Source organism: Microbacterium sp. (assembly GCF_047607225.1).
In the GTDB taxonomy this organism is placed as follows: Bacteria; Actinomycetota; Actinomycetes; order Actinomycetales; family Microbacteriaceae; genus Microbacterium.
Window position 1 is genome coordinate 1 of sequence record NZ_JASGDO010000046.1, and the last position, 55,808, is coordinate 55,808.

At 69.0% G+C, this 55,808-nt stretch carries 56 protein-coding genes (1 of these 56 running past the window's edge); 19 read left to right on the forward strand and 37 right to left on the reverse strand.

The annotated features are described in order from the left end of the window. Positions 1-62 precede the first annotated feature (62 nt). From QM591_RS09455 to QM591_RS09470, 4 genes are read right to left on the reverse strand one after another with little or no spacing between them, the layout of a single operon-like run. Complete coding sequence (locus QM591_RS09455) at positions 63-1,232, reverse strand: glycoside hydrolase family 1 protein (RefSeq protein ID WP_415131908.1); 1,170 nt, start codon at positions 1,230-1,232, stop codon at positions 63-65. Positions 1,233-1,251: 19 nt separating this feature from the next. Beyond that, the gene (locus tag QM591_RS09460) at positions 1,252-2,145 is read right to left on the reverse strand and encodes a carbohydrate ABC transporter permease (protein ID WP_415131910.1); all 894 of its coding nucleotides are present in this window, start codon (positions 2,143-2,145) and stop codon (positions 1,252-1,254) included. A gap of 1 nt (position 2,146) precedes the next feature. Continuing rightward, entirely contained in the window at positions 2,147-3,115 is a 969-nt protein-coding gene (locus tag QM591_RS09465) for a carbohydrate ABC transporter permease (protein ID WP_415131912.1), read from the reverse strand. 2 nt (positions 3,116-3,117) lie between these two features. Continuing rightward, a complete protein-coding gene (locus QM591_RS09470) occupies positions 3,118-4,407 on the reverse strand; it encodes a sugar ABC transporter substrate-binding protein (RefSeq protein WP_415131914.1) in 1,290 nt (429 codons plus the stop codon). A 130-nt stretch (positions 4,408-4,537) separates the two neighbouring features. On the opposite strand from QM591_RS09470, the gene QM591_RS09475 reads away from it, so the two are divergent. The 5 genes from QM591_RS09475 to QM591_RS09495 all read left to right on the forward strand — a co-directional run bounded on the left by QM591_RS09475 (position 4,538) and on the right by QM591_RS09495 (position 8,460). Continuing rightward, complete coding sequence (locus QM591_RS09475) at positions 4,538-5,248, forward strand: TetR/AcrR family transcriptional regulator (protein ID WP_415131916.1); 711 nt, start codon at positions 4,538-4,540, stop codon at positions 5,246-5,248. Between the two features lie 34 nt (positions 5,249-5,282). Then, complete coding sequence (locus QM591_RS09480) at positions 5,283-5,732, forward strand: MarR family winged helix-turn-helix transcriptional regulator (RefSeq protein ID WP_415131918.1); 450 nt, start codon at positions 5,283-5,285, stop codon at positions 5,730-5,732. Positions 5,733-5,737: 5 nt separating this feature from the next. Further along, positions 5,738-7,129: an MFS transporter gene (locus QM591_RS09485; protein WP_415132018.1), complete on the forward strand. Its 1,392-nt coding sequence runs from the start codon at positions 5,738-5,740 to the stop codon at positions 7,127-7,129. Further along, positions 7,113-8,189, forward strand: coding sequence for an NAD(P)H-dependent flavin oxidoreductase (locus tag QM591_RS09490; protein WP_415131920.1), 1,077 nt, complete (start codon positions 7,113-7,115; stop codon positions 8,187-8,189). Before QM591_RS09485 ends, QM591_RS09490 begins: the two co-directional genes overlap by 17 nt. 67 nt (positions 8,190-8,256) lie before the next feature. Then, positions 8,257-8,460, forward strand: coding sequence for a hypothetical protein (locus QM591_RS09495; protein ID WP_415131922.1), 204 nt, complete (start codon positions 8,257-8,259; stop codon positions 8,458-8,460). Between the two features lie 30 nt (positions 8,461-8,490). On the opposite strand, the gene QM591_RS09500 is transcribed toward QM591_RS09495, so the two are convergent. From QM591_RS09500 to ddaH, 5 genes are all read right to left on the reverse strand, one after another. Next, complete coding sequence (locus QM591_RS09500; RefSeq protein ID WP_415131924.1) at positions 8,491-9,336, reverse strand: transglutaminase family protein; 846 nt, start codon at positions 9,334-9,336, stop codon at positions 8,491-8,493. Continuing rightward, positions 9,333-10,265 (reverse strand): alpha-E domain-containing protein, encoded by a 933-nt coding sequence (locus tag QM591_RS09505; RefSeq protein ID WP_067166420.1) that lies wholly within the window; start codon positions 10,263-10,265, stop codon positions 9,333-9,335. Before QM591_RS09505 ends, QM591_RS09500 begins: the two co-directional genes overlap by 4 nt. Next, entirely contained in the window at positions 10,259-11,962 is a 1,704-nt protein-coding gene (locus QM591_RS09510; protein WP_415131926.1) for a circularly permuted type 2 ATP-grasp protein, read from the reverse strand. The genes QM591_RS09505 and QM591_RS09510 overlap by 7 nt, the downstream gene beginning before the upstream one ends. 177 nt (positions 11,963-12,139) lie before the next feature. After that, positions 12,140-13,360, reverse strand: a complete 1,221-nt coding sequence (rocD, locus tag QM591_RS09515) for an ornithine--oxo-acid transaminase (RefSeq protein ID WP_415131928.1) — start codon at positions 13,358-13,360, stop codon at positions 12,140-12,142. After that, on the reverse strand, positions 13,357-14,220 hold the full coding sequence (gene ddaH, locus QM591_RS09520; protein ID WP_415131930.1) for a dimethylargininase: 864 nt from the start codon (positions 14,218-14,220) through the stop codon (positions 13,357-13,359). The genes rocD and ddaH overlap by 4 nt, the downstream gene beginning before the upstream one ends. Before the next feature lie 186 nt (positions 14,221-14,406). Between ddaH and QM591_RS09525 the strand changes: the two genes are divergently transcribed. Then, entirely contained in the window at positions 14,407-15,135 is a 729-nt protein-coding gene (locus tag QM591_RS09525) for a hypothetical protein (RefSeq protein ID WP_415131932.1), read from the forward strand. A gap of 266 nt (positions 15,136-15,401) precedes the next feature. Beyond that, the gene (locus QM591_RS09530) at positions 15,402-16,199 is read left to right on the forward strand and encodes a hypothetical protein (protein WP_415131934.1); all 798 of its coding nucleotides are present in this window, start codon (positions 15,402-15,404) and stop codon (positions 16,197-16,199) included. Here the strand turns inward: QM591_RS09530 and QM591_RS09535 are convergent. Beyond that, positions 16,196-16,723, reverse strand: coding sequence for a phospholipase A2 (locus QM591_RS09535; RefSeq protein ID WP_415131936.1), 528 nt, complete (start codon positions 16,721-16,723; stop codon positions 16,196-16,198). The two genes, QM591_RS09530 and QM591_RS09535, sit on opposite strands and share 4 nt — an antisense overlap. 157 nt (positions 16,724-16,880) lie before the next feature. Then, positions 16,881-18,140, reverse strand: coding sequence for an FAD-binding protein (locus tag QM591_RS09540; protein WP_415131938.1), 1,260 nt, complete (start codon positions 18,138-18,140; stop codon positions 16,881-16,883). A 256-nt stretch (positions 18,141-18,396) separates the two neighbouring features. On the opposite strand from QM591_RS09540, the gene QM591_RS09545 reads away from it, so the two are divergent. Next, positions 18,397-19,029: a hypothetical protein gene (locus tag QM591_RS09545; RefSeq protein ID WP_415131940.1), complete on the forward strand. Its 633-nt coding sequence runs from the start codon at positions 18,397-18,399 to the stop codon at positions 19,027-19,029. Between the two features lie 26 nt (positions 19,030-19,055). Continuing rightward, on the forward strand, positions 19,056-19,709 hold the full coding sequence (locus QM591_RS09550; RefSeq protein WP_415131942.1) for a hypothetical protein: 654 nt from the start codon (positions 19,056-19,058) through the stop codon (positions 19,707-19,709). 56 nt (positions 19,710-19,765) lie between these two features. Here the strand turns inward: QM591_RS09550 and QM591_RS09555 are convergent, their stop codons facing one another. Next, positions 19,766-23,428, reverse strand: a complete 3,663-nt coding sequence (locus tag QM591_RS09555) for a proline dehydrogenase family protein (RefSeq protein WP_415131944.1) — start codon at positions 23,426-23,428, stop codon at positions 19,766-19,768. 90 nt (positions 23,429-23,518) lie between these two features. On the opposite strand from QM591_RS09555, the gene QM591_RS09560 reads away from it, so the two are divergent. Next, complete coding sequence (locus tag QM591_RS09560; protein ID WP_415131946.1) at positions 23,519-24,391, forward strand: LysR family transcriptional regulator; 873 nt, start codon at positions 23,519-23,521, stop codon at positions 24,389-24,391. Between the two features lie 57 nt (positions 24,392-24,448). Here QM591_RS09560 and QM591_RS09565 read toward each other — a convergent pair whose 3' ends face one another. Further along, entirely contained in the window at positions 24,449-24,640 is a 192-nt protein-coding gene (locus QM591_RS09565) for a hypothetical protein (RefSeq protein WP_415131948.1), read from the reverse strand. Positions 24,641-25,097: 457 nt separating this feature from the next. Between QM591_RS09565 and QM591_RS09570 the strand changes: the two genes are divergently transcribed. After that, positions 25,098-25,265 (forward strand): hypothetical protein, encoded by a 168-nt coding sequence (locus QM591_RS09570; RefSeq protein WP_415131950.1) that lies wholly within the window; start codon positions 25,098-25,100, stop codon positions 25,263-25,265. Positions 25,266-25,584: 319 nt separating this feature from the next. Here QM591_RS09570 and QM591_RS09575 read toward each other — a convergent pair whose 3' ends face one another. The 3 genes from QM591_RS09575 to QM591_RS09585 all read right to left on the reverse strand — a co-directional run bounded on the left by QM591_RS09575 (position 25,585) and on the right by QM591_RS09585 (position 28,175). Further along, complete coding sequence (locus tag QM591_RS09575; protein WP_415131952.1) at positions 25,585-26,382, reverse strand: hypothetical protein; 798 nt, start codon at positions 26,380-26,382, stop codon at positions 25,585-25,587. Between the two features lie 152 nt (positions 26,383-26,534). Then, positions 26,535-27,056 (reverse strand): hypothetical protein, encoded by a 522-nt coding sequence (locus QM591_RS09580; RefSeq protein WP_415131954.1) that lies wholly within the window; start codon positions 27,054-27,056, stop codon positions 26,535-26,537. Positions 27,057-27,614: 558 nt separating this feature from the next. After that, positions 27,615-28,175, reverse strand: a complete 561-nt coding sequence (locus tag QM591_RS09585; RefSeq protein ID WP_415131956.1) for a thioesterase family protein — start codon at positions 28,173-28,175, stop codon at positions 27,615-27,617. 131 nt (positions 28,176-28,306) lie between these two features. Here QM591_RS09585 and QM591_RS09590 point away from each other — a divergent pair, with 131 nt between their 5' ends. Then, a complete protein-coding gene (locus tag QM591_RS09590; RefSeq protein ID WP_067166380.1) occupies positions 28,307-28,810 on the forward strand; it encodes a GNAT family N-acetyltransferase in 504 nt (167 codons plus the stop codon). A 123-nt stretch (positions 28,811-28,933) separates the two neighbouring features. Here QM591_RS09590 and QM591_RS09595 read toward each other — a convergent pair whose 3' ends face one another. From QM591_RS09595 to QM591_RS09605, 3 genes are all read right to left on the reverse strand, one after another. Next, on the reverse strand, positions 28,934-30,271 hold the full coding sequence (locus tag QM591_RS09595; protein ID WP_415131958.1) for a cytochrome b/b6 domain-containing protein: 1,338 nt from the start codon (positions 30,269-30,271) through the stop codon (positions 28,934-28,936). Positions 30,272-30,681: 410 nt separating this feature from the next. After that, positions 30,682-31,650, reverse strand: coding sequence for an electron transfer flavoprotein subunit alpha/FixB family protein (locus QM591_RS09600; protein ID WP_415131960.1), 969 nt, complete (start codon positions 31,648-31,650; stop codon positions 30,682-30,684). 11 nt (positions 31,651-31,661) lie between these two features. Next, on the reverse strand, positions 31,662-32,438 hold the full coding sequence (locus QM591_RS09605) for an electron transfer flavoprotein subunit beta/FixA family protein (protein WP_415131962.1): 777 nt from the start codon (positions 32,436-32,438) through the stop codon (positions 31,662-31,664). Between the two features lie 98 nt (positions 32,439-32,536). Between QM591_RS09605 and QM591_RS09610 the strand changes: the two genes are divergently transcribed. Beyond that, entirely contained in the window at positions 32,537-33,049 is a 513-nt protein-coding gene (locus QM591_RS09610; protein ID WP_415131964.1) for a MarR family winged helix-turn-helix transcriptional regulator, read from the forward strand. A 41-nt stretch (positions 33,050-33,090) separates the two neighbouring features. Here QM591_RS09610 and QM591_RS09615 read toward each other — a convergent pair whose 3' ends face one another. Together QM591_RS09615 and QM591_RS09620 are read right to left on the reverse strand one after the other, a co-directional pair. Continuing rightward, the gene (locus QM591_RS09615) at positions 33,091-33,867 is read right to left on the reverse strand and encodes an enoyl-CoA hydratase-related protein (RefSeq protein ID WP_415131966.1); all 777 of its coding nucleotides are present in this window, start codon (positions 33,865-33,867) and stop codon (positions 33,091-33,093) included. A 4-nt stretch (positions 33,868-33,871) separates the two neighbouring features. Next, complete coding sequence (locus tag QM591_RS09620) at positions 33,872-34,852, reverse strand: acyl-CoA dehydrogenase family protein (RefSeq protein WP_415131968.1); 981 nt, start codon at positions 34,850-34,852, stop codon at positions 33,872-33,874. Between the two features lie 509 nt (positions 34,853-35,361). Between QM591_RS09620 and QM591_RS09625 the strand changes: the two genes are divergently transcribed. The 4 genes from QM591_RS09625 to QM591_RS09640 all read left to right on the forward strand — a co-directional run bounded on the left by QM591_RS09625 (position 35,362) and on the right by QM591_RS09640 (position 38,570). Next, positions 35,362-35,823 carry a hypothetical protein gene (locus QM591_RS09625; RefSeq protein WP_415131970.1) on the forward strand — a complete coding sequence of 154 codons (462 nt, stop codon included), beginning with the start codon at positions 35,362-35,364 and terminating at the stop codon, positions 35,821-35,823. A 441-nt stretch (positions 35,824-36,264) separates the two neighbouring features. Then, positions 36,265-36,822 carry a recombinase family protein gene (locus QM591_RS09630; protein ID WP_415131972.1) on the forward strand — a complete coding sequence of 186 codons (558 nt, stop codon included), beginning with the start codon at positions 36,265-36,267 and terminating at the stop codon, positions 36,820-36,822. 47 nt (positions 36,823-36,869) lie between these two features. Continuing rightward, on the forward strand, positions 36,870-37,628 hold the full coding sequence (locus QM591_RS09635) for a hypothetical protein (RefSeq protein WP_415131974.1): 759 nt from the start codon (positions 36,870-36,872) through the stop codon (positions 37,626-37,628). Between the two features lie 30 nt (positions 37,629-37,658). Then, complete coding sequence (locus QM591_RS09640) at positions 37,659-38,570, forward strand: zeta toxin family protein (protein ID WP_415131976.1); 912 nt, start codon at positions 37,659-37,661, stop codon at positions 38,568-38,570. Positions 38,571-38,903: 333 nt separating this feature from the next. On the opposite strand, the gene QM591_RS09645 is transcribed toward QM591_RS09640, so the two are convergent. The 8 genes from QM591_RS09645 to QM591_RS09680 form a co-directional block, all read right to left on the reverse strand. Then, positions 38,904-39,515: a hypothetical protein gene (locus QM591_RS09645; protein ID WP_415131978.1), complete on the reverse strand. Its 612-nt coding sequence runs from the start codon at positions 39,513-39,515 to the stop codon at positions 38,904-38,906. A 280-nt stretch (positions 39,516-39,795) separates the two neighbouring features. Continuing rightward, the gene (locus QM591_RS09650; protein ID WP_415131980.1) at positions 39,796-40,029 is read right to left on the reverse strand and encodes a hypothetical protein; all 234 of its coding nucleotides are present in this window, start codon (positions 40,027-40,029) and stop codon (positions 39,796-39,798) included. 366 nt (positions 40,030-40,395) lie between these two features. Next, a complete protein-coding gene (locus tag QM591_RS09655; RefSeq protein WP_415131982.1) occupies positions 40,396-40,767 on the reverse strand; it encodes an acyl-CoA dehydrogenase family protein in 372 nt (123 codons plus the stop codon). A 129-nt stretch (positions 40,768-40,896) separates the two neighbouring features. Next, positions 40,897-42,081, reverse strand: coding sequence for a thiolase family protein (locus QM591_RS09660; RefSeq protein WP_415131984.1), 1,185 nt, complete (start codon positions 42,079-42,081; stop codon positions 40,897-40,899). Between the two features lie 15 nt (positions 42,082-42,096). Beyond that, on the reverse strand, positions 42,097-43,281 hold the full coding sequence (locus QM591_RS09665; RefSeq protein ID WP_415131986.1) for a bifunctional 2-methylcitrate synthase/citrate synthase: 1,185 nt from the start codon (positions 43,279-43,281) through the stop codon (positions 42,097-42,099). After that, entirely contained in the window at positions 43,278-44,192 is a 915-nt protein-coding gene (gene prpB / locus QM591_RS09670; protein ID WP_415131988.1) for a methylisocitrate lyase, read from the reverse strand. The genes QM591_RS09665 and prpB overlap by 4 nt, the downstream gene beginning before the upstream one ends. Next, the gene (locus QM591_RS09675; protein WP_415131990.1) at positions 44,192-45,718 is read right to left on the reverse strand and encodes an MmgE/PrpD family protein; all 1,527 of its coding nucleotides are present in this window, start codon (positions 45,716-45,718) and stop codon (positions 44,192-44,194) included. The genes prpB and QM591_RS09675 overlap by 1 nt, the downstream gene beginning before the upstream one ends. Continuing rightward, positions 45,715-46,350: a GntR family transcriptional regulator gene (locus tag QM591_RS09680; RefSeq protein WP_415131992.1), complete on the reverse strand. Its 636-nt coding sequence runs from the start codon at positions 46,348-46,350 to the stop codon at positions 45,715-45,717. Before QM591_RS09680 ends, QM591_RS09675 begins: the two co-directional genes overlap by 4 nt. Before the next feature lie 198 nt (positions 46,351-46,548). Here QM591_RS09680 and QM591_RS09685 point away from each other — a divergent pair, with 198 nt between their 5' ends. Then, on the forward strand, positions 46,549-47,082 hold the full coding sequence (locus tag QM591_RS09685; RefSeq protein ID WP_415131994.1) for a ribonuclease H family protein: 534 nt from the start codon (positions 46,549-46,551) through the stop codon (positions 47,080-47,082). Positions 47,083-47,093: 11 nt separating this feature from the next. On the opposite strand, the gene QM591_RS09690 is transcribed toward QM591_RS09685, so the two are convergent. The 3 genes from QM591_RS09690 to QM591_RS09700 form a co-directional block, all read right to left on the reverse strand. Next, positions 47,094-47,456, reverse strand: coding sequence for a VOC family protein (locus QM591_RS09690; RefSeq protein WP_415131996.1), 363 nt, complete (start codon positions 47,454-47,456; stop codon positions 47,094-47,096). A gap of 96 nt (positions 47,457-47,552) precedes the next feature. Then, positions 47,553-48,029: an NUDIX domain-containing protein gene (locus tag QM591_RS09695; protein ID WP_415131998.1), complete on the reverse strand. Its 477-nt coding sequence runs from the start codon at positions 48,027-48,029 to the stop codon at positions 47,553-47,555. Positions 48,030-48,042: 13 nt separating this feature from the next. Next, positions 48,043-49,056, reverse strand: coding sequence for an aldo/keto reductase family protein (locus QM591_RS09700; RefSeq protein WP_415132000.1), 1,014 nt, complete (start codon positions 49,054-49,056; stop codon positions 48,043-48,045). A 241-nt stretch (positions 49,057-49,297) separates the two neighbouring features. Between QM591_RS09700 and QM591_RS09705 the strand changes: the two genes are divergently transcribed. Further along, positions 49,298-50,542 carry an ATP-binding protein gene (locus tag QM591_RS09705; protein WP_415132002.1) on the forward strand — a complete coding sequence of 415 codons (1,245 nt, stop codon included), beginning with the start codon at positions 49,298-49,300 and terminating at the stop codon, positions 50,540-50,542. 16 nt (positions 50,543-50,558) lie between these two features. On the opposite strand, the gene rlmN is transcribed toward QM591_RS09705, so the two are convergent. The 5 genes in view from rlmN to QM591_RS09730 are tightly spaced (at most 31 nt apart) and all read right to left on the reverse strand, a layout consistent with a single transcriptional unit that may run on beyond the window. After that, on the reverse strand, positions 50,559-51,782 hold the full coding sequence (rlmN, locus tag QM591_RS09710) for a 23S rRNA (adenine(2503)-C(2))-methyltransferase RlmN (RefSeq protein WP_415132004.1): 1,224 nt from the start codon (positions 51,780-51,782) through the stop codon (positions 50,559-50,561). Positions 51,783-51,813: 31 nt separating this feature from the next. Then, entirely contained in the window at positions 51,814-53,439 is a 1,626-nt protein-coding gene (locus tag QM591_RS09715) for an ABC transporter ATP-binding protein (protein WP_415132006.1), read from the reverse strand. Continuing rightward, complete coding sequence (locus QM591_RS09720) at positions 53,436-53,957, reverse strand: GbsR/MarR family transcriptional regulator (RefSeq protein ID WP_415132008.1); 522 nt, start codon at positions 53,955-53,957, stop codon at positions 53,436-53,438. The genes QM591_RS09715 and QM591_RS09720 overlap by 4 nt, the downstream gene beginning before the upstream one ends. Further along, a complete protein-coding gene (locus tag QM591_RS09725) occupies positions 53,954-55,381 on the reverse strand; it encodes a serine hydrolase domain-containing protein (RefSeq protein WP_415132010.1) in 1,428 nt (475 codons plus the stop codon). The genes QM591_RS09720 and QM591_RS09725 overlap by 4 nt, the downstream gene beginning before the upstream one ends. Continuing rightward, positions 55,378-55,808: the final stretch of an ABC transporter permease gene (locus QM591_RS09730; protein WP_415132012.1), read on the reverse strand. The gene runs 460 nt beyond the window's last position; only the last 431 of its 891 coding nucleotides appear in the window; its start codon lies beyond the right edge, outside the window — the gene reads right to left on this strand; its stop codon occupies positions 55,378-55,380. The genes QM591_RS09725 and QM591_RS09730 overlap by 4 nt, the downstream gene beginning before the upstream one ends.

Sequence of the window (55,808 nt, forward strand, 5' to 3'; positions counted from 1 at the left end):
GCCGACCGCGCCGACAGCGACGGCGGGTGGCGCGAGCACCCCCGCGCCTAGCGAGCCGCCCGTCAGTCCACGGTGAGGGCGTTGCCCCGCGCCACGCCGCCCAGCCACGCGAGGCTCGGCTTCGGACGGCGGACGAAGGTCTCCCGGTCCCATCCGATGAGCCCGAACGTCGGCGCGTAGGAGCCCCACTCGTAGTTGTCGAGCAGTGACCAGTGCAGGTAGCCGATGAGGGGGAGACCCGCGGTCATCTCCGCGTGGAGCGCACGGAGGGCGTCACGGGTGTAGTCGATGCGCCGGGCGTCATCGGCGGTGGCGATGCCGTTCTCCGACACGTAGACCGGGAGTCCGGTCACGTCGTGGGCGAGACGAGCGGCCTCGGCGATCGCCGGCGGGTAGTACTCCCAGCCCGTGAGCGTCTGCTCGACATCGTCGGGAGCGGGCAACGGCCCGTCCTTCGTGATGCGCGTGCGCGTGTAGGCCTGGACGCCGACGAAGTCGTCGCCGCGCGAGGCCTCCAGGAACACCGTCTCGCGGGGGTAGGCGTAGGCGCGCAGCACCTCTTCGGCGCCCGGGTCGGCGAAGAACTGCTGCGGTGCGACGGGCCATCCCACCGGACGTCCGGTCGTGCGGACCAGCTCGACTGCGCGCCGGTGCGCCGCGATCACATGCTCGGTGACGATCGGATCGGGCTCGGGGAGGGCGCCTGCCTGAATCTGCTGGTTGCCCTTCCCGGCGAAGATCATCGCGAGGATGTTCGGCTCGTTGATCGTGAACACGTGCGACGCGGAGTACAGGAGGGGCAGCACGATCTCGACGAAACGGGCGAAGCGGTCGACCGAGGCGGGATTGCGCCATCCGCCGTCGGCGGCGAACCACTGCGGCGTCGTGAAGTGGTAGATCGTGATCGCGGGGTCGACGCCGAGCTCGAGACAGCAGTCGATGACGCGGCGATAGTGGTCGAGGGCGGCATGGGAGACCATGCCCTCGGCGGGCTCGATCCGCGACCACTCCAGCGAGAAGCGGTAGGTGTCCAGGCCCGACGCCGCCAGCAGCGAGATGTCCTCGCGGTACCGGTGATAGCTGTCGGCGGCGTCTCCCGAGGGCTCGGCCAGCGGCGAGTCGGGGGCCACTTCGCGCGGCCACCAGTCGCTGTTGACGTTGCCGCCTTCGATCTGGTGTCCGGCGGTGGCTGCTCCCCAGGCGAAGCCGTCGGGGAAGGCGAGAGTCGTCATCGATCGTCCTTGTCTGGGCTCACTTGAGCCCGGTCATGGTGATCCCTTGCACGAAGTAGCGCTGCAGGAAGAGGAACAGGATGAGGATGGGGGTGACCACCAGCACCGACCCGGCCATGAGGAGGCCGTAGTAGGTGCCGTTCGACCCCACCGAGTAGAGCGAGAGGGCCACCGGCAGGGTGTACATCGACTCGGTCTGGGCCACCACAAGGGGCCACAGGAAGTTGTTCCACGAGCTCAGGAACGTGAGGATCGCGAGGGTCGCGATCGCGGGGCCGCACTGCGGGAGCACCACGCGGAGGAAGATGCGGAACTCGCCCGCCCCGTCGATCCGCGCCGCTTCCAGCAGGGCGTCGGGCACCCCCATGATGAACTGCCGCATGAGGAAGACCCCGAGGGGCCCCGCCAGGAACGGCAGGATCAGCGCCGGATAGGTGTTGACGAGCCCCATGTTCGCGACGAGGACGAACATCGGTACAAGCGTCACGACGCCCGGCACCATGAGGGTCAGGAGCACGAGGGCGAAGAGCACCTTCTTGCCGGGGAACTCGAGCTTGGCGAGCGCGTAGGCGACCATCGAGCAGAACACGATGTTCCCGACCACCACGACCAGCGCCACGACCACCGAGTTGACGAAGAACTGGCCGTAGTCGAGCTGGGTGAGCCAGCGCGAGTAGTTGTCGAGCGTGGCCTGCTCGGGCCACCACGTGATGGGGCGCTGCAGCAGCTCGCCCTGCGTCTTGAAGCTGCCGAGCAGCATCCACAGGAACGGCATGAGCGTGAGGATCAGCCCGATCGTCAACGCGAGGTAGGTCGCTCCGCGCGACCACGAGACGGGACGGCGACGACGCGGCGCGCGCGTGCTCGTCGGCGAGGGGACGGCCGGAACGACCGGCGGAGTGATCGTGGCCATGTCAGGTGTCCTTCGATCGCAGCAGGCGGAACTGCACGGCTGAGAGCGCAGCGATGAATGCGAACAGCACGTACGCGGCGGCCGAGGCCAGCGAGTAGTCGCCGTAGCCGAACTGGTTGTAGACGTAGTAGCTGATGGTCAGGGTGGAGTTCAGCGGACCGCCCTGGGTCATCACGAACGGCTCCTCGAACACCTGCAGAAACCCGACCGACAGCAGCACGGCGCCCAGCAGCAGCGTCGGACGCATCAGGGGCAGGGTCATCCCGGTGAAGCGGCGCCAGGCACCCGCGCCATCGACCTCGGCCGCCTCGTAGACGTCCCGCGGAATCGCCTGGAGGCCCGCGAGGAAGATGATCATGAGCGTGCCCATGTTCCGCCAGGCCCCCATCGCGATGATCGACGGCATCGCCCAGACGGGATCGTTGAGCCAGTCCGGTCCGTTGATCCCCACCCACGACAGCACGGTGTTCAGGAGCCCGGAGTCCTGCAGGATGAAGCGCCACACCACCGCGACGGCGACGATCGAGGTGACCACCGGGGTGTAGAAGCCCACGCGGAAGACGCCGCGGAAGCGCTCGATGCCCGAGTTGAGGGCGACGGCAAGGAGGAGCCCGAGCGCCATCGTCAGGGGGATCCCCACACCGACGAAGTAAAAGGTGTTGACGATGGACTTGAGGAACAGCTCATCCTGGAACAGCGCCCCGAAGTTGTCGAAGGCGATGAAGTTCACCGCGAACGGCGAGCGGAGGTCCCGCACCCCTAGGTCGGTGAACGACATCGCGAACGAGCCGATGAGCGGTCCGAGCATGAAGACCGCGAAGATCACGAGGAAGGGGAGGGCGAACACCCACGCGACGATCGCCGTCCGCCGCCGCTGGCCCGCCATCCCACCCCGTGCGCGGGTGACCGCAGAGCGGTCCCCGGCGGGGCGCCCGGAACCCGCCGGACGCCCCGCGGTGGCCACCGACATGATTACCAGCCCGTCCCGAGAGACTCCGCCTTCGCCTCGATGGCGGATGCGGCCTCATCGGCACTCGAGCCGTTGGCGACCTTCTCGGCCTCGGTCTCGATGAACGCCGACATCTCGTCCCAGCTGGGCACCGACGGCGGGGCGACCGTGTTCTCCAACTGGTCGTTGAGCACGGAGATGCGGGCATCGGAGGTGTAGGGCTCGGCGTCGAGCACCGAGGTGACCGCCGGGAGGTCGCTCGTGAGGTCGAACCACGCCTTCTGCGTGTCGGCCTGCGACAGCCACTTGATGAACTTCCACGCGCCGTCGGCGTTCTTCGCGTCGGCGAAGACGCCCAAGTGGCCGCCACCGAGGTACGAGTCGTTGTTGGCGGCGCCGGCGGGCACCGGCACGGTCGCGACGTTCTTCGCGACCCAGTCGGCGTCCTTCATGTCGGCCAACACCGACACCATCCAGGGCCCCGAGATGAAGGCGGGGTTGGAACCGTCGGTGAATGCGGCGGTCTGCGAGTCGCCGTAGCCCGAGAGGGGGGCAAGGCCGTCGGTGAAGAACGACGCGTAGTACTCGAGCGCCGCTACGAGCGCGTCGTGGTCCCACGCGTAGGCGTCTCCCGCGCTGTTGAGCACCTCGCCGCCGGCCTGCGCGTAGAACGGCAGAATCACCTGCGTGGAGTCCTCCGCATCGCCCATGGGAAGTTGGATGCCGTGTGCGGCACCGGCGTCGGTGAAGCCCTTCGCGAACGCGGTGAGCTCCTCCCACGAGGTGGGCGCCGAGAGGCCGGCCTTCTCCGCCAGATCGCTCCGGTAGTAGAGCACGCGGGTCTCCACGTACCACGGGACCGCGTAGGACGCCCCGTCCACCTGGGTCGACTCCGCGGCCGTCGGGTTGAGCGTGGACTCGTCGACCACGCCGTCGGGGACGGGGGCGAGTCCTCCGGCCGCGACCATCGAGGGCAGGAGCGACGACCCGATCATGATCGCGTCGGGAACCGTTCCCGCCGCCACCGCGGTCTGGTACTTCGTCATGACGTCCGCCCACGGGATCGTGGTCACCGTGATCTTGGCGTCGGGGTTGGCCTCGGTGAAGGACTCGGAGAAGTCGCCGAGGTTCTCCCCCTCCTCACCCATCGCCCAGATCGTGATCTCGCCGGTCGCGGGGCCGTCATCCAGCGCCTGGGCAGACGGCGCATCGGAACCGGTGGGGGCGTCGTCGGCGCGACCACAGCCGGCGAGCGCGAGCACCCCGACCATGCCGAGCGCTCCGAGTGCGACCACTCTGCGTGTCATCTTCATGGAGTCCTCCTCATCGAGATCGAGAGCGGCATCATGAGCCCTCGACGGTGATCCAAAACAAACCTAGCGACTGCTCGCTTAGTTTGTTCACCATAGACTGAGGACGCCAGCACGCGCAAGGGAGGCACCCATGGCCGACGATCGCCCACGGACCGATGCGACCGCGAGCCCCACGGAGTCCGCGGCGCCGTCTGCTCGCCCCGACCTGCGGCGGGTCCGCGGCGACGCGCGACGCGAACGGATCCTCTCCACCGCCGTCGAGGTGTTCGGCGAGCAGGGCTACCGCGGCACCTCGGTGCGCGAGGTCGCGCGGCGGGTCGGCATCTCCGACGCGGGCCTGCTCCACCACTTCGGCTCCAAGACGGCGCTCCTGGCCGCCACGATCGCCGAGCGCGACGAGCGCGACCGGGTGCGGCGCGAAGAGTCGGAATCCGCCGGCACGTCGTTCGTCGACACCATGCGCGAGCAGGTGGCGCGCAACGCCCACTCCCCCGGCCTGGTGGCGCTCCACGTCGTCCTCTCGGCCGAGGCCACCGATCCGCAGCACCCCGCCCACGACTCGTTCCGCGAGCGATACCGGCACCTCCGACACCAGGATGACGCCGCGTTCCGCCGCCTGCAGGAGGACGGCGACCTGCGCACCGACCTCGATCCGCGTCGCGTCGGACAGCTCGTCACCGCCATGATGGACGGTCTCCAGCTGCAGTGGCTGCTCGACCCGGACGAGGTCGACATGGTGGGCCTGTTCGAGGACTTCCTCCATCTGCTGGGGATCCCGGCTCATCCCACGCCGCCAGAGGACCGAGCCGCAGTACCGAACGACGATGGGTCGCCCAGGTAATTAGCAAGACTAATGAGCTATGCTAAGTAATCGCATGAGCTCGACAGACATCTCCCCCGATCCCGCCGTCCACCACGCCCTCGCCTCCGACTTCCGGATGGCCACCTTCCGCCTCGCACGACGCCTGCGCTCGCAGCGCGCGGTCGACAGCATGAGCGACGGCCAGTTCGCCGTGCTCGCGGCGCTCAAGGTGCACGGACCCCACACCCTGAGCGAGCTCGCGGAGCGCGAGCGGGTGTCGGCGCCGTCGATGAACCGCACCGTGAACTGCCTCGAGGAGTCGGGATACCTCACCCGCACGGCCGCCGACGACGACCGCCGCAAGGTGCGGATCGCCTTGACCCCCGACGGCCTCGCCGTCGTGGAGGAGACCACCCGCCGGCGCGACTCCTGGTTGGAGCATTCGCTCGACGCGCTCACCGACGCCGAGCGCGCGACCCTCACCGAGGCCGCCGAGATCATGCGGAAGGTGGCCGACCGATGAGCGCCATGTTCCGCTCCTTCTCCGTCTTCAACTACCGGGTGTGGTTCATCGGCGCGCTCGTGTCGAACGTCGGCGCCTGGATGCAGGCGACGGCGCTGAGCTGGGTCGTGCTCACCGAGTTGACCGACAACGACGCCGCAGCGATGGGCGTGACGATGGCGCTGCAGTTCGCCCCGCCGCTCCTCCTCGTGAGCGTGACCGGGTGGGTCGCCGACCGCTTCGAGCGCCGCCGGCTGCTGATGCTCACCCAGAGCCTCCTGCTCCTTCTCGGCGCCGCGATCGGCGTGCTCCTGCTCCTCGGTCTCATGACGCTGCCCCTGATGTACGCGTTCGCTCTGGCACTGGGCGTCGTCGCCGCGTTCGACAACCCCGCCCGCCAGGCCTTCGTCTCCGATCTCGTGTCCCGCGAGAACGCCTCGAACGCCGTCGCCCTCAACGCCGCCTCCTTCAACGGCGCCCGCATGATCGGGCCGGCCGTCGCCGGGATCGTGATCGTCGCGATCGGCACGGGGTGGGTCTTCCTCGTCAACGCCGTGACGTTCCTCGCGATGATCGTCGCCCTCGGCCTCATCCGCACCGACCAGCTCGTCCCCCGCGCCGCCGCACCCGGCGCCGCGCGATTGGCCGACGGGTTCCGCTACGTCGCGGGGCGCCCCGACCTCGTCGTGGCGTTCGTGATGGTGTTCCTCCTCGGCGCGTTCGGGATGAACTTCCCGATCTTCGCGTCGACGATGGCCCTGGAGTTCGGGCAGGAGGCCGACGGGTACGGACTGCTCAGCTCGATCCTCGCGATCGGTTCACTCGCCGGCGCGCTCATGGCCGCGCGCCGCGACCGGGCCCGGATCCGCATGGTGATCCTCGGGACCGGTCTGTTCGCCATCGCCGCCACCGTCTCTGCGTTCATGCCGACGTACTGGCTCTACGCGGCGACCCTCATGGTCACCGGCTTCGCCGTGGTCACCATGCTCACGACCGCCAACGGGTACGTCCAGACCACCACCGACCCGGCCCTGCGCGGGCGGGTGCTGGCGCTCTACATGGCGATCCTCATGGGGGGCACCCCGCTCGGCGCCCCGATCGTCGGGTGGGTGGCGGCTGAGTTCGGGCCGCGCATCGCGATCCTCGTCGGCGCGGCCGCCGCCCTCGTGGCCTTCGCCGTCGGGTTCGGCTGGCTCCTCGTCTCGGGCCGCCTGCACCGGAACGAGTCCCGGCGCTTCGCGTTGACGATCGAGGAGACCCGCCCCATCGCCGTCGTGGCCCCGGAGGAGTTCAGCGACGAGGTGGCGGCCACGACCCCCATCCGGCTTCCCGATCCCGTCCGCCCGGGCGACGTCGTCGAGCGCCGCCGCATCTCCTCCGACACCGCCGCGGATCGGCGTCATGCCCGCTCCCGCTGACCGCCCGCAGCTCGCGGAGATGCTCGGGATCCAGACGCCGATCGTGCTCGGTCCCTTCGGTGGGATGTCCTCGATCGCGCTGACGGCCGCCGTGAGCAATGTGGGCGGACTGGGGTCCTACGGACTGTACGGCTACGACGGCGAGCGGATCGTCGAGACGGCCTCGCTCATCCGCGCCGCGACCGACCGCCCGTTCGCCCTCAACCTCTGGATGCCCACCGGCACCGAGGTCGTTCCCGGACAGGTCGACACGACCGCGGCGCTCCGCACGGCCGCGCCGTTGTACGACGCCCTCGGGATCCCCATCCCCGCGGGAACGCCCGAGCGCTACCTCGTCGACGTCGGGGAGCAGCTCGAGGCGGTCCTGGACGCTCGCCCCGCCGTCCTCAGCGTCATCTTCGGGATGCCCGACCCGGACACGATGGAACGGCTCCGCGCCCGCGACATCCGAGTCATCGCGGGTGCGACGACGGTCGCCGAGGCCCGCGCCGTCGCTGCCGCGGGAGCCGACGCGGTCGTCGCGAGCGGCGCCGAGGCGGGTGGACACCGCATCAGCTTCCTGCGACCGGCCGAGGAGTCGCTCGTCGGCACGGTCGCCCTCGTCCCGCAGGTGGTCGATGCCGTCGACATTCCCGTGATCGCCGCCGGCGGCATCGCCGACCGCCGCGGGGTCGCCGCCGCGTCCGCCCTGGGGGCGGCCGGCGTTCAGGTGGGCACCGCGTTCCTGCGCACCCCCGAGTCGGCCGCGAGCGCCGCCCACCGCGCCGCCCTCTCCCGCATCGCCGCGGAGGACACCGTGCTCACCCGCGCCGCCACGGGGCGCTGGGCGCGCGGGATCCGCAATCGCCTGCTCGAGACGGTCGACGCGGGCGAGATCGCCCCGTTCCCCGCCCAGAGCTGGGTCGTCGGAGCGTTGCGTTCCGAGGCCAACCGGCGGGGAGAGGGCGACCTGCAGTCGCTCTGGTCGGGCCAGGCCGCGCCGCTCGCGAGCGATGTCTCGGCCGCCGACCTCTTCGCGGAACTGGCAGCGGGCCTGCCGGAGGAGAACCCGCATCGGTGACGACCTCCGCGGTCGCGGCGTTGTCAACCCCGGGGGCGGGACGGTGGCGCCGCCCTATCCTGTCGGCATGAGCACCCCGGAATCCGACGACGACCAGCAGACAGCGACCCCCGCCCAGCCCGCGCAGAACGCCCCGACTGAGCGCGATGCGCCGGAGGAGGACAAGGCGCCCGCCGGTGGCGACGAGACGACCGAGGACCAGCTCGACGCCGATAACGCCGCCGAAGAGGCGACGATCGCCGCCCTCGACCCCGACGACTCCCCCGCCTGACCCGCGGCCCCCTGACCGGCGACCCCGGGCTCAGGCTTCCCGTGTGATCGTGACAGCCACGTGGAGGTTGCTCTTGAAGGGACCGGCGTACACTCCGCGCAGCGGCGGCACGTCGTTGTAGTCCCTGCCGCGTCCGACGAGAACGTGCCGGTCGCCGATCTCGGCGGTGTTGGTGGGGTCGTAACCCTGCCAGTCCCCGACGTACCACTCCACCCACGCGTGCGACTCGCCCGTCGCCGCCACCCCGATCTCGGGGTTCGGGTGCGGGTGCAGATACCCCGAGACGTAGCGCGCGGGGATCCCGACATGGCGAAGCGCTCCGAGGGTGATGTGGGTGATGTCCTGGCACACGCCCTTGCGCTGGACCCACGCCTCGGCGGCGGTGGAGTGGACCCCGGTGCTCCCAGGCATGTACTCGACGGCATCGCCGATCGCGCGGGCGATGGCCAGAGCCGCGCCCGCCGGGGTGTCGTGCTCGGCGGCGATGGCCTGCGCGATCTCGGCGACCTCGGGGTGGGGGGCCGTGCGCGCGGTCTGCCCGCGCATCTCGACCGTGGCGATCTGACGCTCGGACTCCCGAGCGAGGCGATCCCAGTCCAGATCGGTCGGCTCGAGCGGCCGCGGACGCACCTCGACGAGGGAGCGCGCCGTGATGCGCAGCGACGAGTGACCCGCCAGCACGTCGAACGAGGCGACGCGCGTGCCGAAGTAGTCGACGTAGTGGTTGACGCTCGAGTTGGGCTCGATGTCCAACTGCGAGCTCAGCACGAACTGGCTGTCGGTGGAGCTCGGGAGCATGCGCGCCTCGTTGTACGACGCTCCGACCTCGCCCTCATAGCTGAACCCGGTCGCGTGCTCGATGCGCAGGCGCTTCATGAGGTCTCTCCGATCCAGCTCGGCTCGGCATGGGTGGGGAAGAAGCGGCTGCGGATCGCCTCCGACGCCTCACGCGTGACCTTCTGCACCCGGTCCATGTGGAGCGGCAGCTCGTCGAGGATCTCGGTGATCGGGCGGTACTCGAGGTCGTTGCGGATGCGTCCGAGCGCGCGCAGCACCGTGTTGGAGTGACCCACGCGGTCGGCGACGGGGTCGATCGCGCGCATGCAGTCCTCCGCGCGCTGGATCGAGTGGATGATCGACCGCGGGAAGAGGCGGTCCAACAGCAGGAACTCCGCCGCATTGCTCGCGCTCGGCATACCGCGATACGTGCGGACGTACGCCTCGTAGGCGCCGCACGAGCGGAGGATCGTCGTCCACGACGGCCCCGACGCCTCGGTCAGCGAGCGGGTCGCGAGCATCCGGGCCGTCATGTCGGTGCGCTCGATGGAGCGGCCGAGCGTGAAGAACTGCCACGCCTCGTCACGGCTCGTCGACGAGTCCGAAATGCCGACGGCGAGCGCCGCCCGCTCGCGCACCCACTGGAAGAACTCGTGCACCTTCTCGTCGTTGAGCCGTCTCGGCATCCGCGAGTAGGTCGTGTTGAGCGTCTCCCACAGCTCGGTGGAGACGATCTCCCGGGCACGGCGGGCGTTCTCGCGGGCAGCCTGCAAGGAGTAGGCGATGCTCGACGGGTTCTGCCGGTCGACGGCGAGGTGGGTGAGCACGTCGCCGCGCGTCACCCGCTCCACATCGGCAGGCGGGAAGCTCCCCATGACGCCCATGAGGGACCGGCACGCGGTGTCCTCGTCGATCCACGGGTCCTCCAGCAGGAGCTGGAGGTGGACGTCGAGGATGCGCGCGGTGCCGTCGGACCGCTCGATATAGCGTCCGATCCAGAACAGCGACTCGGCGATGCGGCTCAGCATGATCCCGCCTCCTCGGTGTGAGGAGCGGACGGACCCGCATCCCTCCCCTGTTGCTGCTGTTCCTGCTGTTCGCCACTGGAGCGAGGCCGGTCCTGCGGCGAGTGGGCCTGCTCGTCCTGCGGGTCGTAGATGATCGTGATCGCCTCGGTGACCGACGCCTGCTCGGCCACGAGGCCGGCGAGGTTCTGCCCCTGCGCGTACTCGGAGCTGCGCGGGGCGTCACCGCCGACGATCCACGTGTCCTTCGATCCGCCGCCCTGGCTGGAGTTGACCACGAGCTGCCCCTCGGGGAGCGCGACGCGGGTGAGCCCTCCCGGCAGCACCCACACGTCGTCGCCGTTGTTGACGGCGAAGGGTCGGAGGTCGGCGTGGCGGGGACGCATCCCCTCCTCCACCAGCGTCGGGATGGTGGACAGCATCACGACGGGCTGCGCGATCCACCCCCGCGGGTCGGTCAGCAGTTTCGTCCGCAGCGTCTCCAGCTCCGCGCGGCTCGCGTCGGGCCCCACGACCAGGCCCTTGCCGCCCGAGCCGTCGACGGGCTTGACGACGAGCTCGTCGAGCCGGTCGAGCACCTCCTCCAGCGCGTCCGGATCCTCCAGACGCCACGTGTCGACGTTCTTCAGCACCGGCTCTTCGGCGAGGTAGTAACGGATGAGGTCGGGCACGTAGGTGTAGAGGAGCTTGTCGTCGGCCACTCCGTTGCCCACCGCGTTGGCGATCGTGACGTTGCCCAGTCGCGCGGCGAGCATGAGGCCGGGAGCACCGAGCATCGAGTCGGCGCGGAACTGCAGCGGGTCGAGGAAGTCGTCGTCGACACGGCGGTAGATGACGTCGACCCGGCGCGGTCCGCGCGTCGTGCGCATGAACACCTTGCCGCCGACGCACTGCAGGTCGCGACCCTCCACGAGCTCCAGTCCCATGAGCCGCGCGAGGAGCGTGTGCTCGAAGTAGGCGGAGTTGTAGACGCCGGGGGTCAGGACGACGACGTTCGGGTCGTCGATCCCGGGCGGGGCGGAGGCACGCAGTGCCTGGAGGAGCTTGTTCGGGTAGTCGCCCACGGGCTGCACGCGCATCGAGACGAACAGCTCCGGGAGGGTCTGCGCCATCACCCGGCGGTTGGAGATCACGTAGCTGACCCCCGACGGCACCCGGACGTTGTCCTCCAGCACGCGCATCTCGCCGTGCTCATCGCGGATGAGGTCGATCCCCGCCACCTGGATCCGCACGCCGTTGGCGGAGCGGATCCCCGCCGCCTGGCGGTAGAAGTACTGCGACGAGGCGATGAGAGCGGCGGGGAGCACACCGTCGCGGACGCAGTGCTGGTGACCGTAGGCGTCGTCGAGGAAGGCCTCGAGGGCACGCACGCGCTGCGTGACGCCGCGTTCGATGCGCGACCATTCGTCGTACTCGATCACACGGGGAACCGCATCGAGCGGGAAGGGACGTTCCTCGCCCGCGAAGTCGAAGGTGACGCCTTGCGCGAGGTACGAGCTGGCGAGCGAGTCGGTGCGCCCGCGCAGCTCCTCCTGGGTCATCCGCGCGAGCGTGTGGTAGAGCTCACGATAGGCCGCGCGCGATTCGGCCGGCGCTCCCGGGTGCGGCGGATGGCCGAACATCTCGTCGAACGCCGGCACCCCCGACGGCGTCTTCCTCGGGGCCAGCGTGGAGCCGTATCCGTCGAACAGGTCACCCATGACATGAGCCTAGTCCGGGCCGTGTTTCCAGAAGATGACGCTCCCGCGCGAGCCGGTCCTGTGGAGAATCCTCCCCGTTCGGGCACGCGACACAGGAGAACTCCGCTAAACAGGACGCTCCACTCGGGATAGTCCTGCACTCCGGAGTTCTCCTGCGCTGCCGCGCGAGGGGTGGCGTCAGCCGGCGAGGACCACGCGCAGCTGTTCGACGGCCCAGTCGATCTCGGTCGCCCGGATGACCAGCGGCGGTGCGATACGGATGGTCTGTCCGTGGGTGTCTTTCACCAGCACACCGCGCCCGAGGAGCCGCTCTGCCACTTCGCGCCCCGTCCCCACCCCCGGATCGATGTCGACGCCGGCCCACAGGCCCGCCACGCGCACCGCCGTGACGCCGTGCCCGACGAGAGCGCGCAGCCGCTCGTCGAGATGGTCGCCGAGCGCCTGCGCCCGTGTCTGGAACTCACCCGAGGCGAGCATCTCGACCACGCGGGTGCCGACCGCGGTCGCGAGGGGATTGCCGCCGAACGTGGAGCCGTGCTCCCCGGGGCGGATCACTCCGAGCACATCGCGATCGGCGACGACGGCCGACAACGGCACGATGCCGCCGCCGAGCGCCTTGCCGAGCAGGTACACGTCGGGCACGACGCCCTCCCGATCGCACGCGAACGTCGTGCCGACGCGGGCGAGTCCCGACTGGATCTCGTCGGCGATGAACAGCACGCGGTGACGGTCGCACAGCTCGCGCACCGCGCGGAGGTACCCCTCCGGCGGGATGACGACTCCGGCTTCCCCTTGGATGGGCTCGATCAGCACGGCGGCCGTGTTCTCGTCGATGGCCGCCGCGATCGCCTCCGCGTCGCCGTAGGGTACCGACACGAACCCGGGTGTGTAGGGCCCGAAGTCGTCCCGCGCCTGGGGGTCGTCACTGAAGCTCACGATCGTGGTGGTGCGCCCGTGGAAATTGCCGTTGGCGACGATGACGGTCGCCTTTCCCTCCGGCACCCCTTTCACGCGGTAGGCCCACGCCCGCGCCACTTTGACGCCCGTCTCCACCGCCTCCGCGCCCGTGTTCATCGGCAGCACGAGGTCTTTGCCGCTGAGCTCGGCCAGCGCCGCGGCGAAGTCTCCGAGCCGGTCGTTGTGAAAGGCGCGGCTGGTGAGGGTGATCCGGCCGAGCTGCTCCGTCGCCGCGGCGATGAGCGCGGGGTGGCGGTGCCCGAAGTTCACGGCGGAGTAGGCCGAGAGGAGATCGAGGTAGCGCTTGCCCTCGATGTCGGTGACCCACGCGCCTTCGCCGCGGGCGACGACCACCGGCAGCGGGTGATAGTTGTGGGCGACGTGCTCTTCTTCGGCAGCGATCACGTCACGCGTGGAGTCGTCGAGGGCAGGGATGGTCATCGGGTACCTCGCAGTTCGAGTGTGCAGCACTTGATCCCGCCGCCCCCGAGCAGGAGCTCGGACAGGTCGATCGGGACGGGGCGGTAGCCGCGCTCACGCAGCTGCTCCGCGAACCCGGTCGCCCACGGCGACAGGAGGACGTTGAGCCCGTCGGAGGCGGAGTTGAGTCCGAACACGGCGCCGTCGTCGTCGGAGACCCGGATCGCGTCGGGGAACCGGCGCTCGAGCACCGTCCGCGAGGCGTCGTCGAACGCCGAGGGGAGGTAGGCGATCGTCGCTGCCGCGACACCGCCCTCCCCCTCCACGGGATCGAGCACCGAGATCGCCGTGTCGAGGTGATAGAACCGGGGATCGACGAGGGTCAGGGAGACCACCTCACGATCGAAGGCCTCGGAGACCTCCCGGTGACTCGACGGGTCGGAGCGGAAGCCGCTCCCGGCGAGGATCGTGTTGCCGACGAGGAGGAAGTCACCCTCGCCCTCCTGCACCGCCCGCGGCTCGACCACCTCGAAGCCGTGCGCGGCGAACCAGTCCATGAACGGCCGCTCCTCGCCGCGCCGCTCATCGACGCGGAACTTCACCCCGAGAGCGCGCCCATCGATCACGAAACCGCCGTTGGCGGTGTAGACCATGTCGGGGAGTCCCGGAACCGGATCGATCAGCTCGATCTCGTGGCCGAGGGCGAGGTAGGTGTCGTAGAGCGTCTGCCACTGCGCGAGGGCCTTGTCCGTGTCGGTCGGGAGCGACGGCTCCATCCACGGATTGATCCGGTAGCTGACCGTGAAGTACTCGGGGCGGCACATGAGGTAGCGGCGGTGCTGCGCGATGCGCTCGGGCGCGGATTCGAAGCGAGTGGACATGAGGCTCCTCGGACTGCCGGCGGCGGACGCTGTCCCCGGGCCCGGCGGCCCTTCGACCCGCGCTCGTGATGAGCATCGGGGAAAGGTCGTCACGGGCACGCCGTGGGCCCATTCTGTCAGACGACGGCGGCGCAATCCCGGCCCGGGCCGACACGCATCTGCGCGGGGATCTGCGATGCTGTGGGCATGGCACGACGTTCGGGGGAAGAGACCCGCGCGCTCCTGCTTCGTGTGGGAATGCAGATGCTGCTGGAGCGCGGGGTGAGCGCAGGGGTGCAGCACATCCGGCTGCAAGACGTCCTGCGTCGGGCGGGGCTGACCACCGGTGCCGCCTACCGGCTGTGGGTCGACCAGACCGACTATCAGCGCGACCTCTCGGTCGCCATGGTCCGGCTGCGCTTGAGCGCCCCCACGGACTACGCGCGCAGTGCGGTCGAAAGCCTCATCGCCGCCGGCGCCAGCGGGGACGACGTCATCCGCGCCGCGGCCGCCTCTCACGTCCGCTCCGCCGCCCTCGACAGCGACGACCCCGACGACGTCGCCGACGGACAGTCGTTTCTCATCGCCCTCGCCCTGCGGACCACCTCCCGCACCTGGCCGGAACTGCGCGAGGCCAGCCGGGAGCGGCACCGCGAATCGATCGCGGCCTTCGCGGAGTTCTACCAGTTCCTCATGGAGGCCTACGGACTGCGGATGAAGTCGCCCCTGCGGATCGAGGACTTCACCGAGGCCATGGCGGCGATGGGCGAGGGCTTCGCGATCCGAGCGCTGGAGGGCATCCCCCACCCCACGTACGAGGCGACGGCCGGCGACGACGTGCCGGAGGGCCCCTGGACGCTGTTCGCGCTGGGAGTGCGAGCGCTCGTCAACGAGTTCATGGTGCCGGTCGATGCCGATGATGCTCCGGAAGGCTGACCCCGCTCCGGTGCGCCTCGCGCGATACTCCGTCGAGCCTCCCGCGGAGCTCTGGGGCCGAGCGATCCCGACCCCAGAGCGACACTCCCCCCGGAATGTCGCGGACGGTCCTCGGCTCTGCCGAGCTGGAACGGACCTCCGCGTGGCGCTCCCCAGAGGCGCCGTAGCTATCGTGACCCCGTGGCCGTCGCGGCGCCAGAAAGATAAGTTGTTTCTCCATACAGGGTCGTCGTGCCGCACTCGACCCGCCCCCTCGAGGAGCCCCGATGCCCCGTCGTACCGCTGAACAGACCCGAGCGCTGTTGCTCAAGGTCGGACTGTCGATGCTCCTGGAACGGGGAGCCAGCGCGGGCGTGCACCACATCAAGTTGCAGGAGGTGCTGCGTCGCACCGGTCTGACGACCGGCGCCGCATACCGCATCTGGTCCGACCAGACCGACTACCAGCGCGACCTCGCCGTCGCGATGGTGAGGCTGCGCTTCTCGCCTCCCGCGCGGGCCGCCGAAGGGGCGATCCAGGAGTTGACCGACGGCCCCGTCACGATGGACGACGTCATCCGCGTCGCGGCGCAGTCCCATGTTCCCGTGCGATCTCCCGAGGATGCGGCCTCACCCGATTCCCGCGCGTTCCTCATCGCGCTGTGCCTGCGCGCGGGAGCGGACACCTGGCCGGAACTGCGCGAGGCGGCGCAGGAGCGCCACGCCGAGTCGATCGAGGAGTTCACGCGCTTCTACGGCGACCTGATGGATCGCTTCGGCTACCGGATGCGCACGCCGTACACGATCGCCGATTTCGCCGAGGCGATGGCGGCGCTCGGTGAGGGCTTCTCGCTGCGGAGCGTCGAAGGTCTCGCGCATCCGCAGCTCACGATCGCCGACTCCGACGAAGGACCCACCGGAGTCTGGACGCTCTTCGGGATCGCGGTGCGCGGTCTCGTCAACGAGTTCATGGTCCGCGCGTCCGAGACCTCGTCGGTCTCCGCCGCGTCGACGGCACCCGCGCACGAGGACGCCCCGCCCGGCGAGAGACCGGACGGGGCGGACGCTTCCTCAACGTCGCGTTAGGAGATCGCGGTCTTGGCGCGCACGACCGCGTAGTACGAGAGCGCGATCGAGCGGCACTGGTACCGCAGCGGGTTGAACTTGCCCAAAGTCTTGTTGCACTCCGAGAGCATGTAGCCGCGGAACGAGGAGTCACAGCTGCTGCGCTTGACCTTCTTCGCCTCGATACACATGTCGTGGCGGGCGCACGGACCCTTGAAGTTGGCGTTGTACCACCCGTCCGGCGACTTGGTGCAGAAGTCGTGCAGCGTCTTGTTCTTCTTGGCGTTGGGGTTGTAGCAGTAGCCCGAGGGCACCGTGACGTGCTTGCTGCTGGGCCGCGTGAACGCCTTGCATCCCGAGGCCGCCTTGACCACGGGGCCCGCCGTGATCGCGGCGGCGATGCTCGCGGGGGCGGTGAGTGCCTCGGTCGTCTGAGGGGCCGCCGTCGCCGGCGAGGCCGCCAGCAGGCTCGCGCCCAGCACCACCGATGCCACGAGGGCGGCCGCGCGGGCCAGCGCCGGTCGCGGCGTCCTGAACTTCTTCATCTCCGGTCTCCGTCCCCCGGCTCCCCGTGAGCCGGACATGTCCATGCTCACGCGGCACCTCCGCGGAAACGAAGCAAGATAATCGATTTCCGCTCACGCGGGGCGTTCAGAAGGGTGGGGCGTTCAGAAGCCGGGGACGTTCAAAAGACGGGGGCGTTCAGAAACCGACACGCTCCGTCCACGCGTTGGCGAAGCGACGATCGGGATCGCGCCGCGCACGGAGGGCCTGCGCATCCGCCCATCGGGGATAGCGCGCCGAGACCGCGACGCCGTCGAGGGTGAACAGCTTCCCCCAGTGCGGGCGGGCCGTCTGCGGCAGTGCCTCCTCCAGCTGCGGCAGGAACGCACGGACGGCGGCCTCATCGGGGCGCCAGGTGAAGTGGAGGGCCACCGCCTCCCCACCGGAGGCCATGCTCAGCCACAGGTCGTCGGCGGCGACCGTCCGCACCTCACACACGAGCAGGAGCGCGGCGATGTCTGGCGCGAGCTCTCGCAGCGCGGTGATCGCGGCAACCAGGTCGCCGCGCGGCACGAGGTACTCGCTCTGCAGTTCGTCGCCGGCCGACGGAGTGAACGCGAGACGGAAGTGAGGCAGCCGGTCGTACCAGGGGCCGCGGAGCCCCTGTTGCGGCGTGCAGGGCTGCGGGTCGATGCCCGGGAGCGGATGCCGCGGCCCGTCGGCGGGGCGACCCCCGAGGTCGGCGAGGTCCACGGCGCCGGTGAGATCCACGGCGGCGGCACGCGTCTTCATCCACACCTGGTCGATCGCGTCCGCCGAGCGCCACGTCGTGAACAGGCTCACACTCTCGGCACGGGCCTGGAGGTCGTCGAAGGCGGCGAGCACGTCATCCCACCCCACGCCTTCGAAGACGGTCTGGGCGACCTCGTACGTCGGCTCGACGTCGAGTTCGAGGGCCGTGACGATGCCGAGAGCGCCGAGGCCTACGACCGACCCCGCGAAGTCGTCGTCGCCGCGGGCCGCGCGGACGGCCTCGCCGCGGCCGTCGACGAGCTCGATCGCCGCGACCTGCGTCGCGAGCGACCCGATGCGGGCGCCCGATCCGTGCGTGCCGGTCGCCACGGCCCCCGCGATGGAGATGTGCGGGAGGGAGGCGAGGTTCGCGAGGGCATATCCGCGGTCGTCGAGCCACGGCGCGAGGTCGCCGTACCGGACCCCGCCCGACACCCTCACGACACCGCGTTCCTCGTCGAGCTCGGGCTCTGCCCGGAGCTCCATCAACGAGATCAACACGCCGTCGGTGTCGGCGATGTCGGAGAACGAGTGACGGCTTCCGAGAGCACGCACGCGATGAGAGGACACCACCGCGTCGGCGAGTTCGTCGCGCGTCCGCGGGGCGATGAGCCGCTGCGCCCGGTAGGAGAGGTTGCCCGCCCAGTTCCGTCCGACCTCGCTCATCGGTGCCCCTTCGCTCCGGATCCCCGCCGACCGGACGGATCCTCTGTCGAGGGTATCCGCGCCCGCGACCGGCGCGGCGCACTCGCGGGGTAGTCGTCGCTAGATGACCTCGGCGAACGTCGGATCGGGATTCCCGAAGCGGTGCGCTGTGATGGTGACGGACTGCTCGTGCAGGAAGGGGAGCAGCTCGGACCAGCCGTATCAAATTCATTGACGGGGGGGATAATTCGCTGCATTGTGTACACAACAGAGAAGGATGGACGAGATGCCCCGCAGAAAGACGAGTTGGCGGATACTGGTCTCGACGTTGGTTGTGGGCACGCTGCTGGCGACGCTTCACACGACGCCAGCAACAGCCGCGACCTTCAATGGGGAACGACTCGACTTCACGAAAAAGATGTCTCCTGGTACAAACATCGGCTACAAGATCTTCCCAGGCAACGAGTACACCTCTTCAATACCTGCGGCCATCAACTCCCTGATGTACCCTCCAGGTTCGATGTCCAATCCGATGGTGCTGTGGCAGACCACCGTGACGGCCAACTCCCAGATGGACTTCTATCAGTACTCCAAGTCAGCATCCGACATCGTCGCCTACGTGGAAGTCTTCCGCAAAGACGACAACGGGGGCGGGTACTACTCAATGGGAGCGCCGGCAATGGACGCATTCAACTGGCGCTATGCAGAGGTCTGGCTCAACGATGCTCGGATGGATGAACTGAGTACGACTAAGCGGAGAGTCACCATCCTCCACGAGATGCTCCACGGCTACGGCCTTCGAGATCTCAAGCTGGCGGTCAACAAGGCGAGCATCATGTATGCCTATACCTCTGGTACAGCCACGGCCATGACCGCGGAGACGAACACCGTCCTGGTTACGAAGTACTGACAAGGAGCGTCATGAGACACCACTGGATGGCAGGCGCCGCCGTTGTGGCATTACTGCTCACCGGCTGCGCCACCCCCACCGTTCCCGGCGCGCGGCCCGCTGACGCAACCACCCGCGCGACACCCAAACCCACACCGGGACAAACTGACATTCGCGTGATCGAAATGGTCTCCGCGTCGTATGCGTACGATGTGTCCGATGTGAAGGAAGTCGCGTCGCACTCGGCCTCGGTCGTGGTGGCGACGGTCGAGCGGATTGGCGATCGCGCCGAGTTCCCATCGAACGACGGCAGCTTCCCCGAAACGGAGGTCATCATCCGGGTAGACGAGAAGCTGAAGGGGGAAGCCCCGCCCGCCGGTGTCATCATCGTCCAGGGCGGCGTCGTCACGGAGCAAGAGGCGTTCGAGGCCATGCCTCTGGAGCGAGCCCAGAAGAGCGGACTGGCGGATCGGTCGGTCAAGGAGCGCGAATCGAGCCTGGTGCGCTTCGTGACCGCGGCGCCCGCTGATCTCGCCGTCGGCGAGACATACCTGATGATGCTGAAGACAGATCCGGAGCGAGGCGTCTACGCGCTCGGCGCGGACGGCTACGCCGTCTTCCGGCAGGACGGCTCCACGTTCACGAACATGATCACACGCCAGAAGCTCACGACCGAGGATCTTCGCGACCTGCTCGGGTGATCTCGATGCTCATCGTCCGCGCATCCCCTCATCAGTGTCGACGGAAGAGCCTCCGGCTAGATGACCTCGGCGAACGTCGGATCGGGATTCCCGAAGCGGTGCGCTGTGATGGTGACGGACTGCTCGTGCAGGAAGGGGAGCAGCTCGAGGCGGCCCGCCGTGGTCACCTCGTTGTCGTAGACGGCGATGTCGGGGTCGCCCTCAACCGCGACGGCCAGCGCGGAGTTTGCTTCGGCCATCGCCTCGCGCGAGCCGATGAGCCGCACCCGTCGAACGTCACCGGCACGCAGGCGCGCCGTCCATTGCGCCTCGCTCTCCACGAAGACCGGGATGTCGAGGTCGCCCAGCGCACCCCGAACCGCGGCGGGGAGCCCCACGGGAGCACTGAGGGTGATCTCCGATCCCGCACGCACCCCCGCCACGACCACCCGCAGCACCGCTTGCCACGCCGCGTCGGCGGTGGCTCGGAGCGAGACGGGCACCGGTCGGTACCGGAAGAGGTTGCGCTCCACCCCGAGCCCGGAGACGTCCTTGACGCGACCGAACTCTCGGTCCCACGCGACGGCGTCCGAGAGCGCGCCGCGGCGGAGCCACTCGAACGCGTCGTAGTCGAGGGTCGGCTGGGCGGCCTCGATGACGCCCGTGATGCGGGGGTCCAAGCCCCGCAAGTGCAGCGTCGAGGACTGCGCCGCGCCCGCCGACGCGCGCCAGGAACCGAGCCCGATCAGGTAGTTGGGACCGCCCGCCTTCGTCCCCGCCCCCACCGACGAGCGCTTCCAGCCGCCGAAGGGCTGGCGCTGCACGATCGCCCCGGTGATTCCGCGGTTGACGTAGAGGTTCCCCGCCTCCACCTCCTCCAGCCACCGCGCGAGGTCCACCGGGTTCTGTGTGTAGAGGCCTGCCGTCAGGCCGTACGCGACCGCGTTCTGGAGCTCGATCGCCTCCGCCAGCGACGAGGCGTGCATGATCCCGAGGACGGGTCCGAAGAACTCCTCGAGGTGGAACCGGGCGCCGGCGCGGACGCCGGTACGCACGCCGGGCGTCCACAGTCGCCCCTCGTAGGGAGCCGCGGCCGCGACCGGTGAGGGCTCCACGAGCCACTTCTCCCCGTCGTCGAGCGTCGTCAGCGCCCACTCCAACTTGCCGTGCGGCACTTCGACGACAGGCCCCACCTCGCTGAGCGGGTCGGAGGGAGCGCCCACACGCAGCGACTGAACGGCATCGACGAGTTGACGAGAGAAGCGTTCGGAGCGGGCGACGGGGCCGACGAGGATCGCGAGAGAGGCGGCGGAGCACTTCTGCCCGGCGTGCCCGAACGCGCTCTTGACGAGGTCGGAGACGGCGAGGTCGAGGTCGGCGGAGGGCATGACGATCATCGCGTTCTTGCCGCTGGTCTCGGCCAGCAGCGGCAGGTCGGGGCGCCACGAGCGGAACAGCTCCGCCGTCTCCCACGCACCCGTGAGGATCACGCGGTCGACCGCCGGGTGAGAGACGAGCCGCCGCCCCACCTCGCCCTCCTCGAGCGCGATGAGTGCCAGGACCTCGCGGGAGACACCGGCGTCGTCGAGCGCCTGCCACAGTGCCTCCGCGATCACCGCGCCACAGCGCGAGGCCTGCGGGGCGGGCTTGAACACGACGCCCGACCCCGCGGCGAGCGCAGCCAAGACGCCGCCGGCGGGGATCGCGAGGGGGAAGTTCCAGGGCGGTGTCACCACCGTGACGCGTGCCGGCTGGAACACCGCTCCGCTCACGCGGTCGAGCTCGAGGGAGGTCGCGGCGTAATACCGGGCGAAGTCGACCGCTTCGCTGACCTCGACGTCGGCCTCGGCGAACACCTTGCCGGTCTCCGACGCGGCGACCTCGATCAGCTCGCCCCGGCGGGATTCGAGGAGGTCGGCGGCGCGGCGGAGCACGGCCGCCCGCTCACGCGCGGCCAGGGCTCCCCACGCCTGCGCCGCCGTGTTCACGCGATCGATCACGACGTCGACCTCGTCGGTCGTCTCCACGCGAGCCGCCGCGAGGGTGTCCGTCCCGGCCGTCGACGTCTCGATCCGGGCGACGATCTCCCGCGCCCACTCGCGCACGGCGGGAAGCGCCGGATCGGAGTCCGCCGCGTTGCGGAAGCCGGGAGCGCCCTCGTGCACGGCCGCGCTCTGGCGGGGCTCGAACACCGCGGTGCCGGCGAACTCGTCGGCGCCGTCGGCGATCGACAGCACGGCCTGCGTGAGCGCGGGCTCCTCGACCTCTGGAGTCCGGGTGGTCTCCGGCGCGGTGTCGGCCGGCGGGGCGGCCTCGGACTCGCCGCGCACCTGGCGGCGGGCGGGACCCACCGGGAGAGCAGGATCGGCGGCCCGCTCGACCGAGCGCACGAAGCGATCCCGTTCGCGCGCGAACAGAGCGGGGTCGGTCGCCAGCTCGAACGCGGCGGAGAGGAAGTTGTCGCTCGAGGCGTTCTCCTCCAGGCGCCGCACGAGATAGCTGATCGCGACGTCGAACTCGTCCGGCCGCACCACGGGGACGTAGAGGAGGACGTGCCCGACCTCGCGAGCGACGGCCTCCACCTGACCCTGGGCCATTCCGAGCAGCATCTCGAACTCGATGTCATCGCGCACGCCGCGCTCCCCCGCCAGGAGCCACGCGTAGGCGATGTCGAAGAGGTTGTGACCGGCCACGCCCAGACGCACCGGACCGGTGTTCTCCGGCTGCAGGGCCTCGTCGAGGCAGCGCACGTAGCTGGCGTCGGAGTCGAGCTTGGAGGTGTGCGTGGCGACCTCCCAGCCGTGCATGATCGCATCGACCCGTTCCATCGCGAGATTCGCGCCCTTGACGAGCCGGACCTTGATGCGGGCCCCGCCCGCGGCGACGCGTTCGCGGGCCCACGCGGTGAGCTCCTGCAGCGCGGGGAGGGCATCGGGCAGGTAGGCCTGCAGCACGATGCCGGCTTCGAGCCCGTGCAGCCGGGAGTCGGCGAGCAGCCGTGTGAACACCGCGATCGTCAGATCGAGATCGCGATACTCCTCCATGTCCAGATTGAGGAAGGTGCCGCGCTCGGCGGCCGTGAGATACAGGGGGAGGAGGCGTTGCACGACCGCGCTCACCGTCTCCTCGAAGGCCCACATCGAGATGTGGCTCGCGATGGCGGACACCTTCACCGACACGTAGTCGACGTCGTCACGGCGCACGAGTTCGTGGATGCCGTCGAGACGGCGGCGCGCCTCACCCTCGCCGAGGACCGCTTCACCGAGCAGATTGAGATTGAGCCGGGCGCCCGACTCACGGATCTTCGCGATGGCCGGGCCGAGCTTCTCGGGGCGGGCGTCGACGACGAGGTGACCGACCATCTCCCGCAGGGCCCGCCGGGCGAGGGGAACGGTCGGCGCGGGGAGCACAGGAGCCACCGCTCCCCCGAGGCGCACGGCACCACGCAGGTACCACGGCAGGAAGTCCGGGACGAGCGGCGCGACGCGGCTGAGGTTCGCGGCGGCGGCAGTGAGGCTCTCGGGCCGCATCACCCCGTCGACGAACCCGATCGTGAAAGGCAGGCCGTTGTCGTCCTTCAGGACGCCGGCAAGACGCTCCGCCGCGGGATCCACGGCGGCGTCGGCCGACTCGGTCACCCAGCGCTGTGCGAGCGCGATCGAGCGCTCGACGAGATCGTTTGCCACGTCGTTCGTCGTCTCCGTTGTGTCCGCCACGATCCCCGTCTCTCCTCGCTCCATTTGTCCAGGGTGAGGCATACCCATGATTCAGGAAAAGCGATGATCTGCGATCATTATCAGTCAGGTTCATCGACTGATGGGGGAGGCCGCGTGTTCGAGCTCAGACGGCTCCGGCTCCTGCACGAGCTCGCCCTGCGGGGCACGCTCGCGGCCGTGGCAGAGGCGCTCTCCTACAGTCCGTCGACGATCTCGCAGCAGCTCGCCCAGCTCGAACGCGACGCGGGAGTCCGCCTCCTCGCGCCCGACGGGAGGCGGGTGCGACTCACCGAGCACGGCGCGGCCCTCGCCGCCCACGCCGCTCGGGCCCTCGCGCTGGACGAGCAGATCCGCGCCGAGCTCGAGTCGCTGCGGCCGGGACTCGCGCCGGTGCGCATCGCGGTGCTGCAGTCCGCCGCCCGAACCCTCGTGCCGAACGCGCTCACCCTGCTCGCCGAACGCGCACCCGATCTGCGCGTGGAAGTCGCCGAGACACCGCCCGAAGAAGGCCTGTTCGAGCTCTCCGCGCGCGGCTACGACCTGGTGATCGCCGAGCAGTATCCGGGCCACACGCGCGAACACCGTTCCGGACTCGAACGCGACGTGCTCGGCAGCGACCCCGTACGGATCGCCTCGGCGAGCCCCGTGCGCGATCTCGCCTCCTTGCGCACGCACGCGTGGGTGCTGGAGCCTCGGGGCACGGCGGCGCGGGAGTGGGCGGTGCAGCAGTGCCGCGCCGTCGGGTTCGAACCCGACGTGCGGTTCGAGCTCGCCGACCTCGCCGCCCACGTGCCGCTCATCGCTGCCGGTCATGCCGTGGGTCTTCTCCCCGACCTGCTCTGGGTGGAACAGCCCGCGCTTCGACTCACCGACCTTCCCGGATCGCCCGCCCGCGAGATCTTCACCGCCGTCCGCCGCTCCGATGCCGACCGGCCCAGCATCCGCCTCGTGCGTGAAGCGCTCACCGACGCCTTCGCCGCACGCTGACGTGGTGACTGCGGAAGGCGCGGAGGGGTGCGCGGGCGGGCAGCCACCCGCGCTCTCTCAGCGGCGGGATCTGGTCGCGGTATCGCGCGAGCGGCGGCGCGAGGAGAAGGTCTGCACACCGAACAGGACGGCAGCTCCCACCAGCCCAATCGCGAGACCCCAAGCCGGATGACCTCCGGAGTACACCGACGACACGGTGATGAACGCGCCGAACAGCAGTGCCGCCGCCAACCTGGCTACCGTGCTCATTTCACACCTCCGACGGCGACGTGGACAACGTGTGCATGAGCGGAACCACACCCCCACCACGCCGTTCCACCATTTGAGGGGGAGAGTCCGACCGTATCGGGTGGCATCGCCATGCACGAGTCGGGACTTTAGGGGACAGACGCGCGGGCGCCCGGGGAGTTTATGGTGCCGCTTGTACGTGGATCGGTCCGCCATGCGCGGCGAATCTATGAACGCAGATGCTGCGGTCAGCCGATCCGTGCAGGTGGCGGCGAGGCGGGCATCCACTCATACCGCTGCGGGTCGACGGCGGACTTCATGCGCCGGCGCGACCTGCTCGACGCTTTCATCGAGCGGCTTGTGATCGCCCGACTCACGCGGGCAGATGCTGACGACCTACTCATCGACCGCGAGCGCCCCGATGCGGACGCCCTGAGCGCCACGCTGGCCCGACTGGAGGCCACCAGGGGAGAGCGCGGTGACGACCGCGACGAAGGGCTCATCCAGCGCGCCGAAAACGTCAGGCCCCCGCGCCGTCGATGCCAAGATCGCCGAGGTGCGCGCGAGGCTGAAGAAGGGCGCCGTCGTCGAGCCGCTGTGCGATCTGGTCGGCGCCGACAACGTGGGCGCGGTGTGGGGGCACTGACGCTCGGTCGCAAGCGCACCGTGATCGAGGCACTTGTGACGGTCGTCGTTCAGAGCATCGGTCGGGGTAACCGCCGCAACATGCCCGACGCCGCGATAGTGCTCACGCTGCGCGTGCTCTGGCACGCCTGAGCGTGTGGCCCCTTACTCGGGCCGGAAGCCTTTGACGCGAGTCAGGCCGCGCACCACGCTGTCTCGCGCGCGGAGGTCTTCCTTGGCGCTGTCCACGACACGCCGCATCTCGACGCTGGGGTCGATCCTCTGCAACGTACGGAAGTATCGCTCTTCTTCCGGAGTGAGATTGTGCACCTTAACCACCCCTAGTCGTTCTTCCCTTGCGGTTTGAGAATACTACCTACAGCCGCCGACGTCGCGGCGACCAGCCGTTGAGCCACTGTCGAACTCAGGATGGGTTTGAACGTCACGTCCTCTGCGTAGAGGCGGTCGACTGACAGGACCCCGACCTGCTTGTCATCGCGCGCCGGGTCCCAGACCGGCACCGCAAGCACTTCCGAGTACCGGTGGGCAATCGCATTGAACTCGTCCAGACTGAACCCATTCTTCGTCTCCTTCGACACCCGACGAAAGTCTGCCGCGCCGACGGGACCTTGGTACTTGGCGGCAACCGCCTGCCAGTTCTTTGGCACTGGCCGATGAGAAGTCCAGCATTCGCCGACAGCACCAGTGCGAGCCGTCCATGTGATTCCAGACGGCAAAGGAAAGGCTGACGGACGGAAGCGATGGACCCGCTTGAGCCTGACGCTGCGAGTGCCGTCTTCATGACGCACCGTTCGACGCCATCGTGCGGGCCTGTATACGGAGCCGCCGAGGTCTTCAAAGCGTGCCGTCTGATCGCGGCTTAACTCGATGAGCAGCGTCATCAGGGCGTTATCGTAGAGGCTCTTTCGCTCGGCGAAGCGTTGCTTCACCGCGTCACCGATGATCCCGCCCAGGCTACCGAGTCCGATCATCGAAAGTGAGATGATCCAGATCGTCGGTTGCACTCGAGGGCTCGGTGTGACGAGTTCGTAGTGCACGAGCACTTCAAGCAGGCCGACGAGACCCGCCCAAGTGACCGCGATGACCCGCGCCCATAAGACGATACGCCTCCACCACATGACCCCCGATCATATTGGGACGAATGCACCTCAGCGGGCATTTCCGGGGTGCTGGTCGCGAGCCCGATTCTCTCGCGGCCGATTAGGTCACCGCACTGCCCGGCTGTCGAGCGTCGATACCGCGGATTTGAGGTCGAGGGGCGCATGCGCCGTCAGCGAAGCAGCGGTGACCGGTCGAGATGTCCGCTCGCTACCCAACGAGTAATGCGACCGCGGATCTCGATCTCAATGACGAACGCCACCATCTCTTGCGGCGTGTGCGTGCTCCGCCCCTGGGGCGGAAGCCCCTTCCTGTCGGCGGCGTCGCGCCCCTCTGCGTTCAGGATCGCCGAGTGAAGCCACCCAGGGATTCCCTCGGCGTCGCTGCCCACGCCGGCGGCTGCGGCGTGCAGCGCCTGCATCGCCGGGATCGTCACGCTCTGCGGTAGCCGGTTGAAGGGCGGGACCGTAGTCAGGTAGGCCTCTACAGCACGGGCGAACTCGGCGCGACCCACTCGGGCCCGAGCTTCATCTTCGAGGCGGTTCGCCCTCTTCGTCTGCTCTAGCGCGAGAGCTGCAACGAGCACCGTCGCGACGGCGCCGAGCACGGCGACCCCGATGCCCGTCGCCGAGAGCACGGTGTCGAGCGACCACGCCCAGGTGTCAGGCGAGGCGGTCCGCGACGGCGTCAGCATGCGCCACAGTCTGCCCCCAACCGAGCAGCCACCGAGGCACGGCGCGCAGGGGTGCGCAGGCACCGTCCATTCCTCTACGGGCGCGCGCACACGCGGGGAGACGGGGAGTGTCCGCACACCCTGCATACTTCCCTCGCGCCGTCGGTTCGTCGTGGTTAGCGGCCAGAATCGGTGTCGAGTACGGCTAGAGGGCATCGATCCGACGGCACTAAGAGGTGGAGGTCCCGCTTCGCGTGGTCGGATCGACGCCAGTAGTAGTGGCGCGGATCTGTGTCGGTGGGATGCACCCTTGAGATGTTCGCGCCGAAGTGGTCTCCGCCGCCATGGCTGCCCCCGTTCATCTCGTCTTTTTTGGGGGGAGAGTCCGACCGTATCGGGTGACATCGCCATGCACGAGTCGGGACTTTAGGGGACAGACGCGCGGGCGCCCGGGGGTGTATCGTGCCGCTTCTTCCTGTGGGCCGGCCGCCTTCTCGGCGAATCTGTGAACACAGATGAGGACTCTTGTCACCGATGCCGCGCGCGCTCCATGTACGTGCATCGCTCCGCCATGCGCGGTCAGTCCCACACGCTCGGCGCCGGCGCCTTCGTCGAGGGAAGCGCCGAGCCGGCCGCCCAGTCGGTCACCCAGTCGGGAAGCGGCGGGAGGTCGTCGGGGCGATGGAGGGCCTGGAAGAGCTCGTCGGTGTTCACGACGCCACCACTCCGGCGGAGGAACCGGGCGCGCACGATCATCTCCGCGTAGATCTCACCGTCGACGACGGCGCGATGGATCTGGTACACCGCCTTGTCGTCGTGGCCGTACAACCGGGACTCCACCGTGAAGCGCTGCCACAGTTGCAGCGACTTGCGGAAGCTCACCGTCTCACTCGCCACCACGGCATACCAGCCCTGTGCGTTCATGGCGTCCCAGATGCCGGTGCGGATGAGGAGGTCGAACCGGCCGAGGTCGAACAGCGAGGCATAGCGACCGTTGTTCATGTGGCCGAGGAGATCGATGTCGGTGGGCAGGGTGCGCAGCTTCAGCCGACCGACGGAGGTGGGCGGCATGGCGCCGCGGCGACGCAGCAGCACCTTCGCTCGCCAGATCGTCAGCAGGGTCCGCCACCACACATTCACGAGGCGCGATGCTATCGACAACGGTGCGCAGAACGCGAAATCCGTTGTCGGTTCTCCACAGTCCCGTGTGTCGCCTTTGTTACGGCGTCGACCGATTTCGCGATTGCCTTCCGCGGACGTAGAGTCTGGCCATGGATGCCGAACTCCAGACCGACACCGTCGTCCGTCCCGTTCGTGATGTCGATGCCGAGGCGCTCGGCCGCGTGCACGCCGCCTGCTGGCACGAGACGTACGACCACCTCATCAGCCACGCCGCGCTGGAGAACGTCTCCCCCAAGCGACTGGCGGAGCTGTGGACGCATTGGGCGCAGCAGGGGCCAGAGTTTCGTATGGTCGCGGCCCTCGTCGACGGCGAGATCGTGGGCTTCGCGGGCTCCGGTCCGGCTCGCGACCGCGACGCGCCTCGCAACCGCGAGCTGTACTTCATCTACCTGCTCGACCGCTTCCACGGCACCGGCATCGGTCAGAAGCTGTTCGACGCCGTGGGCGCCGACGACGACCTCTATCTCTGGGTCGCCGAAGACAACCCCCGCGCGCACCGCTTCTACACCCGCAACGGATTCTCGCTCGACGGCGCGACCCACACCGAGCCCTTCCTCGGCGAGACGCTGACCGAAGTCCGCTTCGTCCGCTGAGCTCCTCTGCTCGCCCGTTGCGCGGCTTCGCCTCCGCTGCGAGCACATGCTCCCACCGAGCGCACACGCTCTCTCCGGCAGTAAGGGGTGCGCTCGGCGAGAGCATGTGCTCTCGGTGCCTGGTCAGCGGGCGGTGACGGTGCCGAAGAGCTTCGCGATGGGGGCGAGGACCAGCGGGCGCGCGGCGATCCATGCTCCGGCGATCACCACGAGCGACGCGAAGAACATCCAGAAGCCGGTCCAGTTGTCGGCATAGGCGACCCCGTCGACCGAGCCTTGCGCCGCGTACATGTGGTTGAGGTTGCGCAGCGCTCCGGTGGCGAGCACGAGGGCGACGTGGATGAAGATGAACACGACGAAATAGAGCATCACCGGGAAGTGCAGTCGTCGCGCCCACTCGACGGGGAACGCCGCGTTGAGGCGAGCGGCCTTCTTGGGCCACATGCCGCTCATGCGATAGCCGGTGAGGGCAGCCAACGGAGCGGCGAGGAACACCGTCGAGAAGTAGGCGAGCTGCTGCAGCGCGTTGTAGTTGACCCAGCCGTTCTCGGTCGGCCAGTCGAGGGAGACGTACTGCAGCGCGGCGGAGAGCGCGTTCGGGAACACCTCCCAGCTCGTCGGCACGATGCGCATCCAGTGGCCGGTCACGAACAGCAGCACGATGAACACGGCGCCGTTGACGAGCCACAGGATGTCGAGCGCCTGGTGGAACCAGAGCGCGAGACTGATCTTGCCCTTGCGGTTACGACGCGGCGTCCAGAACACGCTAGGTCGCTTCTCGGTGCGTACCTGGAGCCCGGAGCGAATGATGAGCACCATCAGGAAGACGTTGAAGAAGTGCTGCCAACCGAGCCAGGCCGGGATGCCGACCGGCGCGCTCTCGGGGAGGTGGTACTCGCCCGGGAAGGCGACGAGGAACTCCTGCAGCGCGGGAAGGGACAGGAGCGCCCGGACGAACGTCACCGCGAGCGCGGCGGCGTAGAGCAGCGCCATCCCGCCGACCAGGACGGCGCCCACCCACTGCATGCGCGTGAACGGACCGAATCGTGTGGGTGCCGGCCGCGCCGGCGGGCGATGGTACGCGGCGCGACCCGGCCACACGGTGCGGGGAACGGTCAGGGGGGCGCGATCGGTGGCGACGACCGCGGGCACGGGCCGGGCCGCAGCGGCCGACGTCGGAGCGGCGGCTTCGGGCTCGTCGCGCGTGGAATCCGCGCCGCCGGACGGCGCCCTTCCGGAGGGTGTGCGAGTGGTCTCGGGCTCCTCGACGGGAAGAGATACTCCCGCAGCGGGAGCGTCGGAGGTGGCAGACGGGCGCACCGTCATCCCTGCCGGAGGCCACGGGTCGCCGTCGGCTGTGCGCGGCAGTCCGCGTCGCAACGGCGATCCGTCCTCCGTCGTCGCGGCCACCGGCGACTCCTGCGACTCCCCACCCGCGTCGGCAGCAGGCGCAGAGCGCACTCCCGCATCGTCCGGGGCGGTCGTGGTCGCCGCGGACGCCGGTGTAACGGACACCGGCGTCGACGCGGCGGCAGCTGTCCGCCCGGCGGCGGGCGGCCAAAGCTCTCCACCGGGCTCTCGCGGAAGGCCGCGGCGAACCGCTACCCCTTCCCCGGAGGGTGAAGCGGGCACGACCCCCTCCGGCAGGGAACCGCCTGCCGCGGTCGATCCGGGCCGAATCCCGGGCGTCTCTCCCCGGGCCGAGGAATTCGAGGACGAGGCCGCGCCTGCGACCGCCGCGCCTGCGACCGCCGCGTCACCGTCGGGCGCGAGCGCCAACGCATCCGAATCGGCCTCGCCGGCGGGAGGCCAAGGATCTCCTCCCGGCACGCGAGGAAGTCCGCGCCGCAGTCGGCGCCCCGAGGTCGCCATCAGGCCTTCTTCGCCTCGAGAGCGGCGATGAGCTGCGGGACCACCGTGAACACGTCTCCCACGATGCCGAAGTCGGCGATCTCGAAGATGGGGGCGTCGCCGTCTTTATTGATCGCCACGATCGTCTTCGCGGTCTGCATGCCCGCCTTGTGCTGGATGGCGCCTGATATTCCCAGGGCGATGTACAACTGCGGCGAGACGGATACGCCGGTCTGTCCGACCTGGTGCGCGTAGGGGACGAAACCGGCGTCGACCGCGGCGCGGGATGCTCCGACGGCGGCGCCCAACGCGTCGGCGAGCTGCTCGACGAGCGCAAAACCCTCTGCTGACCCGAGGCCACGGCCGCCGGAGACGACCTTGGCGGCGCCACGGAGCTCCGGGCGCGACGAGGTCACTTCCGCCGGCTCGACCGACTCGACGTATGCAGCCGCGGTTCCCGAGGGGGCGACCGCCAGCTGCTCCACGCGCACCGGCTGCGCCTCGGCGCGCGCATCGACCGCTCCCTGACGCACAGTGATGACGGGCGCGCCGAAAGTGGGGGCGCTCGTGACGTTGTACGAGCCGCCGTACACCGAGTGCTGCGCGAGCACTCCCTCGTCGTCACGGACGACGCCGACGGCATCGACGGCGAGCGCGAGACTGCGCCGCACGGCGAATCGTCCCGCGACGTCGCGGCCGTCGATCGAGTGCGAGACGAGCACCGCGTCGGGCTGGATGGCGTCGAAGGCGGCCTCGAGCGCATCGACGACGGGAACCGTGAGCTCCTCGGTCGACACGGGTGCCGACAGGACGACCGCAGCACCCAGCGCCGCCGCGTCGGAGGCCAGCTCGGCGTTCTCGGTCGTGAGCAGGGCGACGGGTGTGCCGATCGCGGCTGCCGCACCGAGAAGCCCCGCAGAGGACGGCGCGAGCTCGCCCGTCGGGGTCACGTCGAGAACGACGAGGATCGAATCCGCAGCGAAGTCCATGATGCGTCCCTTCACGCCAGCCGGTTCTCGATGAGGTAGGCCGCGAGCCTCTCCCCGGCATCGCCCTCGTCGACGATGGTGGTTCCCGCTCCACGCGGCGGCTTCTCCGCGATGGCCGTCATGATCGTCTGCGGGAGCGCCGCGACGTCGATCTCGACGTCGAGATCGGCGAGCGACAGCGTCTCGAACGGCTTCTTCTTGGCCGCCATGATGCCCTTGAAGTTCGGGAACCGCGCGTCGGGGAGCGCCTCGGTGATGGAGATGACGGCGGGGAGCGCGGCGCGAACCGACACCGTCGCGCCGTCGGCGGCGCGGGTGCCGGACACCCCCTCATCGGTGATCGTGACGGCAGACAAAGACGTGGCCTGCGGCACCCCCAGGTGCTCCGCGAGCATGGCGGGGAGCACGCCCCCGGCGCCATCGGTGGAGAGGTTCCCCGTGATCACGAGGTCGAAGCCGGTGCGGGCGATCGCGGCGGCCAGGACCCGCGCGGTGGTGCCGAGGTCGGCGCCCACGAGAGCCGGATCGCTGACCTGGACGGCCGAGGCGGCGCCCATCGCGAGGCCCTTGCGGACGGTGGCGGCGGCCTCTTCGGGTGCCATCGAGAGCACGACGACCTCAGTGCCGGCGTTCGCATCGGCGTACGAGAGCGCCACCTCGAGGGCGCGCTCCCCGATCTCGTCCATCACCCGTTCTGAGGCCGTCCGTTCGGCAAGGCCTGTCTCCAGGCTCAGCTTCCGGTCGCCGTACGTGTCGGGGACTTCTTTGATCAGGACGACGATTCTCATGGCACCCTCCGAGGATCGAGTCTATTGAGCGGGACCTGCGCGGCCGAGCGCTGCTGAGGAAACCGACTAGCGTGATCACCGACGACAGGAGGCGCCTTGTGGCTCGCGTGACACGCCCGCTCCCCGACCCGATCGTCGAGGCGCGACGTCAGTGGGTGGCGCACGGATGGTCGGATGCCGCCGCGGGCATGACGGCAGTGACCTCGGTGATGCGAGCTCATCAACTCCTCCTCGCCCGCGTCGAAGAGGCGCTCAAGCCGTGGGGGCTGAGCTTCGCGCGCTACGAGCTGCTGACACTCCTGAGCTTCACGCGCGAAGGAGGAATGCCGCTGACCTCCGCCGCCCGACGCCTGCAGGTGCATCAGACGAGCGCGACCCACACGGTCGACCGGCTCGAAGCGAGCGGTTTCGTGCGCCGCGAGCCGCACCCCACCGACGGCCGGGCGACGCTCGTGACCCTCACTCCCGAAGGGCGAGACGTCGTGGCGTCGGCGACGACCGCCCTGAACACCGAGGTGTTCACCCACCTCGGCATCGACGAGGCCGACGTGGAGTCGCTCATCTCGGTGATCGCCCGCCTCCGCGCGGCGTCCGGCGACGTCGTGGACTGAACGCCAACGCCACCCTCGGCGCACCGCTTGCAGAGCCCGGCTCATCGGTGGGTGAAGTCGGGCGACCTCTTCTCACGGAAGGCCGCCATACCCTCGGCCTGATCGGCGAGGGCGAACATCGCCGCGAACGTCTGCTTCTCGAACCGCAGCCCCTCCGCCGCCGTGGTCTCCTGCGACACGCGCAGCGCCTCTTTCGCGGCGTAGATCACGGGGAGCGACTTCGCGGCGATCGCGGTGGCCGTGGTCTCCGCTTCGGCGAGGAGGTCGGCGGCAGGGACGACCCGAGACGCGAGGCCGATCCGCTCGGCCTCGTGGGCGTCGATCATGCGCCCCGTCAGCACGAGCTCGGCCGCCTTGTAGTAGCCCACGGCACGCGGGAGGCGTTGCGTGCCCCCGAGGCCCGGGATGACCCCGAGGGTGACCTCGGGCTGCCCGAAGCGCGCAGTGTCGGCGGCCAGGATGATGTCGCATGCCATAGCGAGCTCGCAACCGCCGCCGAGCGCGTAGCCGGCGACGGCGGCGATCACGGGGGTGCGCACGCGGCTGAACTGCTCCAAGGGCGCGAACGGATTGTCGATCGCCATGTCCCGCGAGGTCTGGGTCTCCATCTCCTTGATGTCGGCGCCGGCCGCGAAGGCGCGGTCAGAACCGGTGACCACGATGCACCCGATGCCCTCGTCGGCATCGAATGCGGCTGCCGCGGCCGCGAGCTCCCGCACGAGCGTGGAGTTGAGGGCGTTGAGCGCCTCGGGGCGATCGAGCGTGATCCAGCCGACGCGGCCTCGGATCTCGGTACGCACAGTGGTGAAGTCGGTCATGTCCTCATGCTCTCAGAAGGTGCCGGCCGACGATCACCCGCATGATCTCGTTGGTGCCTTCGAGGATCTGGTGCACCCGCAGGTCACGGACCACTTTCTCCACGCCGTACTCCTGCAGATACCCGTAGCCGCCGTGCAGCTGCAGCGCGTCGTTGGCGACGGCGAAGCCGGCATCGGTGGCGAACCTCTTCGCCATGGCGCACTGGGAGGCCACCTGGGCCTGCGCGGCGGGGTCCGTCGGAGCACCGTCGACGGCGGCCGCCGCCTCCCGCACGAGCGCTCTCGCGGCCTGCAGCTCGGTGGCCATGTCGGCGAGGCGGAAGACGATCCCCTGCTTCTCGGCGAGCGGCTCGCCGAAGGTGAACCGCTCATGCACGTACTGCACGGCACGATCGAGCGCCCATTGCGCTCCCCCGAGGGAGCACGCCGCGATGTTCAGCCTTCCCCCGTTCAGTCCGCTCATCGCGATCCCGAAGCCTCCGCCGACCTGGCCGAGGACGGCGTCGACCGGAACCCGCACGCGATCGAGGATCACCTGTCGAGTGGGCTGGGCCCGCCAGCCCATCTTCTTCTCGTGGGGACCGAAGGTGAGCCCGGACGCATCGCCGGGGACGAGGAACGCCGTGATCCCTCGCGCCCCCGCTTCACCCGTGCGAGCCATGACAACGTACACGGAGGCCTCTCCCGCGCCGGAGATGAACTGCTTGACGCCGGTCAGCACGAACTCGTCACCGTCGCGGATGGCGGAGGTCGTGATGGCGGCCGCATCGGATCCTGCCCCCGGCTCGGTGAGCGCGTACGCTCCGAGCTCGGTCATGGCCACGAGCGGAGGCAGCCACTTCTCGCGCTGGTCGGCGGTGCCGTAACGGTCGATCATCCACGCGACCATGTTGTGGATCGTGATGTAGGCGGCTCGCCTTGTCGACCACGCTGCGCATCGTGTGGTGGTCCCCCATGCGGTAGCGAACCCTTGCTTTCCGCGCAAGCCGTATGCGACTCTTAGCTCGATACATTATGGGAGGTAATCGTGAAAGCATCCACTCGTCGGACATGGGTTCTCAGTCTGGCTGTGCTCATTGTGAGTTTCCTCGGATCGGCTTCGGTTGGTGCAGCGGTCGCGGGGACAGCTCAGAGCACGGTTGGGTACTTCACAACGGATGGCGTGAAATACAAGAACTACGCGACGATCAACACCAACGCATCAGCGCACTGGGCGTATGCACGCACAACAACATCCTCCGTGCAAGTCGGAGCCGCTGCCGCTGGGTGGGCCGGGGCGCGGGGAAGACTGTTTACCTCGGGTGGAAGTCTGAGTTGCGAAGGAACGACCATCTACAACTCTGGGTCAGCTTGGTACGCCAACGGCGATTCATGTTTGAGGAGCTACGCCGGAACATGGTATTCATATGGCGTTTCGCGGACGTGGAACGGAAGCGGCTACAACAATACTTACACGTTCGTCTCCCCAAATCAGAACTCGTGAGGTAGACCACCATGAAGAAGAGAATCCTTATCACTAGCCTGGCGGTTTGTGGCGCGCTGGGTCTCGGATCGGTCGCCGGCACCGCGGTCGCTGTTGGGCCGATTCTGTTCGCTCCGACCGGCGTGGCATCGGCGGAGGAGAGCCAGCCCATGCCGGAGCCAAGTTATGAGAAGAACTCAGCTGGCCTAACATATGGTTCGGCTGCGGTCGCCTCATCCCCGAACAATGAGCCGGACCTGATTCAAGCTGAGACAACGGATGGCCGCACGGGATACGTGCTCAAGGTTGAACTCGATAGGGCTACGGGATCACTCCCTTTCGATAGCCCCGCTGACGCGCTCCGGTGGCAGGAAACTGAAGGCGTTCAAGACCGCACTATTCCAGTCTACGAGGAAGACGGAAAGACGGTAATTGGTGAGTTCCTGATTGTCGGGTCAGAGACTCAGGCCACACAGCAAAGCGAGACAAAGTAAGTCTCTTTCGAGCCGCTGAAACTGCTTACTCGCGTTGCGCCATGCGATAGTCGCGCTGTGACACCACACGATGCGCAGCGTGGTCGACAGGGCGATGATTGGCCGGATCGTCAAGCGACTCTCGGCTACTGACGGCTCGCTTGGAGACCTCGCATTCGCTGGGCTGTGGGGATGGGTGACGACACCCGCAGCCTGGTACTCGATGCTTGGGGGTTCCCCGCCCTCGACGAGGCGACGACAGATCGTCCTCGCGGAACGCACGAGCCGGGGCCCGAGATGGGGCCGACAAACGTTGGCGGCCTGAACGGCTGACCGGAAACGATCGTTTTCGGTGGGCTCGTCGACGTCGACGACCAGGTGCGCGACACGCCGAGGAATGATCCGCCGAAACCCCCTGCCGAAACCGAATCGCGCCGGAACGTCGGCTGTACCGTTTTCGGCATGGCACACGAAGTTGGCTACGCCCGAGTCTCCAAGCGCGAGCAGAACCCAGACGCGCAGGCGGCCGAGCTGCGTGCCGCCGGCTGCGAACGCGTGTTCGTCGACCACGGTGAGTCCAGCCGCGTCGCGGACCGTCCGCAGTGGCTCGCCTGCCTCGACTACCTCCGACCGGGGGACACGCTCAAGGTGCGCCGGCTCGACCGGCTCGCCGGCAGTGAGCGCATCCTGATCGAGACGTTGCAGGACCTCGACGCCCGACAGGTGAACATCGTCAGCCTCGCCGAGCCGATGATCGACACCACGACCCCGATGGGCCGAGCCCTCTACGGCATCGTCGCCGTGTTCGCGCAGCTGCGCGTCGACACGATCCGAGACAACACGACTCGCGGCCTGGAGTGCGCCCGCAGCCAGGGCCGCGTCGGCGGCCGACCGAGCGTCATGATGCCTGAGCGGATCGCGACCGCCGAGCGGATGCGGGCCGAGCAGCAGAGCTGGGAGAGCATCGCCCGCGTGCTCGGGGCCGGAGCGTCGAGTGTTCGCCGTGCGCTCAACCACTAGACCCTGCCAACCCTCCTTTATAGAATGTTCTATAGGAGGTGATCGGTATGACGATCGCAGAGGTCCCGGCTGAGGCACGCGCCGCGGTGCGCGCCCGTCGCCGAAAGGAAATTGACGAGCTCGACTACCGGCGCGAGCTGCGCCGGCTCGACGAGCGCGGCTATAGCCAGACGCAGATCTCGAAGTGGCTCGGGATCGCGCAGCCGTCCGTGCTCAGTGCGCTCCGTACGGCCGCCAAGGTCACGATGCCGCTGGAGGGATTCTCCGGCGCGACGCCGTATGAGATCTGCCAGCGCTATGCGGGCGGGATCATCGACCGCGCGCAGCTCGTCGACGAGCTCACGCGCTTCCCCTACGTCGAGGGCGGCCACACGGACGGGTATGACTCTCTCATCGTCGATCCTGCCGGCACATGGTCGGAGGTCAGCGACGCTCGACGCCGTGGGCTCATCGAGAACGATGTGTACGAGGAAGTGTTCAACCGCCGGCACAACATCGCGACCGTGCCTGCACCGGAGAAGGCCGCGCACCGGAAGGCGTCACCGAAGGATCGCGCGCGTGACACCGCTCGAGACATCGCCATGGCGATCGGTGGGGGAGAGGTCACCGAGAAGAACGGTCGCTTTGTCATCAAGACCAGGAACGGCGTGCAGCTCGAAGTGACGGCGCCCCGCGGAACCGTCGCAGAGCGCAGCAGTCGCACGGGCAAGGTCTCGACCGCCAACCGGATTCCGAGCGGTGAGGTAGTCAAGGGCACGAGAGGCAGCAGCGTGAAGGTCCGCGCGCACGATCGGCACGGCGATTAGAGCGTGGTTTCCGATGCAGTTGCTCGCCACATGGAAACGGTGCGCGAGCTGTCCAAACCTGGCCACCCGCTCGCCCCGAACGCCGCCACAGCCACGACGAACAACCCCGCGTGGTGGGTCGGCGGGCAACCGACGCTCACACGCGACCTTCTCCACGAACGCCTGATTGACGAAGCGCGGGCCACGGCTCCCGACGTCGAGCAGGAGCGCCGCGCGATCGTGCTTGCCGGCCCTCCCGGTGCCGGCAAGAGCACCGTCCTGGCCGACGTGCTCGGGGAGCACCGGGGCAAGTATCTCGTGATTGACGCGGACGAATTCAAGCGCTCGCTTCTGCGCGAGGCACAGGCCGATGGGAGCTACGACCAGTGGCTCATGCCGGACGCCATTCGCGAGCGGGAGGCGCAGGGGGAGAAGTTCTACCCGTTGGAGCTGGCATCGCTCGTGCACGAGGAATCGTCCTACCTGGCCAAGAGCCTGCGAGCGGACGCGATCGCCGCGGGCGACAACATCGTGATCGACGCTGTTCTCAGTAGCGAAGCCAACGCTCTCGCGCTCGGGGAGCGCCTCAGCGAGGCCGGCTACGACGTCTGGGTGATCGACGTCGAGGTGCCCTACGAACTGTCAGAAGAGCGCATCCGCGGCCGCTGGGAGCATGCCTACGTGGCCGCCCTGGAGAGCGGTGACTCTCTCGGCGGTCGGTGGGTTCCCAGCGAGTACGCCCGCGAAGTCTTCGACGGGCCGGAAAGCCAATCTCGCCCCGCGATCGCCGCACGCGCGCTGGCCGAATCCTCACCCGCCGTCACCCATTACCAGCAGTTCGTCACAACACTCGAAGCCGCCCGTGCCGCCGCCGCGCGCGGAGAACCCGCCACACCTCAACTCGCGGTCGATCTCGTCCGCGATCGCACTGGTGCGCTCACCGAGCGCCACGCCGAGCAGTGATGGGCATCGCCGCACGCCTGGCGTCGGCCGATACGACAAGGAGTAGATGTGGGGAAGGCACGAGCCGGGAAGGTCGCGCGCAGGGCGGCACGCGATCGCTCAGGCGCACCGACCGCTGCCGAGGGGCTACGGGGCGACGTTGAGCGTGCCGCTGGTCTACAGGAAGTCGATGTGCTGGTGGTGACAGGTGTCCCAGAACTGCACGAGCGTGGGCCACGCCAGCGCGGCTGAAGCGCTGCGGCAGTTGCTCTGTCCGACGCGCGTTCCCTCGGGTGCGACCCCCGCGAGCAGGTCGAGCAGCGCGAACGTTTCAGGTGAGTTCCCGGTGACGGGCTAACCACCGAGGCTGATGAAGTCGACGGCGTTGCCGCCGCCGTTGATCCAGTGCGCGTTGGTACCGAGGTCGCTGCCGGCGCATCGACGGTTGAGGCTGGACAGGCCCACTGACTCGAAGCGTTGGAGCGCGAGGGCGATCAGCTGCAGGACGGGGAGATCAATCCGGCAGCCTTCGGCCGCCGTGCCCGCGGCCATGTCGCGGATCTGCTTCTCATAGCGCTGTTCCTGGATCGTCAGGGTGCCCTCGTCGAGCGCGGCGGTGAGCTCTTGGGCGAGCGCCTCGCCGTCGCCGGACACGCTGCAGTCTGCGGGCGTGAAGCCGCCGGCAGAGAGCGATCCGAGGTAGGTCGTGATCGCAATCGCTGCGGGGCGCCACTTCACATGGTGGAAGGGGTCAGAGTTGATCTGCACGCGGTTGATGGCGACGGAAGGTTCGAGCGTTTCCCATCCCTGGACCGCGGCCAACCGCTCGAAGAAGAGCGTTGCCGAGGTCGTGGGGTCCATCCGCTCTTCCACGGTTCCCCCGGAGCTTTGCTGCTGGAACAGGCCGATGGAGTCGGCGATCGAGCCATCAGGGTTCACGACGTTGTCGCCGTAGTTGATGTTCACGAGCGAGGACTCACCGAGGGCTGCTTACACCCCGAGCACCTGAGCCGCCGCCGGCAGTTGCAGTTTTGAGGCCGCGTTGATAATCGCGGCCGCGTTCGCGAGTTGGTCACGGCCATAGCCGGACACCGAAGCGTCGGCGGGATCGCGGCCGCGTTGACCGTTCCCACCGAGGGTGTGCAGGCGTTGGCCGGCTGGTTGCCGTCCGAAGTGAAGACGATCACGAATCCGAGGATCAGCGGGACGGGCAGGATGATCGCGCCGGCTATGAGGCCGCTTCGCTTCATTCGGGGGGCGCCATTCTGTCGACCTGCCAGGGGTCCGCGCGGTCAGGGCGGGTGACGTACGCGGTGTATGTCCCGGCGTCAGTGGGCACGCTGACGAGGAACGTGAAGACATCATCGCCGGAGGCGATCGCGGCGCCCCCGGTGTACGTTGTGCACGGAACCGTCGCCGGGTCCACAGTGTCGTAGGCGGTGACGGCGGCGGGGGTCAGCAGCGGGGAAAGTTCTTCCATCCACTCCGCTTTCGCGACACCCGGCCTGCAGTAAGCCCTCACGGCCTCGACCGCGATCGCCACGGCCGCTTCGGGGGCTGTGGGGTCGGGCTCATGCTCGTGATCTCCCAGAGCCTCGGTCGGCGCCAGATTCGCGCTCGACGACGCCGACGGGGCGGGTGTCGGTCGCGTGGGCGACTCGCTGGGTGTTACCGATGGGGCGCAGCCTGACAGCAGTCCCGCGACCAGGACGCCCGCGCCGACGAGGGCCGTGGCGTATGCCTTAGGGCTGGTCATGGCTCTGCACCGCGGAAGCAGTTGCGGCCTTCGAGCTGCGCGCCTTGCGGGAGCGGGCGGTGGTCGTGTTGGGCACCAAGCCGAGCTTCTTCAGTTCGGCTTCAGTCCATCCCGCGCGCAGGGCGTGTGCGCGTGCTCGTGCGACAGCCGAGGTGGCTTCCTGTAGCGCCGACTGGGCGGCAGCCTCAGCCTGAATCGCATCGTCGGGTCGCCCTTGGCGAGCTCCTCCACGACCGCGATCGCGTCGGTACGTGCCAGAGCGGCGCCGCCGACGTCCTCCCGCACGTACAGGCCGCCAAGTCCCAGCTCCCCCGCGCACGGGAACAGGTCACGGGGGAACGTCCCGGTCTGATCGCGCTCGAGTGAGAACGGCTCGAGGCGCGTCCGGGAGAAATCCCGGACGGCATCGAGGATCGCGGAGCGGTCATCTTCGGACAGCGATGGGGTGATGGTCATGCTCATGAGATCACGTCCTTGTGAGGCAGATCGACAGCGTTGTCGGCCCTGGTGGAGGCACTTCGCTCATTTTACATGGATATCCATGTATCCATCTCATCGATCGTCGCGAACGGGTCGCGCCCCGCGAGACTCCTAGCCGAGACGCTCGATGACCGTCGCGTTGGCCATGCCGCCGCCCTCGCACATCGTCTGGAGACCGTAGCGTCCGCCCGTGTGCTCGAGCCGGGCGAGCAGGGTGCCCAGAAGACGCGTTCCGCTCGATCCCAGGGCGTGGCCGAGCGCGATCGCCCCACCCCAGGAGTTGAGCCGCTCGGGGTCCGCGCCGACCTCGGCCGCCCAGGCCAGCGGCACCGAGGCGAACGCCTCATTGACCTCGTACGCGTCGATATCGTCGATGCTCAGTCCGCTGCGCTCCAGGATGCGACGGGTGGCGGGGATCGGACCGGTGAGCATGAGGAGCGGATCGTCGCCCACGACGGCGAATGAGTGGAAGCGGGCACGCGGCGTCAGCCCCAGTCCACGCGCCGCCTCCTCGCTCATGATGAGGACGGCCGAGGCGCCGTCGGTGAGGGGCGACGAGCTACCGGCCGTGATGTGCCATCCGAGATCGGGGAAGCGCTGTGCCAGCTCGTCGGTGCGAAACGCCGGCGGCAGGGCGGCGAGCCCGTCGACGGAGGCCGCCGCCCGCACGGTCTCGTCGACCGAGACAGTGCCGGACTCGGTCTCGACCGCCACCAGTTGCGAGGCGAAGAGGTCCGCTGCGGCCGCCTGCGCCGCCCGGCGGTGCGACACGGCCGCGTAGGCGTCGAGGGCCAAGCGGTCCAAGCCCCAGCGCGCGGCGATCAGCTCCGCCGAGACGCCCTGTCCGACGAGGCCCTCGGGGTAGCGGGAGCGCAACGACGGAGGCAACGGCGAGCCGGCGATCGAGGCGGCCGTCCCCAAGGGCACGCGACTCATGGACTCCACCCCGGCCGCGATCACGATGTCGTACTGCCCGGCGATCACCCCTTGCGCGGCGAAGTGCGCCGCCTGCTGACTGGACCCGCACTGCCGGTCGATCGTCGCGGCGGGAACCCGCTCATCGAAGCCCGCCGCGAGCACGGCCTGCCGTGCGATGTTCGCGGACTGCTCACCCACCTGGCTCACGCAGCCGACCAGCACGTCATCGACCTGGCGCGAGTCGAGGCCGTTGCGCTCTCGCAGGGCGCGGAGCACGCCGGCGGCGAGGTCGACCGGGTGCACCCCGCTCAGGGCTCCGCCGGGCTTGCCACGCCCCGACGGCGTTCTGACCGCGTCGACGATGACGGCGCTGCGCATGAGGTCGCCCTGTCCTCAGCCTTCGGCTTCCGCCTCCCGCAGCGAGATCGCCGCGGTGCCCACGTCGTCGACGAAGCCGTCGATGTGGCGCTCGTCGTGGCCGACGTACTCCGAGAGCGGACGGATGAGGGCGTTCGCCTCCGCCTGCTCCATGATGTGCGCCGTCCACCCCACCACCCGGGCCGCCACGAACAACGGAGTGAAGGTGAGGGTGTCGAACCCCATGAGGTTGTACGCCGGACCCGAGGGGTAGTCGAGGTTCGGATAGATGCCCTTACGAGCGACGAACTCCGACTCCAGCGTGGTGTACAGCGCCTCCACATCGGGCCGGTCGTAGTGGGCGATGAGCGTGTCCAGAGCCGCCTTCATGGTCGGCACGCGCGAGTCCCCGCGCTTGTAGACGCGGTGGCCGAAGCCCATGACCTTCCGCTTCTCGGCGAGGGCCTTCTCCAGCCACGGCACGACGTTGTCGGCATCGCCGATCTCGTCGAAGATGTGCAGGACCGCTTCGTTCGCGCCGCCGTGCAGCGGACCCTTGAGCGCTCCGATCGCGCCGACGACGGCGGAGTACAGATCACTGAGCGTCGAGGCGATCACCCGGGCCGTGAACGTCGACGCGTTGAAGGAGTGCTCGGCGTAGAGGATCATCGAGCGGTTGAACGCGTCCACCACGACCGGGTCGAACTCCTCACCGAAGGTCATCCAGAGGAAGTTCGCGGCATAGTCGAGGTCGTCCCGCGGCGCGACGACCTCTTGACCGCGGCGACGACGCTGGCCATACGCGACGATCGCCGGGAGCGCGGCGAACAGGCGCATGCTCCGGGCGAGATTGTCCTCGCGCGTCCCGCTGGCATCGAGCACCGAGCCGGAACCGGCCAAGTCGCGCGCGCCCAGGACGCTGACGGCCGTCCGCACCTCGTCCATCGGGTGGGCGTCCAACGGAATGAGGTCGATCGCCGCGCGGACGTCGTCGTCGAGCGCACGGTGCGACCGCTCGACTCGTCGCAGGTCCGCGAGCTGCTCCTCGTCGGGGAGTTCCCCGTGCCACAGCAGGAACGCCACGGCCTCGGCCGACTGCGTCGCAGCGAGCTCATGGACGGGATAGCCGCGGTACAGCAGCGAGTTGGTCTCGGGGTTGACCTTGCTGACGGCGGTCACGTCGGCTACGACGCCGGCGAGTCCCTTCTTGATGTCGGTCATCTGCTCGTTTCCTGTCGGTCGATCCGGAAGGTGAAGACGTTCGAGTCGAAGTGGCTATAGCCCTCGTAGTCGATGAGGTCGTAGAGGTCGGCGCGATGCTGCATCTCACCGAGGCGCGACTCCAACCGGCCCTCCTCGGTCAGCGTATCGAGTGCACGCTCAGCGGCGCCCATCGCCATCCGCAGCAACGACACCGGCCAGATGACCAGTTGCACGCCGGCTGCCCGCAACTGGTCCACCGTGAACAGTTCCGACTTCCCGAACTCGGTCATGTTCGCGAGGATCGGGACGTCGAGCGCCTGCGCCATCGCCTCGAACTCGCCCAGGTCTCGCATCGCCTCGGGGAAGATGGCATCCGCGCCGGCGTCGACGAGTGCCCGTGCCCGCTCGATCGCAGCATCGAGGCCCTCGATCGCCCGGATGTCGGTGCGGGCGAGGATGAGGAAGTTCGGATCGCGCCGGGCGTCGACCGCGGCACGGATGCGCTGGGTGGCGGTGGCGACGCCGACGACGCTCTTGCCGTCGAGGTGACCGCAGCGCTTCGGATTGACCTGGTCCTCGATGTGGGCACCCGCGATGCCCGCGTCCTCGAGTGTCTGGATGGTCCGTGCCACGTTCATCGGCTCGCCGAATCCGGTGTCGGCGTCGATGATCGCCGGCAGCTCCGTCATCCTCGCGATCTGCTGGCCACGGCCGGCGACCTCGGTGAGGGTCGTGAGGCCGATGTCGGGGAGCCCCAGGTCTGCCGACAGGACGGCTCCGGAGATGTACACACCGTCGAAGCCCTTCCGTTCGATCAACCGCGCGCTCAGCGGGTTGAACGCTCCCGGAAAGCGCAGCACTTCGCCTGCGGCGAGCCGCTCCCGCAGGATCCGCCGCTTCTCCGCGGCGGGCGTCGTGGCGTACAGCATCAGAACAGGCCCTTGGGAGCGGGGGCGAGAGCGAGCACGCCGGGCCGCGCGACGATGTTGAGCTGGCGCACCTCCTCGGCGGGCAGGTGCGGAAGCCGCTCGGCCAGCGCGAGGAAGCGATCGATCTCCTCGGGAGCGAGCACGGGCTCGGCCAGCAGCCGGAACTTGCGCACGTAGTCCTCGCGGACGAAAGGGCGCGCGCCGAGCGGATGCGCGTCGGCGACGGCGATCTCGTCGACGAGCGTCGTTCCGTCGGTCAGCGCGACCTCGACCCTGCCGCCGAACGCCTTCTCGTCCGGGTCGTCGGAGTGGTAGCGGCGCGTCCACTCGGCGTCTTCCGCCGTCGTGATCTTGCGCCACAGCGCGACCGTGTCCGCTCGCCCCGCACGCTCGGGCGTGTAGGAGTCGACGTGGTGCCAGCCGCCGTCCTGCAGCGCCACCGCGAAGATGTAGGGGATCGAGTGGTCGAGCGTCTCGCGGGAGGCCGTGGGGTCGTACTTCTGCGGGTCGTTCGCGCCGGAGCCGATGACGTAGTGCGTGTGGTGACTCGTGTGCAGCACGATCGAGGCGACATTGTCCGGATCCGCGAGCTCGGGATGCTCGCGGTGGAGCTTGCGGGCCAGATCGATCCAGGCCTGCGCCTGATACTCGGCGGAGTGCTCCTTCGTGTACGAGTCGAGGATCGCGCGCTTCGGCTCGCCCGGGGCGGGCAGCGGGACTTCGTAGGCGGCGTCCTTCCCGTCGAGCATCCAGGCGATCACGCCGTCCTCGCCCTCGTAGATGGGCGAGGGCGAGGTCTCGCCCCGCATCGCGCGGTCGACCGCCTCGACGGCCATCTTCCCGGCGAAGGCGGGAGCGTGTGCCTTCCACGACGAGATCTCCCCCTTGCGGGACTGGCGGGTGGCGGTCGTGGTGTGCAGGGCCTGCCCGACCGCCTGGAAGATCGTGTCGACGTCGAGCCCCAGCAGGGTGCCGAGACCGGCGGCGGCCGACGGACCGAGGTGGGCGACATGGTCGATCTTGTGCTTGTGCAGGCAGATGGCGCGCACGAGGTCGATCTGGATCTCGTAACCGGTGGCGAGCGCGCGGACGAGAGCCGCGCCATCGGCGCCGACGTGCTGGGCGACCGCGACGATGGGGGGGATGTTGTCGCCGGGGTGGGAGTACTCGGCGGCGAGGAAGGTGTCGTGGTAGTCGAGTTCCCTCACCGCGACGCCGTTCGCCCACGCCGCCCACTCCGGGCTCGACCGCCTCTCGTTCGCGCAGCCGAACACCGTGCCGCCGTGTCCCGAGATCGACACGGCGTGGTCGAGCGCCTGCTGCCGCGCGGCGCTCACGGGGGCGCGCGTGAGCGAAGCGGCGGCGACGGCGGCGTTGTCGATGACGCGGTTGATGATCATGTCGACGACGTCGTCATCGACGGCGACGGGATCCGCGGCGACCTGTGCGATGGCGTAGGCGAGCTGATACTCGCGCGGCAGCTCTTCGTCGCTGCGGTAGACGCGGACGTGGTGGGTGACGGTCATGCGGTGGACTCCAGGGACTCGAGGATGCTCGTGAGGGCGTTGTGCAGGTGGACGTGGGTGGCGTGCGCGGCCAGGTCGGCGTCGCCGTCGGCGATCGCAGAGGCGATGAGGCGGTGTTCGGCCACAGAGGCCCCGAGCCGCTCGGGACGATGACGGGCGAGACGCCGGACACGAACGAGGTGCGTGCGCACGGTGTCGAGCGCCGAGGCGAGGTAGTCGTTGGCGCTCGCGGCATCCAGAGCCTCGTCGAACCGCCCGATGAGCGCGTAGTAGGCGTCGCGGGCGGGTTCGCCGTCGATCGAGGACGACGCGAAGGCCGCAGCCAGGTCGCGGAAGGCCGCCCGATCGGCGGCGGCCGCCGCCAGCCGCACCGAGGTCTCCTCCAGCGCGCGACGCACCACGAAGAGGTCGCGGATGTCTCCGGGCTCGATGCGCGAGACGACCGTCACGCGTGGCGAGACCTGCTCGACGAGCCCGCGCGACTCCAACCGTGAGAGCGCTTCACGCAGCGGCGTCCGACTGACCCCGAGCCGGGTGGCCTGCTCGACCTCGCCGATCACGGCCCCCGGCGCCAGGGCCCCGGTCTGGATCTCGTCGAGGAGCGCCGCATAGGCGCGTTCACTCGCGCGCATGGCACCTCCTCGAGCATCGACTTGTGTTTAGTGTATACACAAAGGCGAGCCCGGCGCGCGAATCGGCTGTCGGCTACGGTGAGCGTATACACAGGCCGAACTCACGACCGCGTCGACAACCGCAGACCCCGGGGTCGCGAGGGGAGCCCGGGACGGGGCCGCGCAGGAGGTCGCACGGCGATCGACTAGCGTCGAGGAGTGACAGATTCCACGCGATACGTCGTCGCCACCGATGGCGCCTGCAAGGGCAATCCGGGACCGACCGGATGGGCGTGGGTCGGCGAAGACGGTCACTGGGCTGCGGGGGCGCTGCCGGTGGGGACCAACAACATCGGTGAGCTCCTCGGGCTCCTGAAGGCGATCGAGGACCACCCCGACATCGCCCACTTGGTCGTCCAGGCCGACTCCAAGTACGCCATCGACACCTACACGTCGTGGATGGACGCGCACCGCCGGCGCGGCTGGAAGACCTCGACCGGCGCCCCCACCAAGAACCGCGATCTGCTCGAGCAGCTGATCGCCGCGCGGGACGCGCGACGCGCGAAGGGGCTCCCCGACATCGAACTGGAGCACGTGCGCGGACACCGCGGGCACGTGCTCAACGAGTGGGCCGACGAGCGTGCCGTGCGCGCCGCCGAACACGCGGCGAAAGGCACCGAGAGCGCGTGGTCGTCGCTGAGCGGTCATCACGACCGACTGGACGTCTCGGAGGCTCCGCGCAAGCGGCGCTGACCCGAGGGGCCTCAGACCTCTGCGATCCCCTCGAAGAGTCCGATGTGGTTTCCGTCGGGATCGGCGATGACCGCCCACCAGCTCGTCTCGGTGATCGGGCTCTTCTCCCTCGCCACCTGCCCGCCGGCGGCCACGGCCGCCGCAACCGTGGCGTCGATCGAGTCGACCTCGACATACGAGCGCGGCTGGGTGAAGCCGTCGTCGCGGGGCGCGAGGCCTCCGCCGCTGATCCCATTGGGGGCGCGCCACATCGGGTAGCCCTCGAAGCCAGGAGGTTCGGAGATCTGCCAGCCGAACAGCGTGGAGTAGAACTGCGCGCCCCGCCCCAGATCGCTGACCGGAATGTCGATGTGCGTGATGTCGCCGTGTGCCATGACGAGTCCTTTCCCCCGCGATGAGGACAGTGTGCTCCCCCTCACCGACATGCGCGAGGGGGGACGCTCTCCGAGATGCCTGGGGAGGAGCCGACGTCAGCGGGCCGCCTGGAGCAGGTCGGACAGGCGCTGCAGCGCGGGGCGCTGTCCCGCCACGAGGCGCTCGACCGCGTGGCCGATCGGCATCCACTCCGCCCGGTCGACCTCCGGGAACGACTGCCGGGTGCCGGTGCGCGGGGGCCATTCCATCTCGAACGTCCCGAACGAGTACTCCGACGGCGCGAACCCGCTGCCGTCGGCGACGAAGACGACCACGCGCTTGCCCGAGCCGTAGACGAACGTCCCGAGCTCGGCGTAGTCACCGGCCGGGGGATCGACGCCGAGCTCCTCTCGGAACTCGCGGCGCGCGGCGTCGAGCGCAGATTCGTCCTCCTCCAGCTCGCCCTTCGGGATCGACCACGCCCCCGAGTCCTTGCGCGACCAGAACGGCCCGCCCATGTGCGCAAGGAACACCGACACCCCGCCCCCGTCGTCGTGACGGTAGAGCAGGATGCCGGCGCTCACGGCGACCATGTCGCGTCGCGGATCAGGCCGGACGGGTGCTCGGCGACACCGAGTACGTGTGCTCCGGATCGGTGACCGCGACAGGCGCCAGGGCGTCGTCGATCGCGGCGCGCGTGTCGTCGTCGAGGACGACGCCCGAGGCCTTCACCGAGTCCTCGAGCTGCTCGGGGCGCGATGCTCCCACGAGGGCCGCCGACACGTTCGGGTTCTGCAACACCCAGGCGATGGCGAGCTGGGGCATCGTGAGCCCGGCCTGCTCGGCCACGGGCTTCAGCTTCTGCACGGCGGCAAGGACGTCGTCCTGCAGGAACCGCTTGATGAAGCTCGCCCCGCTCTTCTCGTCGGTCGCACGCGACCCGGCGGGAACGGGCTGGCCCGGGAGGTACTTGCCCGACAGCACGCCCTGCGCCATCGGCGACCAGACGATCTGCGAGATCCCGAGCTCTTCCGACGTCGGGACGACCTTGCCCTCGATGACCCGCCACAGGGCCGAGTACTGCGGCTGATTCGAGACCAGCTGGAAGCCGAGCTGCGTGGCCAGCGCGTGACCCTCACGCAGTTGCTCCGCGGTCCACTCGCTCACACCGATGTACATCGCCTTGCCCTGGCGGACGATGTCGGCGAAGGCCTGCATCGTCTCCTCCAGAGGAGTCTCGTAGTCGTACCGGTGCGCCTGGTAGAGGTCGACGTACTCGACACCCAGCCGCCGCAGCGAGCCGTGGATGCCGTCGAAGATGTGCTTGCGGGAGAGCCCCTGGTCGTTCGGCCCCTTCTTGCCGATCGGCCAATAGACCTTGGTGAACACCTCGTAGTCGGTGCGGTCGAGTCCCTTCAACGCCTCGCCCAGCACCACCTCCGCGGCGGTGTTGGCGTAGGTGTCCGCCGTGTCGAACGAGGTGATCCCGAGGTCGAGCGCCTTGTGCACCGTCGCGATGGCCGCGTCGTTCTCCACCTGCGAGGCATGGGTGACCCAGTTGCCGTAGGTGATCTCCGAGACCTTGAAGCCGCTGTTGCCGAGATAGCGATAATTGACCATCCCTCCACGCTAGTCCCGCGGAGAGACACCAGCTCCGCCCCCTCCCCTGTCACAGGTCACAGGCCGGGCGGCGTGTTGCGACAGGTGAGCGTGACAGGCCGTTCACTCAGCGAGCCCTTCGCAGCGGATCACCGAATCAGGTTCAGGAATCAACAAGACGGGGACAGCGAATCACCGAGTTAAGGTCAGCGAATCCACGAGTTGGAGACAGCGAATCACCGAACATCGATGGACTCAGCGCATGACGACGCTCATCGACCGGCACGTTTCCTCCTTCGCCCGCGAGGCGCTGGAGACGTTCCCGGCGTTGGTGATCCAAGGCGCACGACAGGTCGGCAAGAGCACCTTTGCGCGCATGATCACTGAAGGTCGCCCCACGCGATCGCTCTCACTCGACGATCCGGGGTCGCTCGCGGCGGCCCGAGAGGATCCGACGTCATTCGTCAACCAGTTCTCCGATGGAACGCTCGTGATCGATGAGGTACAGCGTGCGCCCGACCTGATCCTCCCCCTCAAGGCCGCGATCGACCGCGATCGACGTGCGAGCCGATTCGTGCTCACTGGATCAAGCGACCTGCTGCGGTTTCCCGGTACGCCCGACAGTCTGGCCGGACGCGCGATCACGGTCGCGTTGCGTGGGCTGACTCAAGGCGAGGCCGCGGGCAGCTCCGATGACATCGTCGCCCGCATCCATGACGGCGTCGATGCGGCCGCCTTCTCCACAGAGACGACACGATTCGACTACGTCGCAGCCATCGCTGCCGGCGGCTATCCGGAGGCACGCTCCCTTTCGGGACGTTTACGTCGGGTGTGGTTCGACAGCTACGTCGAACGATTGCTGCAACGCGATGCGACCGACCTCGCTCCCCGTACCGACAGGGGACGCCTCGCTTCGGTACTGCGCTTGCTCGCCGCCAATCAAGCGGGCGAGGTCGTGCGCGCCCGTATTGCTCGAGACGCAGCCATCCCGGAGTCATCGATGACGGCGTACATCGATCTTCTCAGAGCGCTGTTCCTCGTGGATCTCATCCCGCCGTGGACGCCCAACCTCACCAGTCGGGAGTCGTCACGTCCGAAAGCGATCGTCTCCGACTCCGGTCTCGCCCTGCGGCTATCGCGGGTGGACGAGAGGCAGCTGCTCCCCATCGATAGCCCCTTCATCGGCGGGGCTCTCGAGGGCTTCGTCGCCGCGGCACTGCTCGCTCAGCGCGCGTGGAGCAATGAGGAATACGAGTTGTACGATTTCCGCGACCGAAACGGACTCGAGGTCGACTTGGTGGCGGAGCTCTCCGACGGCAAAGTCATCGCCTTCGAAGTGAAGACGAGTGCCACGGTGAAGTCCGAGCACTTCGCCGGCCTGCGGGCACTGCGCGACCGCCTCGGTGATCGCTTCATCGCTGGGTTCGTCCTCAACACCGCCTCATCCGGATCCGTGTTCGCCGACCGGCTCTCGTCCCTCCCCGTTGCCGCTCTCTGGGAGCTCTGACGCGGAGGGAGGGGTTTCAGGAGCGGGCGGCGGCGGCGCGGTCGTCTTCGGTGGCGACGAGCTGACCGCAGGCGCCGTCGATCTCCTTGCCGCGCGTGTCGCGGAGGGTCGTGGGGATGCCTGCCTCGTTCAGACGACGGACGAACTCGTTCTGCACCGGGACGTCGGATGCGGTCCAGACCGAGCCCGGCGTCGGATTGAGAGGGATCGGGTTGACGTGCACCCAGCCGCGCCCGCGCTGGTTGAGCTTGTCGGCCAAGAGGTCGGCGCGCCAGGCATGGTCGTTCATGTCCTTGATGAGCGCGTACTCGATCGACACGCGGCGGCCGGTCTTCTCGAAGTAGCCCCGGGCGGCGTCGAGCGCCTCGTCGACCTTCCACCGCGAGTTGATCGGGATCATCTCGTCGCGGAGGCCGTCGTCGGGGGCGTGGAGGGAGAGCGCGAAGGTCACCGGGATGTTCTCCGCCGCGAGCTTGTTGATCGCCGGCACGAGGCCCACCGTCGAGATCGTGATGCCGCGCGCGCTCATTCCCAGCCCGTGTGTGGGGTCCACCATGGCACGCACCGCCGTCATGACGCGGTTGTAGTTGGCCAGCGGCTCCCCCATGCCCATGAAGACGATGTTGGTGACGCGTTCGCCGTCGTGATGCGCCGGCCCGAAGCCGCCGTCGGCGATGAGACGGTTCGCTCGGACGATCTGCTCGACCACCTCGGCGGCCGACATGTTGCGAGTGAGGCCGGCCTGTCCCGTCGCGCAGAAGGGACAGTTCATGCCGCACCCGGCCTGGCTCGACACGCACAGCGTGATGCGGCCGGGATAGCGCATGAGCACCGACTCGACGAGCGCGCCGTCGTGCAGCTTCCAGAGGAACTTGATCGTGTCGCCCTTGTCGGTCTCGAGGCGACGCACCTCGGTGAGCAGCGGCGGCAGCAGGGCGGTGACGAACTCCTCGCGGCCCGACGCCGGGAGGTCGGTCATCTCCGCGGGATCGGACGTGTAGTGCTGGAAGTAGTGCTTCTCGAGCTGCTTGGCTCGGAAGCCCGGCATGCCGAGCTCCGTGACCTTCTCGACGCGCTGCTCTGGGGTGAGGTCGGCGAGATGGACCGGCGGCATCCCCTTCTTGGGAGCGGCGAACTGCAGGAGCGGCCGCCCCTCGGCGTCCTTCTGCTGAGTCCAGCCCTCGGTGCGGGGGCGCACCTGACGAGGGCCGGTGGCGCGCACGGGGGTGGATTCTTCCATGTCCTCCAGGGTAGACGAGCCCGCCTGGGCATCAGCCCGCGAGGGCGGTCTCCCTCCGGCGGGCCTGCTCGACGGGATCGGGCACGGGAGCCGCGGCGATGAGCGCGCGGGTGTACGGATGCTGCGGCCGGCGAAGAACGTCGACGCGCGATCCCTCCTCGACGACGGCCCCCAGCTGGAGCACGACGATCCGGTCGCAGAGCTCGTCGACAACCGCGAGGTCGTGACTGATGAACAGGCAGGCGAACCGGAGCTCCCGCTGCAGGTCACGGAGGAGGTCCAGGACCGTGGCCTGGACGGACACATCGAGGGCGCTCGTGGGCTCGTCGGCGATGAGGAGACGGGGGCGCAGCGAGATCGCGCGGGCGATCGCCACCCGCTGACGCTGACCCCCCGACAGCTCGTGCGGATAACGGCGATGCCACGCCGAGGGCAGCCCCACCGCGTCGAGCAGCTCCGCCGTGCGGGCCTGGAGCCCCGCCCCGCGGAGCCCACCGTGCACGCGCAGCGGCTCGCCGATCGACTCACCCACCGTCCGGCGCGGATCCAGGGCCGCGGTGGAGTTCTGGAACACGACACCCACGCGGCGCTTGACCGCCACCGCACGCCGCCCGCGCACCCGGGCGAGATCGACGCCGTCGATGCGCACCGACCCCGAGGAGATGGGGGCAAGCCCCAGCGCGCACCGACCGATCGTCGACTTGCCCGACCCGGACTCGCCCGCGAGGGCCACGATCTCCCCTTCGCCGACGCGGAGGCTCACGCCGTGGACGGCGGCCACGGCACGGGCACCGCGCCCGTAGACCACCGACAAGTCGTCGACGTCGAGCACCGCGGTCTCGGCCGCGGGAACGGGCCGTTCGGGGGCCCCGAGCCGTGGCACCGCGGCCAGCAGGCGCTGCGTGTAGTCGGCCTGGGGGGCGGAAAACAGCTCGCGCACGCCCGCCGCCTCCTCCACGCGCCCCTCCCGCATCACCACGACGCGGTCAGCGATGTCGGCGACGACCCCCATGTCGTGGGTGATCATGACGATCGAGGTGCCGATCCGGTCCCGCAGCCGACGGAGCACGTCCAGCACCTCGCGCTGCACCGTGACGTCGAGCGCCGTGGTGGGCTCATCGGCGATGAGGATCTCGGGGTCGCAGGCGAGCGCGATCGCGATCATCACGCGTTGCGCCTGCCCGCCCGACAACTGGTGCGGATAGCTCGACAACCGCGCCGCGGGGTCGGCGATCTCCACCTGCTCCAGGAGCTCGATCACCCGCGCCCGACGTTCGGCCCGCGACATCCCGGGCCGGTGGACGATCAGCATCTCCTCGATCTGCGATCCGATGGTGAAGACGGGATCCAGCGCGCTCCCCGGATCCTGGAAGACGACGCCGATGCGGGTGCCGCGGATGGCCTCCCGCTGCGGGCGGCTCATCGCCAACAGGTCATCCCCGTCGAGGAGCGCCTCGCCCCGCACGCGCGCGCCGCGCGGCAGCAGCCCGACGAGCGAGAGCGCCGTGACGCTCTTGCCGGAGCCCGACTCGCCGACCAGCGCCACCACTTCGCGCCGGCCCAGCGTGAAGGAGACATCACGCACGGCGGTGACGGTCTCGCTGCCGACGACGAAGTCGACCGACAGGCCCCGCACGTCCAGGAGAGGGGCGCTCATGAGTCGGCGTCCTCATCGGCGCCGGAGTCCCGGTAGGCCTCCCAGTCGCTGAGCATCTTGCGGTGATACCCGACGAGCCAGATCATGTACCGCCGCGCGTTGTTCAACCGGGTGCGGGGCCCCACCGCGTCTTCGGAGACGACGTCCAGCCCGTAGTCGATCGTCGAGGTGATGCGACGGGCGTAATCGCGCTCGCCCGCGAGGAAGCTCCCCCACACGTCCTCCTCCACGCGGAAGTAGCGACTGCGATCGCCGGGGAGCGAGTGGGGCTTGAGGAAGCCGAGGCTCACGAGGGCGCGCGTCGACATCGAGACCGCCCCGGCGCTGGCTCCCAGCATCTCCGCGATCTGCGCCGACGAGAGGAAGGGGCGATCGACGATCAGGAGGAGGCCGAGCACCCGCCCGTCCATGCGCGGGTTTCCCGCCGCCCCCCACGCGAAGGCGAAGTCCTCCACGAAGGTGCGCAGCTCCTCGGGGAGATCGAGGGAGGCCGAGCCGTCCTTGTCCACGTCCGTCACAGTGCCATGCCCTCCAGGATCCGTCCGGGGTCCGGCTGCGCCATCGCCTCGGTGAAGACGTCGAACGGCCACATCGACATGCCGCTCCACGTGATCGATTCCACCGCACCCGAGCCACCCCGCGCCACCTCGACGGGTTCTCCGGCCGCGCCGAAGCTCGCTCGCGCGGGCTGGCGGAGGGTACCGTCGGCGGCGGTCTCGACCTTCTCGGCCAGGCGGGCAGGGTCGTCGAGCTGCGGGTGGAGGGCGAAGGTCGCGCCGCCGAGGTGTGCGAGATCCAGCACCGACCACAGGCTCGCGTAGCGCCCTTCGACGCCGTCGACCCGCTCGTCGTCCTCGGCGTGGGCCAGCGCGAGGCGCAGCAGCCCGATCGCGCCGGTGGCGAGGGTGTCGGCCGGGCCGTCGATCGCGTTCGTGAAGACGCTGACGACGAGGTCGTTCTCGGGGTCGAGCCACGTGCGCGTGATGTGGCCGGGGTAGCCGCCGCTGTGACCGACGAGCAGCGAGCCGTCGAGCTCGAACAGCTCGAACCCCAGCCCGTAGTGCCGGTGGGCGCCGCCGATCTCGATGCGCGAGACCCGGTACTGCGCCTGGCGCTTGCTGTCGTCGCCGAGCAGCCGGTCGTCGCCGAGGGCATGGGCCGCCAGGTACGCGCTCGTCTCGCTCGCGGTGGAGAACCACCCCGTCGCCGCCGCCATCGCCCGCGTGTCGACGTGCGGGATCACGCGCCGCCGACCACCGAGGGCGAAGCGCGCCGTGTGACCCGCGGCGTACTCGTCGGCGCGGGCGCCCTGCCACTCCGCCCCCGAGCGCTCCAACCCGAGGGGAGCGCAGATGTTCTGTCGCGTGAAGGTGTCGTAATCGGCGCCGGAGGCCGCCTCGATGATCAGCCCCAGCACCGAGTAGGCGATGTTGGAGTACTTGAAGTGCTCGTTGCGGGCGAATATCCGGCCCTCGGCGCGGCAGATGTCGACGATCCGCCGGCGATCGGGGAAGGCGGCGCCGCGCTGCCAGTAGTCGGCGTCGCGTCCGTCGCGGACGACTCCGCCCTGGTGGGCCAGGAGCTCGCGCACGGTGATGGCGGCCAGGTCGGAGTCGGCCAGCTCGGGCACCCAGTGCGCGACGGTGTCGTCGAGGCGCAGCGCTCCCCGCTCGGCGAGCTGGAACACAGCCGTCGCCGTGAACGTCTTGGAGTGCGAGGCGATCCGGAACAGGCTCTCGGTCGTGAGCGTCTCGCCGGTCTCGACGTTCGCAGAGCCCCACGCGAACTCCAGGATCAGCTCGCCGCGGTAGCGGATGGCCGCCTGGATGCCGGGAACCTCGCGGGTCTCTCCCGCGAACGCGAACCATCGCGCCGCATACTCGGCCGCGCTGCGCACGGCTTCCTGTCGGCGAGCGTCCACATCGGGAGAGGTCACGGTCACAGTCGGCGTCCTTTCGGGTCGAGCGCATCCCGCAGGATGTCGCCAAGGGTGATGAGCGCGAACACGGTCACGCTGAGGAAGAGGGCAGGGAAGACGAGCATGTGCGGCGAGGAGCCGAAGTACGACTGCGCGTTGGCCATCTGCAGGCCCCACGAGATCGAAGGCGATCGCAGTCCCACACCGAGGAAGGTCAGGGTCGACTCGGCGACGATGATGCTGCCGACCATCGTCGCGGTGATCGCGAGCACCGGACCGATCGCGTTCGGGACGACGTGGGTGACGAGCGTCCGAGCGTGCGAGATGCCCATCGCGCTGGCGGCGCTGATGTAGTCCATCCTTCGTACCGTGCGGACGGAGGTGCGCACGAGCCGCGCAAGGGTCGGCCAGCTGAACGCGGCCAGGACGACAGCGACCACGAGGGGTGTCC

Coding starts and splice junctions, on each gene's coding strand:
- QM591_RS09525 (WP_415131932.1), top strand. CDS start 14,407: ATGGCACGACGTTCGGGGGAAGAGACCCGCGCGCTCCTGCTTCGTGTG.
- rlmN (WP_415132004.1), bottom strand. CDS start 51,782: ATGGAAGAATCCACCCCCGTGCGCGCCACCGGCCCTCGTCAGGTGCGC.
- QM591_RS09490 (WP_415131920.1), top strand. CDS start 7,113: ATGCCCGCTCCCGCTGACCGCCCGCAGCTCGCGGAGATGCTCGGGATC.
- QM591_RS09700 (WP_415132000.1), bottom strand. CDS start 49,056: ATGGTCAATTATCGCTATCTCGGCAACAGCGGCTTCAAGGTCTCGGAG.
- QM591_RS09540 (WP_415131938.1), bottom strand. CDS start 18,140: ATGAGCGAGGTCGGACGGAACTGGGCGGGCAACCTCTCCTACCGGGCG.
- QM591_RS09680 (WP_415131992.1), bottom strand. CDS start 46,350: ATGCGCGCGAGTGAACGCGCCTATGCGGCGCTCCTCGACGAGATCCAG.
- QM591_RS09590 (WP_067166380.1), top strand. CDS start 28,307: ATGGATGCCGAACTCCAGACCGACACCGTCGTCCGTCCCGTTCGTGAT.
- QM591_RS09530 (WP_415131934.1), top strand. CDS start 15,402: ATGCCCCGTCGTACCGCTGAACAGACCCGAGCGCTGTTGCTCAAGGTC.
- QM591_RS09510 (WP_415131926.1), bottom strand. CDS start 11,962: ATGGGTGACCTGTTCGACGGATACGGCTCCACGCTGGCCCCGAGGAAG.
- QM591_RS09665 (WP_415131986.1), bottom strand. CDS start 43,281: ATGACCGACATCAAGAAGGGACTCGCCGGCGTCGTAGCCGACGTGACC.
- QM591_RS09550 (WP_415131942.1), top strand. CDS start 19,056: ATGGCAGGCGCCGCCGTTGTGGCATTACTGCTCACCGGCTGCGCCACC.
- QM591_RS09485 (WP_415132018.1), top strand. CDS start 5,738: ATGTTCCGCTCCTTCTCCGTCTTCAACTACCGGGTGTGGTTCATCGGC.
- ddaH (WP_415131930.1), bottom strand. CDS start 14,220: ATGTCCACTCGCTTCGAATCCGCGCCCGAGCGCATCGCGCAGCACCGC.
- QM591_RS09605 (WP_415131962.1), bottom strand. CDS start 32,438: ATGAGAATCGTCGTCCTGATCAAAGAAGTCCCCGACACGTACGGCGAC.
- QM591_RS09495 (WP_415131922.1), top strand. CDS start 8,257: ATGAGCACCCCGGAATCCGACGACGACCAGCAGACAGCGACCCCCGCC.
- QM591_RS09565 (WP_415131948.1), bottom strand. CDS start 24,640: ATGAGCACGGTAGCCAGGTTGGCGGCGGCACTGCTGTTCGGCGCGTTC.
- QM591_RS09600 (WP_415131960.1), bottom strand. CDS start 31,650: ATGGACTTCGCTGCGGATTCGATCCTCGTCGTTCTCGACGTGACCCCG.
- QM591_RS09460 (WP_415131910.1), bottom strand. CDS start 2,145: ATGGCCACGATCACTCCGCCGGTCGTTCCGGCCGTCCCCTCGCCGACG.
- QM591_RS09695 (WP_415131998.1), bottom strand. CDS start 48,029: ATGGTCGCCGTGAGCGCCGGCATCCTGCTCTACCGTCACGACGACGGG.
- QM591_RS09635 (WP_415131974.1), top strand. CDS start 36,870: ATGACGATCGCAGAGGTCCCGGCTGAGGCACGCGCCGCGGTGCGCGCC.
- QM591_RS09475 (WP_415131916.1), top strand. CDS start 4,538: ATGGCCGACGATCGCCCACGGACCGATGCGACCGCGAGCCCCACGGAG.
- rocD (WP_415131928.1), bottom strand. CDS start 13,360: ATGACCATCCCTGCCCTCGACGACTCCACGCGTGACGTGATCGCTGCC.
- QM591_RS09650 (WP_415131980.1), bottom strand. CDS start 40,029: ATGGAAGAACTTTCCCCGCTGCTGACCCCCGCCGCCGTCACCGCCTAC.
- QM591_RS09535 (WP_415131936.1), bottom strand. CDS start 16,723: ATGAAGAAGTTCAGGACGCCGCGACCGGCGCTGGCCCGCGCGGCCGCC.
- prpB (WP_415131988.1), bottom strand. CDS start 44,192: ATGCTGTACGCCACGACGCCCGCCGCGGAGAAGCGGCGGATCCTGCGG.
- QM591_RS09480 (WP_415131918.1), top strand. CDS start 5,283: ATGAGCTCGACAGACATCTCCCCCGATCCCGCCGTCCACCACGCCCTC.
- QM591_RS09660 (WP_415131984.1), bottom strand. CDS start 42,081: ATGCGCAGCGCCGTCATCGTCGACGCGGTCAGAACGCCGTCGGGGCGT.
- QM591_RS09580 (WP_415131954.1), bottom strand. CDS start 27,056: ATGCTGACGCCGTCGCGGACCGCCTCGCCTGACACCTGGGCGTGGTCG.
- QM591_RS09575 (WP_415131952.1), bottom strand. CDS start 26,382: ATGTGGTGGAGGCGTATCGTCTTATGGGCGCGGGTCATCGCGGTCACT.
- QM591_RS09555 (WP_415131944.1), bottom strand. CDS start 23,428: ATGGAGCGAGGAGAGACGGGGATCGTGGCGGACACAACGGAGACGACG.
- QM591_RS09455 (WP_415131908.1), bottom strand. CDS start 1,232: ATGACGACTCTCGCCTTCCCCGACGGCTTCGCCTGGGGAGCAGCCACC.
- QM591_RS09625 (WP_415131970.1), top strand. CDS start 35,362: ATGAAGAAGAGAATCCTTATCACTAGCCTGGCGGTTTGTGGCGCGCTG.
- QM591_RS09705 (WP_415132002.1), top strand. CDS start 49,298: ATGACGACGCTCATCGACCGGCACGTTTCCTCCTTCGCCCGCGAGGCG.
- QM591_RS09545 (WP_415131940.1), top strand. CDS start 18,397: ATGGACGAGATGCCCCGCAGAAAGACGAGTTGGCGGATACTGGTCTCG.
- QM591_RS09500 (WP_415131924.1), bottom strand. CDS start 9,336: ATGAAGCGCCTGCGCATCGAGCACGCGACCGGGTTCAGCTATGAGGGC.
- QM591_RS09465 (WP_415131912.1), bottom strand. CDS start 3,115: ATGTCGGTGGCCACCGCGGGGCGTCCGGCGGGTTCCGGGCGCCCCGCC.
- QM591_RS09655 (WP_415131982.1), bottom strand. CDS start 40,767: ATGAGCATGACCATCACCCCATCGCTGTCCGAAGATGACCGCTCCGCG.
- QM591_RS09690 (WP_415131996.1), bottom strand. CDS start 47,456: ATGGCACACGGCGACATCACGCACATCGACATTCCGGTCAGCGATCTG.
- QM591_RS09675 (WP_415131990.1), bottom strand. CDS start 45,718: ATGACCGTCACCCACCACGTCCGCGTCTACCGCAGCGACGAAGAGCTG.
- QM591_RS09470 (WP_415131914.1), bottom strand. CDS start 4,407: ATGAAGATGACACGCAGAGTGGTCGCACTCGGAGCGCTCGGCATGGTC.
- QM591_RS09615 (WP_415131966.1), bottom strand. CDS start 33,867: ATGACCGACTTCACCACTGTGCGTACCGAGATCCGAGGCCGCGTCGGC.
- QM591_RS09505 (WP_067166420.1), bottom strand. CDS start 10,265: ATGCTGAGCCGCATCGCCGAGTCGCTGTTCTGGATCGGACGCTATATC.
- QM591_RS09715 (WP_415132006.1), bottom strand. CDS start 53,439: ATGAGCGCCCCTCTCCTGGACGTGCGGGGCCTGTCGGTCGACTTCGTC.
- QM591_RS09640 (WP_415131976.1), top strand. CDS start 37,659: ATGGAAACGGTGCGCGAGCTGTCCAAACCTGGCCACCCGCTCGCCCCG.
- QM591_RS09630 (WP_415131972.1), top strand. CDS start 36,265: ATGGCACACGAAGTTGGCTACGCCCGAGTCTCCAAGCGCGAGCAGAAC.